Annotated in this window: 43 protein-coding genes (2 of these 43 running past the window's edge); 22 read left to right on the plus strand and 21 right to left on the minus strand. The window is 40.0% G+C overall.

What is annotated here, in order from left to right:
* Positions 1 to 872 carry the 5' portion of a ribulokinase gene (locus BV902_RS25890; protein ID WP_075994358.1) on the minus strand. It extends 817 nt beyond the left edge of the window, so the window shows 872 of its 1,689 coding nt (coding positions 1–872); its start codon is at positions 870 to 872; its stop codon lies beyond the left edge, outside the window.
* A gap of 330 nt (positions 873 to 1,202) precedes the next feature.
* On the opposite strand from BV902_RS25890, the gene BV902_RS25895 reads away from it, so the two are divergent.
* The 17 genes from BV902_RS25895 (at position 1,203) to BV902_RS25975 (ending at position 20,473) form a co-directional block, all read left to right on the plus strand.
* Entirely contained in the window at positions 1,203 to 1,910 is a 708-nt protein-coding gene (locus BV902_RS25895; RefSeq protein WP_237241856.1) for an NUDIX hydrolase, read from the plus strand.
* Between the two features lie 147 nt (positions 1,911 to 2,057).
* Positions 2,058 to 2,708 (plus strand): hypothetical protein, encoded by a 651-nt coding sequence (locus BV902_RS25900; RefSeq protein WP_075994360.1) that lies wholly within the window; start codon positions 2,058 to 2,060, stop codon positions 2,706 to 2,708.
* A gap of 366 nt (positions 2,709 to 3,074) precedes the next feature.
* A complete protein-coding gene (atpD, locus tag BV902_RS25905; RefSeq protein ID WP_075994361.1) occupies positions 3,075 to 4,577 on the plus strand; it encodes a F0F1 ATP synthase subunit beta in 1,503 nt (500 codons plus the stop codon).
* Positions 4,578 to 4,598: 21 nt separating this feature from the next.
* On the plus strand, positions 4,599 to 4,847 hold the full coding sequence (gene atpC / locus BV902_RS25910) for an ATP synthase F1 subunit epsilon (protein ID WP_075994362.1): 249 nt from the start codon (positions 4,599 to 4,601) through the stop codon (positions 4,845 to 4,847).
* A gap of 399 nt (positions 4,848 to 5,246) precedes the next feature.
* Positions 5,247 to 6,137: a branched-chain amino acid transaminase gene (locus BV902_RS25915; RefSeq protein WP_075994363.1), complete on the plus strand. Its 891-nt coding sequence runs from the start codon at positions 5,247 to 5,249 to the stop codon at positions 6,135 to 6,137.
* On the plus strand, positions 6,121 to 7,821 hold the full coding sequence (gene ilvD, locus BV902_RS25920) for a dihydroxy-acid dehydratase (protein ID WP_075994364.1): 1,701 nt from the start codon (positions 6,121 to 6,123) through the stop codon (positions 7,819 to 7,821). Before BV902_RS25915 ends, ilvD begins: the two co-directional genes overlap by 17 nt.
* Before the next feature lie 118 nt (positions 7,822 to 7,939).
* Entirely contained in the window at positions 7,940 to 9,682 is a 1,743-nt protein-coding gene (gene ilvB / locus BV902_RS25925) for a biosynthetic-type acetolactate synthase large subunit (RefSeq protein WP_075994365.1), read from the plus strand.
* An 8-nt stretch (positions 9,683 to 9,690) separates the two neighbouring features.
* Complete coding sequence (gene ilvN, locus BV902_RS25930) at positions 9,691 to 10,281, plus strand: acetolactate synthase small subunit (RefSeq protein ID WP_070570155.1); 591 nt, start codon at positions 9,691 to 9,693, stop codon at positions 10,279 to 10,281.
* Positions 10,282 to 10,295: 14 nt separating this feature from the next.
* Complete coding sequence (locus BV902_RS25935; protein WP_172840740.1) at positions 10,296 to 10,760, plus strand: DinB family protein; 465 nt, start codon at positions 10,296 to 10,298, stop codon at positions 10,758 to 10,760.
* A gap of 45 nt (positions 10,761 to 10,805) precedes the next feature.
* Positions 10,806 to 12,287: a ketol-acid reductoisomerase gene (ilvC, locus tag BV902_RS25940; RefSeq protein ID WP_075994367.1), complete on the plus strand. Its 1,482-nt coding sequence runs from the start codon at positions 10,806 to 10,808 to the stop codon at positions 12,285 to 12,287.
* 134 nt (positions 12,288 to 12,421) lie between these two features.
* Positions 12,422 to 13,819 (plus strand): 3-isopropylmalate dehydratase large subunit, encoded by a 1,398-nt coding sequence (gene leuC / locus BV902_RS25945; RefSeq protein ID WP_075994368.1) that lies wholly within the window; start codon positions 12,422 to 12,424, stop codon positions 13,817 to 13,819.
* 10 nt (positions 13,820 to 13,829) lie between these two features.
* The gene (leuD, locus tag BV902_RS25950; RefSeq protein ID WP_075994369.1) at positions 13,830 to 14,420 is read left to right on the plus strand and encodes a 3-isopropylmalate dehydratase small subunit; all 591 of its coding nucleotides are present in this window, start codon (positions 13,830 to 13,832) and stop codon (positions 14,418 to 14,420) included.
* Positions 14,414 to 15,892: an ATP-binding cassette domain-containing protein gene (locus BV902_RS25955; protein WP_075994370.1), complete on the plus strand. Its 1,479-nt coding sequence runs from the start codon at positions 14,414 to 14,416 to the stop codon at positions 15,890 to 15,892. Before leuD ends, BV902_RS25955 begins: the two co-directional genes overlap by 7 nt.
* Before the next feature lie 177 nt (positions 15,893 to 16,069).
* Positions 16,070 to 17,143, plus strand: coding sequence for a 3-isopropylmalate dehydrogenase (leuB, locus tag BV902_RS25960; RefSeq protein WP_075994371.1), 1,074 nt, complete (start codon positions 16,070 to 16,072; stop codon positions 17,141 to 17,143).
* Between the two features lie 41 nt (positions 17,144 to 17,184).
* Entirely contained in the window at positions 17,185 to 18,348 is a 1,164-nt protein-coding gene (locus BV902_RS25965; RefSeq protein WP_075994372.1) for a 2-isopropylmalate synthase, read from the plus strand.
* Between the two features lie 208 nt (positions 18,349 to 18,556).
* A complete protein-coding gene (gene ilvA / locus BV902_RS25970) occupies positions 18,557 to 19,804 on the plus strand; it encodes a threonine ammonia-lyase IlvA (protein WP_075994373.1) in 1,248 nt (415 codons plus the stop codon).
* 153 nt (positions 19,805 to 19,957) lie between these two features.
* Positions 19,958 to 20,473, plus strand: coding sequence for a DUF2911 domain-containing protein (locus tag BV902_RS25975; protein ID WP_075994374.1), 516 nt, complete (start codon positions 19,958 to 19,960; stop codon positions 20,471 to 20,473).
* A gap of 125 nt (positions 20,474 to 20,598) precedes the next feature.
* Here the strand turns inward: BV902_RS25975 and BV902_RS28305 are convergent, their stop codons facing one another.
* From BV902_RS28305 to BV902_RS26020, 10 genes are all read right to left on the minus strand, one after another.
* On the minus strand, positions 20,599 to 21,249 hold the full coding sequence (locus BV902_RS28305) for a hypothetical protein (protein ID WP_237241858.1): 651 nt from the start codon (positions 21,247 to 21,249) through the stop codon (positions 20,599 to 20,601).
* 13 nt (positions 21,250 to 21,262) lie between these two features.
* Positions 21,263 to 22,483 carry a sodium:solute symporter family transporter gene (locus tag BV902_RS28310; RefSeq protein ID WP_237241859.1) on the minus strand — a complete coding sequence of 407 codons (1,221 nt, stop codon included), beginning with the start codon at positions 22,481 to 22,483 and terminating at the stop codon, positions 21,263 to 21,265.
* Positions 22,484 to 22,525: 42 nt separating this feature from the next.
* A complete protein-coding gene (locus BV902_RS25985) occupies positions 22,526 to 23,425 on the minus strand; it encodes an endonuclease/exonuclease/phosphatase family protein (RefSeq protein WP_075994375.1) in 900 nt (299 codons plus the stop codon).
* 135 nt (positions 23,426 to 23,560) lie between these two features.
* Entirely contained in the window at positions 23,561 to 24,754 is a 1,194-nt protein-coding gene (locus BV902_RS25990; protein ID WP_075994376.1) for a glycoside hydrolase family 130 protein, read from the minus strand.
* Between the two features lie 31 nt (positions 24,755 to 24,785).
* Positions 24,786 to 26,606, minus strand: coding sequence for an aryl-sulfate sulfotransferase (locus BV902_RS25995; protein ID WP_172840741.1), 1,821 nt, complete (start codon positions 26,604 to 26,606; stop codon positions 24,786 to 24,788).
* A 122-nt stretch (positions 26,607 to 26,728) separates the two neighbouring features.
* Positions 26,729 to 27,208, minus strand: coding sequence for a hypothetical protein (locus BV902_RS26000; RefSeq protein WP_157626243.1), 480 nt, complete (start codon positions 27,206 to 27,208; stop codon positions 26,729 to 26,731).
* 61 nt (positions 27,209 to 27,269) lie between these two features.
* Entirely contained in the window at positions 27,270 to 28,892 is a 1,623-nt protein-coding gene (locus tag BV902_RS26005) for a RagB/SusD family nutrient uptake outer membrane protein (protein WP_075994378.1), read from the minus strand.
* A 41-nt stretch (positions 28,893 to 28,933) separates the two neighbouring features.
* Positions 28,934 to 31,951, minus strand: coding sequence for a SusC/RagA family TonB-linked outer membrane protein (locus BV902_RS26010; RefSeq protein ID WP_075994379.1), 3,018 nt, complete (start codon positions 31,949 to 31,951; stop codon positions 28,934 to 28,936).
* Positions 31,952 to 32,428: 477 nt separating this feature from the next.
* The gene (locus tag BV902_RS26015) at positions 32,429 to 33,298 is read right to left on the minus strand and encodes an AraC family transcriptional regulator (RefSeq protein WP_075994380.1); all 870 of its coding nucleotides are present in this window, start codon (positions 33,296 to 33,298) and stop codon (positions 32,429 to 32,431) included.
* A gap of 242 nt (positions 33,299 to 33,540) precedes the next feature.
* Complete coding sequence (locus BV902_RS26020; protein ID WP_075994381.1) at positions 33,541 to 35,943, minus strand: S9 family peptidase; 2,403 nt, start codon at positions 35,941 to 35,943, stop codon at positions 33,541 to 33,543.
* A gap of 461 nt (positions 35,944 to 36,404) precedes the next feature.
* On the opposite strand from BV902_RS26020, the gene BV902_RS26025 reads away from it, so the two are divergent.
* The 4 genes from BV902_RS26025 (at position 36,405) to nrdF (ending at position 40,264) form a co-directional block, all read left to right on the plus strand.
* On the plus strand, positions 36,405 to 36,638 hold the full coding sequence (locus BV902_RS26025) for a thioredoxin family protein (protein ID WP_046673718.1): 234 nt from the start codon (positions 36,405 to 36,407) through the stop codon (positions 36,636 to 36,638).
* A 34-nt stretch (positions 36,639 to 36,672) separates the two neighbouring features.
* On the plus strand, positions 36,673 to 37,080 hold the full coding sequence (gene nrdI / locus BV902_RS26030) for a class Ib ribonucleoside-diphosphate reductase assembly flavoprotein NrdI (protein WP_053003630.1): 408 nt from the start codon (positions 36,673 to 36,675) through the stop codon (positions 37,078 to 37,080).
* A complete protein-coding gene (nrdE, locus tag BV902_RS26035; RefSeq protein WP_046673717.1) occupies positions 37,040 to 39,145 on the plus strand; it encodes a class 1b ribonucleoside-diphosphate reductase subunit alpha in 2,106 nt (701 codons plus the stop codon). The genes nrdI and nrdE overlap by 41 nt, the downstream gene beginning before the upstream one ends.
* 132 nt (positions 39,146 to 39,277) lie before the next feature.
* The gene (gene nrdF / locus BV902_RS26040) at positions 39,278 to 40,264 is read left to right on the plus strand and encodes a class 1b ribonucleoside-diphosphate reductase subunit beta (protein WP_070570180.1); all 987 of its coding nucleotides are present in this window, start codon (positions 39,278 to 39,280) and stop codon (positions 40,262 to 40,264) included.
* A 69-nt stretch (positions 40,265 to 40,333) separates the two neighbouring features.
* On the opposite strand, the gene BV902_RS26045 is transcribed toward nrdF, so the two are convergent.
* The 10 genes from BV902_RS26045 to BV902_RS26090 all read right to left on the minus strand — a co-directional run bounded on the left by BV902_RS26045 (position 40,334) and on the right by BV902_RS26090 (position 56,829).
* On the minus strand, positions 40,334 to 41,227 hold the full coding sequence (locus tag BV902_RS26045; protein WP_075994382.1) for an alkaline phosphatase: 894 nt from the start codon (positions 41,225 to 41,227) through the stop codon (positions 40,334 to 40,336).
* Between the two features lie 386 nt (positions 41,228 to 41,613).
* Positions 41,614 to 42,780: a glycoside hydrolase family 76 protein gene (locus BV902_RS26050; RefSeq protein ID WP_075994383.1), complete on the minus strand. Its 1,167-nt coding sequence runs from the start codon at positions 42,778 to 42,780 to the stop codon at positions 41,614 to 41,616.
* A gap of 55 nt (positions 42,781 to 42,835) precedes the next feature.
* On the minus strand, positions 42,836 to 44,344 hold the full coding sequence (locus tag BV902_RS26055; RefSeq protein ID WP_237241861.1) for a RagB/SusD family nutrient uptake outer membrane protein: 1,509 nt from the start codon (positions 44,342 to 44,344) through the stop codon (positions 42,836 to 42,838).
* Between the two features lie 147 nt (positions 44,345 to 44,491).
* Entirely contained in the window at positions 44,492 to 47,548 is a 3,057-nt protein-coding gene (locus tag BV902_RS26060; RefSeq protein WP_237241863.1) for a SusC/RagA family TonB-linked outer membrane protein, read from the minus strand.
* Positions 47,549 to 48,033: 485 nt separating this feature from the next.
* On the minus strand, positions 48,034 to 49,596 hold the full coding sequence (locus tag BV902_RS26065; RefSeq protein ID WP_075994384.1) for a RagB/SusD family nutrient uptake outer membrane protein: 1,563 nt from the start codon (positions 49,594 to 49,596) through the stop codon (positions 48,034 to 48,036).
* 18 nt (positions 49,597 to 49,614) lie between these two features.
* The gene (locus BV902_RS26070; RefSeq protein ID WP_075994385.1) at positions 49,615 to 52,761 is read right to left on the minus strand and encodes a SusC/RagA family TonB-linked outer membrane protein; all 3,147 of its coding nucleotides are present in this window, start codon (positions 52,759 to 52,761) and stop codon (positions 49,615 to 49,617) included.
* Positions 52,762 to 53,198: 437 nt separating this feature from the next.
* Positions 53,199 to 54,914: a GMC oxidoreductase gene (locus BV902_RS26075; protein WP_075994386.1), complete on the minus strand. Its 1,716-nt coding sequence runs from the start codon at positions 54,912 to 54,914 to the stop codon at positions 53,199 to 53,201.
* A 7-nt stretch (positions 54,915 to 54,921) separates the two neighbouring features.
* Positions 54,922 to 55,410 (minus strand): gluconate 2-dehydrogenase subunit 3 family protein, encoded by a 489-nt coding sequence (locus BV902_RS26080; protein WP_070570191.1) that lies wholly within the window; start codon positions 55,408 to 55,410, stop codon positions 54,922 to 54,924.
* Between the two features lie 87 nt (positions 55,411 to 55,497).
* The gene (locus BV902_RS26085; RefSeq protein ID WP_075994387.1) at positions 55,498 to 56,157 is read right to left on the minus strand and encodes an HAD family hydrolase; all 660 of its coding nucleotides are present in this window, start codon (positions 56,155 to 56,157) and stop codon (positions 55,498 to 55,500) included.
* 36 nt (positions 56,158 to 56,193) lie between these two features.
* Positions 56,194 to 56,829 (minus strand): DUF6266 family protein, encoded by a 636-nt coding sequence (locus BV902_RS26090; RefSeq protein WP_075994388.1) that lies wholly within the window; start codon positions 56,827 to 56,829, stop codon positions 56,194 to 56,196.
* Between the two features lie 482 nt (positions 56,830 to 57,311).
* Between BV902_RS26090 and BV902_RS26095 the strand changes: the two genes are divergently transcribed.
* Positions 57,312 to 57,671, plus strand: the 5' portion of a protein-coding gene (locus tag BV902_RS26095; protein ID WP_075994389.1) for a fumarylacetoacetate hydrolase family protein. It continues 252 nt past the right edge of the window; 360 of the gene's 612 nt are visible here — the first part of the coding sequence; its start codon is at positions 57,312 to 57,314; the stop codon falls past the right edge of the window.

The raw sequence follows: 57,671 nt of genomic DNA on the forward strand, positions 1-57,671 counted from the left end.
CTCAGATAATACGGCTCAATTTGTCCTCCGACGGCCCCCATATGACAGTCAAATGCACCTACACCAACAACGACTGATTTTGTAAGACCTAATCGTTGCGCCCATTCTTCCGAAAGCTGACCAGCAGATTGATCAGCAGTGTATGTTTCGGAAAACAAACGATCAACCAAACCATCCAGCAATGGATCAAGTGTTGAAAAGAAAGAATTTGGAGGTAGGCCATCAAATTCTTCGGCCCAAAGCGATTTATGCCCCGCTGAACAAACCCCACGCTTCATAGCAGACACCTGTGTTCCCCCGGTCAATAGAAAAGGAATATAATCACAATGCTCAACCCAGCTATATGTGGCGGCACGGACCCTTTCATCAGCCCTAAAAACATGAAGTAATTTGGCCCAGAACCATTCCGAAGAGTATACTCCGCCCACATACTTCAAATAATCCACCGAACTATTTTGATTGTGCAGGTTAATTTCTTTGGCCTCTCCAACAGCTGTATGATCTTTCCATAAAACAAACATGGCATTGGGGTTGTCTTTAAACTCGTCCAACAACGCCAATGGAACCCCGGCTGCGTTTACGGCAACTGGAGTAGATCCCGTTGTATCCACGGAAATTGCTTTTACAGCTGCGCCAATATTGTCGATTTCCGATTTGAGCAAACAATCTTTTATTGTTGCTTCCAAGCCTTCGATATAATCCAACGGGTGTTGCCTAAACTGACTTAAAGCAGCATCACAATACTCCCCTCTTTTCCAACGCGGGTAGTAAAACACAGAAGAAGCTATCTCCTCGCCATTGTTAGCATCAACCAATACCGAACGGACCGAATCACTTCCATAGTCCACCCCAATGACATACGATTTATTCATTTTTGCTGAATTTGGTTTATAACTTATAATTGTCTCTAACGCCTTATTTTTCAATCCCCCCCTTTCTGAAGTTCGCCTTGAAAAAATAATTAGTGTCAAATAAACATTTATTTTTTTAAATATGAAAGAAAATTTTCATATTTAAAAAATAGAGCTAACTTCATAGCAGCAAATTATGGTTAACCCGAATTCCCGACATAGGCGTATAAAAGCCTTTTAAAGGGATGTATCAGACAATTATTATACTTATTTTTAGCTATTTACTTTTTTACATAGTTTTGCTCGTGGAATAAATGGGGTGGTGTCAGATAAAAAAAGATAAAACGATAGATGATGGAATATTATAAAAAAGATTCAGGGATCCTTTTGGCAGTAGACTGTATCATATTTGGATTTAACGGCGAATCCCTTGAAGTACTTTTAATTAAACGTGATTTCGAACCCGAACGAAATAAATGGAGTCTGATGGGTGGTTTCGTTCAATCTGACGAAAGTCCGGAAGAAGCGGCGAGCCGAGTGCTCAAACAGTTAACAGGACTTGAAAATGTATATATGGAACAATGTAGTGTATTCGGTGAACCTAAGCGTGAACCTAGCGACCGGGTTGTCAGTATCTGTTATTTTGCGCTGATTGATACGCAGCAATATAAACATATCCTCAGTGACGATTACGAAGCTCAATGGTTTCCATTACAGGAGCATCCAACACTGATCTTCGATCATGATCAGATGATCGCTTCGGCACAGCACCGCCTACGCATGAAGGCAGCTTTGTATCCGATATTATTTGAATTGCTGCCTGAGAAATTCACGATTCCCCAGATTGCAGCACTCTATGAGGGTGTTTACAATATCGAGTTGGATAAGCGCAATTTCAGCCGAAAACTGCTTTCCTCAGACCTTATAATCAAACTGGAGGAAAAGGATAAGGAAAACTCAAAAAAAGGAGCATACTATTTCAAACTAAATACGGCGATCTATAAGGAAAAGATCATGTCCTTTTTACGGTATTTGCCAAGTTGGTCTATCGAATCATGATAAAGTAACGGGAAATGACCGATGGGAATTGGAATATATTTCACTTAACATTTTCGTTTTTTCAATAATTCCTTATATTTATCACAGGTATATCCTAGTTTTACAATTAGGATAAGCTAGATTAACGCATTTTATAAAATAAACAACATGAGCAAATTGAGATTAGCATTTATATTCTTTACGATTTTATTTATTTCATCACATACACTATTGAAGGCTCAAGCTCCTGCTGCGGCTCCCGCCACTACAGCAGCACAACAGAATAATGCCTTCAAGTACAGTCCGGATGGATTAAAAAAAGGAAGTTTGGCGAATCAATTTGACCACCTGAATTATATTTCGAAAAACAACTATGATTTCAAGATGGTACGAAAAACCAACCTTGATATTGTGAAACGAAATGTAATTGATACCGTAGCAAAACTCCACAAGGAAATCAGCTCTTTAAAATCATCTTCAAGCAACTATACGTCCAATACCAAAACTTTACAAGATTCAATTCAGGTTTTAAAGGATCAGTTGGCACAGGAGAAGGAAAAAACAGAAAGTTTCTCTTTCTTGGGAATCAATACATCTAAAACTTTTTACAATACTGTTGTTTGGACGATCATTGCGGTATTGGCAGTAGCAGCATTTATCTTTTTATTTTCTTATCGGAAAGCGAAAGTGGACACGGTGGAATTCCAAAAAACGGCCGAGCAATCGCAAGAGGAATTTGCTACTTTCCGCAAAAAATCCATGGAAAAGGAACAATTGCTCAAGCGTCAGTTACAGGACGAACTAAACAAAAAAATCTAGTCCTGCTTTTCATAAAATAGCAGATTTATTTCGATCGACCTGTAACGAATCCTAGAGGCACTCCGTTACAGGTCGATTTTATTTAATCAGTTTCCATTCCTAAACGAATAAAAGATTCAGCGAAGTAAAGCTGTAAACTTCAAAAATACATAGCCGGATAAAAGAGAAAAACTATATTTGCAGGTATAGAAATCGAAACATACAGAATTACAATCGATAACATTTTGACCTACATTAATAAAATTGTAATTTAATTGCAAATTCTATTTGTTTTTAAAAACGAATAACCTTATTTTTGCTGACCAAAAAAGAGGCCTTTTATGTCTCTTATATAAAATTGATTAATAAATATTTAGTCCCTATAATATGCCCAAGATTGGTAAAATAGCGCAGATTATCGGCCCAGTTGTTGACGTCAACTTCGCCGACAGTGAAAATCTACCTAAAATTTACGATGCATTGTACATTCAAAAAGAAAATGGACAACGTGTTGTATTAGAAGTTCAACAACACTTAGGTCAGGATCGTGTACGTACAATTGCCATGGACGCAACTGAAGGTTTAGTTCGCGGAATGGAAGTTGTCGATACTGGTGCTCCTATCAAAATGCCTGTTGGTGAAGAAATCAAAGGTCGTGTATTCAATGTAGTTGGTGATGCCATAGACGGGATCCAAAATTTGAATAAAGAGAATGGTCGTCCTATCCACAACGTACCTCCTAAATTCGAAGACTTGTCAACTGAATCCGAAGTACTTTTTACTGGTATCAAAGTTATTGACCTTTTAGAGCCATATGCTAAAGGTGGTAAAATTGGTTTATTCGGTGGTGCCGGTGTAGGTAAAACTGTATTAATCCAAGAATTAATCAACAATATCGCAAAAGGTCACGGTGGTCTTTCTGTATTCGCCGGTGTAGGTGAACGTACACGTGAAGGTAATGACTTATTGCGCGAGATGTTGGAGTCTGGTATCATCAAATATGGTGAGCACTTTATGGAAGGCATGGAAAAAGGCGAATGGCCTTTGGATACTGTTGACCACGAATTGATGAAAGATTCTAAATGTACTTTCGTATTCGGTCAAATGAACGAGCCTCCTGGTGCACGTGCGCGTGTTGCTTTATCAGGTTTGACAGTTGCGGAATACTTCCGTGACGGTGATGGCGAAGGTCAAGGCCGTGACGTATTATTCTTCATCGATAATATCTTCCGTTTTACACAAGCGGGTTCTGAAGTATCTGCCCTTTTGGGTCGTATGCCTTCAGCCGTAGGTTACCAACCAACATTGGCAACTGAAATGGGTTTAATGCAAGAGCGTATCACTTCAACTAAAAACGGATCAATCACTTCGGTTCAAGCTGTATATGTACCTGCCGATGACTTAACTGACCCTGCTCCAGCGACAACTTTCGCTCACTTGGACGCAACTACAGTATTGTCTCGTAAAATCGCTGAGCTAGGTATCTACCCTGCTGTGGACCCTTTGGATTCTACATCACGTATCCTTTCTCCTGCCGTTTTAGGTAACGAACACTATAATACTGCACAACGTGTAAAAGAAATTCTTCAGCGTTATAAAGAATTGCAAGATATCATCGCCATCTTAGGTATGGACGAATTATCTGAGGAAGATAAACAAACTGTACACCGCGCACGTCGTGTACAACGTTTCTTATCTCAACCTTTCCACGTTGCAGAACAATTTACAGGTTTAAAAGGTGTATTGGTAGACATCAAAGATACCATCAAAGGTTTCAATATGATCATTGACGGTGAAGTAGATGAGTACCCTGAAGCTGCCTTCAACTTAGTAGGTAACATCGATGATGCTATCGAAAAAGGTAAAAAATTATTAGCAGAAGCAGTTTAATCTAGATTATATCTAAGAATAATGAAATTAACAATTATCACTCCAGACAAATTAGCATTCGAAGGCGAAGTAACATCCGTTACTGTACCGGGCACTGCGGGTTCTTTTCAAATTTTGAAAGACCACGCTGCCATCGTTTCTACTTTGGAAGATGGAAAAGTAATTATTCAACAAGGTAACGGTGGACAAGAAGTGTTCATTAAAGGTGGTGTTGTGGAAGCAAAAGACAACGTCATTACCGTGCTTGCTGAAGGAATTATCGGAGATTAAATCAAATCGATTTTATAAAATCTAAAAAGCTTCCGATAGAAATATCGGAAGCTTTTTTTTTTAAAGTTTTTTTGACATTTTCTTCATTTTAGGAAGAAAATTGGCCATTGTAACAAAAAATAATTTTTCACACCTGTAGACCAATTTTAAATATGGTATACGACTAACAAAATATAAAACCGAATAAAATGAATTATTAAAAAATAAAATTTTACAAAAACATATTTAATGAAATTTTATTCTAAATACAAAATTAGCACTTTACCTATTGCCAATTATTGTAATTCCTGCTACCTTGAGGAAATGAAAATCGAAAGTTTTTATAGAAGCTTGAGATAGCATGATTTACCACCAATATTACAAAAAAGGGAACTATTATACTTAGGTAAATTTTGGGTTATGAAATATTACGATAAAAACACGTTGATCTATTTAGATGGAGCTTTTGTAAAAGCTTCCGAAGCAGCATTGGATCCCTTTGCACAGTCACTGCATTATGGGTATGCGGTGTTCGATGGTCTACGTGCGTATAATACCCACAATGGACCACGTATCTTTAAAGCTGACATGCATTTCGATCGCTTAAAGAGATCGTGTGAAGCAGTTAATATTCCCTATCGTTGGAGCAACCGAGAGCTGATCGACATCTGTTATGAGCTCCTGGCCAACAACAACCTAAGAGAAGCTTATATACGTCCATTGGTATTGACCGGTTCAAATATGCACCTAACCTCATCAACCGAAGCAACCATCATGATGGCAGCATGGGAATGGGGACCATATCTTGGTCAAAACCTATTAAAGGTATGTATCTCTGATATCAAAAGACCTAATCCAAAGTCGTTTAAAATTGACTCGAAGATCTCTGGGCAATATGTAAACTCCATCCTTGCGACAACTGAAGCCATCAGGAAGGGTTACGACGAAGCGTTAATGCTCGACCACGAAGGCTACGTTGCCCAAGCATCCAGTGAAAATATTTTCATCGAAAAGGATTTCAAAATCTATACGCCGCCAGTGAAGAATATCTTCCCGGGCATTACACGTCAGACCGTAAAAAACATTTGTAAAAAATTAAACTTCGAAGTCATTGAAAAGCAATTGACGATAGAAGACATTTATACTGCTGACAGCGCTTTCTTATGCGGGACTGCGGCAGAAATTATCGGAATCAAACAAGTCGATGATGTCATCTACAAAGAAGCCTGGGAACACAGCATAGGTGCATCAATCCAAAGAAGATATAAAAATTTAGTATTAGAGAACGAAAATTATGAAGTCATCATCTAACGGCGAAAACGGAATGAACAAATACAGCCGTACATTTACACAAGACGAAACGCAACCTGCTGCAAAAGCAATGCTTTATGGTATCGGTCTTACGGATGCCGACATGGACAAAGCACAGGTCGGTATTGCCAGCATGGGATATGATGGTAATACGTGTAATATGCACTTAAATGATTTGGCACAAATCGTCAAGAAGGGCGTTTGGAACAATGATTTAGTGGGTTTGACCTTTGGAACCATTGGCGTCAGTGACGGTATGAGCAACGGTACCGATGGGATGCGTTATTCGTTGGTAAGTCGTGATGTGATCGCTGATAGTATCGAAACGATCTGTGGTGGACAGTATTATGATGGCTTGATCTCTATTCCTGGCTGTGACAAAAACATGCCCGGTGCTATTATGGCAATGGCCCGTTTGGACCGTCCTTCTTTAATGGTGTATGGCGGTACTATCGCTCCAGGCCACTATAAAGGTGAAGAATTAAACATTGTGTCTGCATTTGAAGCATTGGGACAACGCATCTGCGGCAATCTTTCCGATGAAGACTATGAAGGCATTATCAAACATACCTGCCCTGGTGCTGGTGCTTGTGGCGGAATGTATACAGCAAATACTATGGCTTCGGCAATTGAAGCCTTGGGAATGAGCTTACCATACTCATCTTCCAATCCAGCGATCTCGGAAGAAAAGAAAAATGAATGTTTAGAGGCAGGTCAACATATCCGCACGCTGCTTGAGAAAGATATCAAGCCCTCTGATATCATGACACGTAAAGCATTTGAGAATGCGCTACGTACCATTGTTATCTTGGGCGGTAGTACCAATGCTGTACTTCACTTTATCGCAATAGGCAAAGCCGTGGGCGTAGATATCACGCAAGACGACTTTCAACGCATGAGTGACGAAACCCCTGTATTAGCTGACTTCAAACCATCCGGTAAATACTTGATGCAAGATCTTCAGCAATTTGGTGGAACTCCTGCTGTCATGAAATATCTTTTAAATGAAGGTTTACTTCATGGTGACTGTATTACGGTAACAGGAAAAACGGTCGCTGAGAACTTGGCTGATGTTAAATCAATCATGGAATATGACCAACCGATTATCAAACCATTGAGCGATCCAATCAAGGCTACTGGACACTTACAGATTCTTTATGGGAACTTAGCAGAGAAAGGTTCTGTTGCCAAGATTTCCGGTAAAGAAGGTGAAAAATTCACTGGTCCTGCACGCGTATTCGATGGAGAGCATGATTTAGTGGCCGGTATTGCATCTGGTAGAATCAAACCAGGAGATGTTGTCGTAATCAAAAATGAAGGTCCTGTTGGAGCACCAGGCATGCCTGAAATGCTTAAACCAACCTCCTTGATTATTGGTGCCGGTCTTGGTAAATCTGTTGCTTTAATTACCGATGGCCGTTTCTCAGGTGGAACACATGGTTTTGTCGTAGGGCATATCACACCAGAATCTTACAAAGGCGGATTAATCGGTCTTGTACATGATGATGACGTTATCGAGATCGATGCAGTGAATAACAGCATCAATGTGCTACTTTCCGATGAAGAGATCGCGCAACGTCGCGCCGCTTGGGTACAACCAGCGTTAAAAGTTAACAAAGGAGTTTTATACAAATACGCTAAAACTGTTGCCGATGCCTCAGAAGGCTGTGTAACGGATCAGTAGAAAATAAAAACAGAGACATTAAGCAAATAGAGACCTAAACAATCGATGCTTAATGTCTCAGATCAAATATCTAAATACTAAAAAGACTGAATAATCAACAATAAAAAAAATCAACGTAATGAGTACACTGGAAATAACAGAAAATAAGGCCGCTACAGCGCAGCAAACTCCGACACAAATTTCGGGATCGAAAGCTGTATTGGAGGCCTTATTGAGCGAAGGAGTTGATACCGTATTTGGTTATCCTGGAGGCGCAATTATGCCGATCTATGATGCCCTTTATGATTATACGGATCGTCTGAAGCATATTTTAGTGCGCCATGAACAAGGTGGAATCCACGCGGCGCAAGGTTATGCAAGAACTTCAGGTCGTACAGGCGTCGTCTTTGCGACAAGTGGTCCTGGAGCAACAAACCTAGTTACTGGACTGGCTGATGCCATGATCGATAGTAACCCTATCGTCTGTGTCACAGGTCAGGTCTTTGCTTCACTCTTGGGAACAGATGCTTTTCAGGAAACAGATGTCATCAATATCACGGCACCGGTCACCAAATGGAACTACCAAGTCACCGACGCAACTGAAATTCCAGCTGCACTCGCAAAAGCATTTTATATTGCCAGCACAGGTCGTCCAGGACCGGTATTGATCGATATCACTAAAAATGCACAAATGCAATTGTTCGATTACTTTGGTTATGAAAAATGCAACCACGTACGTAGCTATAGACCTGCACCACAAGTTCGTAAAGAATATGTTGAGCAGGCAGCCGAGTTAATCAACAATGCAAAAAAACCATTTGTTCTTTTTGGACAAGGTATCATTCTTGGAAAAGCAGAGGAAGAATTCAAAGCTTTTATCGAAAAAACTGGCATTCCTTCGGCATCGACCGTAATGGGCTTAAGTGCACTTCCAACGGATCATCAACTTCACGTAGGGATGTTGGGTATGCATGGTAACTATGCGCCAAATGTCATGACCAATGAATGTGATGTTTTAATAGCCATCGGCATGCGTTTCGATGACCGTGTAACAGGTCGTTTGGACAAATATGCCAAACAGGCAAAAGTAATCCATTTGGATATAGACCCGGCAGAGATTGACAAAAACGTACAGACAACCGTACCTGTATGGGGCGACTGTAAAGAAACTCTTCCGATGCTTACAGAATTGGTAACGGCTGTGGATCACTCCGCCTGGCTTGCACAATTCCGTGAACTTGAAAAAGAAGAAATCAAAGAAGTCATCCAAAATGAACTTCACCCACAAACAGATATTATGACCATGGGTGAGGTCATCAATGTGTTGAATGAATTGACAGGTGGTGATGCGATCATTACAACGGACGTCGGTCAACACCAAATGGTAACTTGTCGCTATGCTAAATTCAACAACAGCAAATCGAATGTAACCTCAGGGGGCTTAGGAACGATGGGCTTTGGTCTTCCGGCAGCAATCGGTGCCTGGTATGGCGCGCCAGAGAAAACTGTCGTAGCGATCATCGGTGATGGTGGTATACAAATGACGATCCAGGAGCTCGGAACGATTATGCAATTTGGCGCAAAAGTCAAAATCATGATCCTCAATAATGAATTCTTGGGCATGGTACGCCAGTGGCAGCAATTATTCCACGACAGACGTTATTCATTCGTGAATATCACGAGTCCTGACTTTGTTGCTGTAGCGAAAGGCTATTACATCGACGGTCAGAAGATTTCGGAACGTAAAGACCTACGTAATGCCCTGAAAACCATGATTGATCACGACGGTGCATATCTATTGGAAGTGATGGTAGGTAAGGAAAACAATGTATTTCCAATGGTTGCACAAGGAACATCGGTATCGGAGATACGCTTAAAGTAGAATTTAACATGGAAAAACAAGAATATACCATCACCCTATATACAGAGAATTCAATCGGTCTTATCGGTCGGATCTCAACAATTTTTTCAAGAAGAAAAATCAATATTGAAAGCTTGAATACTTCTCCTTCTGAAGTAGAAGGAATACATCGTTTTACCATCGTAATTACGGAGGCTGAAGATGTTCTGCGTAAGCTTTGTCGTCAACTGGAAAAACAGATTGATATCCTCAAGGCCTATTACAACACCAATGATGAAGTGATCTGGCAAGAACAGGCGCTGTATAAAGTACCTGCGGATGTGGTCAATGAAAAAGTATATGTAGAACGTTTACTACGTCAATATGGTGCCAATGTTGTTGTGATCCGCAACGACTATATCGTCTTTGAAACTGCAGGTCACCGCGAAGAGATCGACAAGTTGACAGAAGAATTGACCAAATATGGTTTGATCGAATTTGTCCGTGGCGCACGTATCGCCATCATTAAAGATAGTGCAGGTTTCCATTCCAAATTGGTTCAGTTTGAAGCCAAGGAACCATCGATAGAAATTGTAGAAAACGAGTATCTCGACAAAAGAGATGACGTATTTACGATGTAAGTTTTAATAGTATTATGCAAGAGACATTTAAATTTATCTTAAAGTCACGTCAAAAATTCATTGAATTACTTGACGGTCTTTCCATTGAACAGCTTAACAAAATTCCCGCGGGATTTAACAACAATATCATCTGGAATTTTGCCCACATTGTCGTCAGTACACAGACCTTGGTTTATGTCCGTACAGGAATCAAGGCCGATACGAACTGGGTAAAATATAACGAAGATTATAAAAAAGACACCAAACCAACCCGCTTTGTTGAACAAGCAGAGGTTGATGAATTGAAAGAAATCGCAATCCGCAGTATTGAGCAAATTGCTGCTGACTATGAAAACGGTGTTTTCGGAGAAATCACCTCTTTTTCAACAGCAACCTATGGCTATCCAATGGATACCATTGAAGAAGTTATAGCCCTGACATCAGGACACGATAACGTTCATTTCGGTTACGCAATGGCTCAACGCAGATTAGTACAATAATTAAAATAAATAATCAACAACCCATAACAGAAAGAAAGTAAAACAATGGCAAATTATTTCAACACCTTACCGCTTAGAGAGCAGTTAGAACAATTAAGTCACGCTGAATTCATGGACAACACCGAATTCACGGATGGTGTAAACGCTTTAAAAGGTAAAAAAATCGTAATCGTAGGATGTGGTGCGCAAGGCTTGAACCAAGGTTTAAACTTAAGAGATAGCGGACTGGACGTTTCTTATGCTTTGCGTAAAGAAGCTATTGAACAAAAAAGAGATTCTTGGAAAAACGCTACGGACAACAACTTTAACGTAGGCACTTACGAAGAATTGATCCCATCTGCGGATTTAGTTATCAACTTGACTCCAGATAAACAACATACTTCAGTAATCAACGCTGTAATGCCCTTGATGAAAGAAGGCGCTACGTTATCGTATTCACACGGTTTCAACATCGTTGAAGAAGGTATGCAAATCCGTAAAGATATTACTGTCATCATGGTTGCTCCAAAATGTCCAGGTTCTGAGGTTCGTGCAGAGTACCTTCGTGGTTTTGGTGTTCCTACTTTAATCGCTGTTCACCCGGAAAATGATCCACAAGGAAAAGGCTGGGCTGAAGCAAAAGCGTACTGTGTAGGAACAGGCGGGCACAAGGCTGGTGTATTGAAATCTTCATTCGTAGCTGAGGTAAAATCAGATTTGATGGGTGAGCAAACAATTCTTTGTGGATTGTTGCAAACAGGATCGATCTTGTCTTTCGACAAAATGATCGAGAAAGGTATCGAAGCTGGTTACGCATCGAAATTGGTACAATACGGTGTAGAAGTGATTACGGAAGCCTTAAAACATGGTGGTGTAAGCGGAATGATGGACCGTTTGAGCAACCCTGCAAAAGTAAAAGCATTTGAGATCTCAGAAGAATTGAAAGACATCATGCGTCCTTTATTCCAAAAACACCAAGATGATATCATGTCAGGTCACTTTAGCAAGACCATGATGGAAGATTGGGCAAATGGTGATGCAAATTTATTGAAATGGAGAGCCGAAACAGGTGAAACTGCATTCGAAAAAACACCTGCTGGTGATGTTAAAATCAACGAACAAGAATACTTCGACAACTATACACTGATGGTTGCTTTCATCCGCGCAGGTGTTGAATTGGCATTCGAAACAATGGTTGAAGCGGGTATTAAACCTGAGTCAGCGTATTATGAATCATTGCACGAAACACCATTGATCGCTAACACAATCGCTCGCAAGAAGTTGTTCGAGATGAACCGTGTTATTTCTGACACAGCTGAATATGGTTGTTACTTATTCGATCAGGCTTGTAAACCGTTATTAGCAGACTTCATGAAAACTGTTGACACGGACTTAGTAGGTAAAAACTTCAACGAAGGCAGAGACGCTGCAGTTGACAATGCACAATTGGTTGTTATCAATGAAATTTTGCGTGATCACCCAGTAGAAATCGTTGGTCGCAAATTGCGTAAAGCGATGACTGCAATGAAAGCGATCAAAACTGTTTAAAAGTTCATACGAAATTATACATGCTCCAAAAATCATGAATATTTCGTAATTTAGTATATTGAAATCAAGGTGATATTGAGACATTTACAATATCACCTTGGTTCATATAAAAATAACATAAGAGAGAATAAAAAATGTCAAAAACATTAGTAGAAAAGATTTGGGATGCGCACGTCGTCAAGCGTGAAGAAGGGTTTCCGGATATTATATATATCGACACCCACTTGATTCATGAAGTTACTTCACCTCAAGCTTTCGATGGCTTGCGTAAAAGAGGAATCCCAGTTTTTCGTCCAAAGCAAACGGTAGCTACTGCCGACCACAACGTACCGACACTCAATCAACATTTACCGATCAAAGAAGAGCTATCCCGTTATCAAGTTGATATGCTCACCAAAAATTGTGCTGAATTTGGTATTGAATTATATGGTTTGGGGCATCCATACCAAGGGATTGTACACGTTATTGGTCCGGAGCTGGGTATCACCCTACCAGGTAAAACGATGGTCTGTGGCGATAGTCATACCTCAACACATGGTGCTTTTGGAGCTATTGCTTTTGGTATTGGAACCTCTCAAGTTGAACAGGTCTTCGCAACACAATGTTTATTGCAGTCGAAGCCAAAAACAATGAAAATTGAAGTCAACGGTACCCTTCAAAAAGGTGTTGGGGCAAAAGATATCATCCTATATATCATCTCCAAAATCTCTGCTGCCGGCGGTACAGGTTACTTTATTGAATATGCTGGTTCAGCAATCCGTTCATTAAGCATGGAAGCACGTATGACCATTTGTAACATGAGTATCGAAATGGGTGCACGTGGAGGCTTAATTGCTCCGGATCAGATCACTTTCGACTATGTAGAAGGTCGTGAATTCGCACCGAAAGGTGAAGAATGGGATAAAGCCCTAGCGTACTGGAAAACATTGTATTCTGACGAAGATGCCATCTTTGATAAAGTGTTGACTTTTGATGCTGCAGACATTGCGCCAATGATTACTTATGGTACCAATCCAGGCATGGGTATGGGTATTGCGGAGCATATTCCAGCAACTAGCGCACAAGCGGAATCAGAAAGACCATCGTACCAAAAAGCATTGGATTACATGGGCTTCAAAGATGACTCAACAGTCTTAGGCAACCGTGTTGATTATGTGTTCATCGGAAGTTGTACCAATTCCCGTATTGAAGATTTACGTGAAGTAGCTTCATTCGTTAAAGGCAAGCAAAAAGCACAAGACGTTGAAGTATGGATTGTACCGGGCTCAAAACAAGTAGAAAAACAAGCTAAAGAAGAAGGCTTGGATAAAATATTTGAAGCGGCAGGATTCCAGTTACGTGAACCAGGATGCTCGGCATGTTTAGGTATGAACGAAGATAAAATCCCTGCTGGTAAATATTGTGTTTCGACTTCAAATAGAAATTTCGAAGGGCGTCAGGGACCGAATGCCCGCACCATGCTGGTATCTCCTTTGACAGCAGCAGCTGCGGCAGTAACAGGTAAAGTAACAGATGTAAGAGAGTTGATCTAAGCAGAAAAAAATGAAAAAATTTGAAACTTTAACGTCACAGGTAGTCCCTCTACCTATCGAAAATATTGATACCGATCAAATTATTCCCGCACGCTTTCTAAAAGCAACCACGCGTGAAGGTTTTGGTGATAATTTATTCCGCGACTGGCGTTTTGATACAGACAATCAGCCTAAAACTGACTTTGTATTGAACAACCCGACCTATACAGGGAAAATATTGGTTGCCGGTAAGAATTTTGGTTGTGGTTCAAGCCGCGAACATGCCGCATGGGCTATTCAAGACTATGGTTTTGATGTGGTCATCAGCTCATTCTTTGCCGATATATTCAAAGGAAATGCCCTTAACAATGGTGTATTACCGATTCAGGTACCCGAAGAGTTTTTGGCAAAAATTTTCGAATTGGTGCACCAAAATCCGACAACAGCGATTATCGTTGATCTTGAAAAACAAACAGTCATGTTGACAGAGACAGGTGATCAATTTGAGTTTGAAATCAATCCATACAAAAAATCATGTTTGATCAATGGATATGATGACATTGATTTTATCCTTAACCAGAAAGATTCAATCGAAGCATTTGAAGCAAACAGACAATGGTAGATCCTGTCGTCCATATTGCCAATTTAACCATTCAGTACGGTAAAGATACCGTACTGCAAGACTTAAATTGGCAAATTTTTCCTGGCGAACAATGGATCTTAGGCGGTCCTAGCGGTACAGGAAAAACCACACTTGCAAAAGCGATTGCCGGGCAATTGAAGTATGAAGGCGAGATCACATTCCACCTTAATCCAACAAGCCCACTGCCAGCGAAAATTCACTACGTTTCCAATTGGTTTCAGTTTACCAATCTTGAAGGCGATCGCAATTTCTATTACCAACAGCGCTACAACAAATTTGCAAAAAACGATACATTAACGGTTTTTGCTGAGTTGAAACATTTTGCGCAAGAAGAACAGCTTTCTTTTGAAAACGTACGTTCTTACCTGAACATTTTTGGATTCGAAAATTTCAAAGATCAGCAGTTGATTGAACTTTCGAGTGGCGAACACAAAAGACTGCAATTGATCAAGGCCTTGTGGCTTCAACCTCAGGTGCTCATTATCGACCAGCCTTATACAGGACTAGATGCACAGTCTCGGGAAGATCTCAATCAGATTTTCGATCAGCTTGCGGATAAAGGAGTTACCTTGTTGTTGATAAGTAATGATGACGAACAACCGGAATGTATCAATCGTTTTGCGGAGATCCAGCATGGTAAGATTGTTATTCGCCAAAATAGCAATGCGTTATCCAGAGGATTGCCCCGCACAAGAAAGGCACTCCCCTATTTTCTGCAACGAGCCCCTGAAGTAACTTCTCCAATCATGGTAAAAATGAACAAGATCAATATCTCCTATGGCGAAAAACAAGTCTTAAAGAATATTGACTGGGAAGTAAAAGCCGGCGAAAAATGGTTGCTACAAGGGCATAATGGTTCAGGAAAATCCACGTTGCTCAGTTTAATCAATGGCGATCATCCACAGGCCTATGCCAACGACATCCATCTTTTTGGCAAAAAAAGAGGATCTGGAGAAAGCATTTGGGATATCAAAGAACATTTGGGTATTATATCGCCAGAATTGCATTGGTACTATGATATGAATGCCAACGTTGGGCAGACTATTGCTTCTGGATTTTTTGATTCCATGAGCCTATACCAGCGATTAGGATTTGAACAACAGCAAAAGCTCGAGCAAATTCTCCATTTTTTTGACCTCAAAGAGGTTAAACACAAAACCTTGGGGTCGTTACCATTAGGCCAACAACGTTTGGTCCTATTGGCTCGCACGATCGTGAAGCATCCAGAATTGCTGATTTTGGACGAACCTTGTCAGGGCTTAGATAAAGAGCAGACCCAGTATTTCAACGATGTCATTGATGACCTCAGTAAAAGTGGCCAGACGCTCATTTATGTAGGGCACTTCCAGACACAACTACCAACCTGCATTGACAATAAAATCGTGTTGGAAAAAGGAGAAGTAAAGGCTGTATCCGAAGTTATCCACAAAAAAGAAGCTTTATCCACATGAAAAATGTGGATAACTTCAATTAATTCGAAAACAAGAACAAAAAAATAAAAAGAGAATCAAGCTATCGGCTAAACACTGGAAATCAAAAGTCAAAAATAAAGACAATACAATAGGGCTTAGGCCTATCTTCCAAAGTTTCAATATACATATCGCTGATAGCTCAATACTAAAAATACAATGAAGAAAAATATTTTAATCATACCTGGAGATGGCATCGGCCAAGAAGTAACAACTTGGGGTAAAAAAGTTTTAGAAAAAATCGGTGAAAATTATGGTCATGAATTCAGCTTTGATGAAGCTATCATGGGTCATACTGCAATTGAAGCTACGGGCAACCCTCTTCCTGATGAAACATTAGCGAAAGCAAAAGCTTCTGATGCGATCCTTTTCGGCGCCATTGGCCATATCAAGTATGATAATGATCCTTCTGCTAAAGTAAGACCTGAACAAGGCTTGTTGAAAATCCGTAAAGAACTAGGTCTTTATGCAAATCTTCGTCCAATCCTTTTATTCGACGAGTTATTGGATGCTTCGAGTTTAAAACCTGAAATTCTTAAAGGTACAGATATCCTTTTCTTCCGTGAATTGACAGGTGATGTGTATTTTGGTGAAAAAAACCGTAATGAGGACAACACCTTTGCGTCAGATCTGATGAACTACCACCGTTACGAGGTTGAACGTATCGCACGTAAAGCTTATGATGCAGCACGCACACGTAACAAAAGATTATGCTCTGTTGATAAAGCCAATGTATTGGAAACATCCCGCCTATGGAGAGAAGTGGTACAGGAAATCGCAAAAGAATATCCGGATGTTGAAACTGAGCACATGTTTATCGATAATGCAGCCATGCAATTGGTTAAAAATCCGAAGAAATTCGATGTGGTATTGACGGCAAATCTTTTTGGTGATATCTTGACAGACGAAGCGTCACAGATCGCGGGCTCGATGGGTATGTTGGCTTCTGCTTCCGTAGGTGATGGCACAGGCTTCTTCGAACCTATCCACGGCTCAGCACACGATATCGCTGGTCAAAATAAAGCAAATCCACTTGCTTCAATTTTATCCGCAGCCTTGATGCTTGATATTAGCTTTGGTCTACAGGACGAAGCTAAAGCTGTTACCAATGCTGTTGCTGAAACATTAAAAGCTGGTTGGAGAACCGGTGATATTGCCAACAACAGCACTGAATCTTCAAAAATCTTAGGTACTCAGGAAATGGGTGAAAAAGTATTGGAGTTTATTAAATAGTATACCCTTTTTAATTTGTAAATCTTTTGAATTAAGAAATTATGTTACACGATCCTAATCATCTTTACATTTTCGACACCACCTTACGTGATGGCGAACAGGTACCAGGCTGCCAATTAACTACTCCAGAGAAAATTGAGATTGCTAAAGACTTGGAAAAACTAGGGGTAGATATTATCGAAGCCGGTTTCCCAGTGTCTAGCCCTGGTGATTTTCAATCGGTGATAGAATTATCTAAAGCGGTGAACGATGTTATTATATGTGCATTGACCCGTGCCAATCAAAACGATATTGACGTAGCTGCCGAGGCATTAAAATATGCCAAACGCCCACGTATCCATACCGGTATTGGTTCTTCGGACATGCATATCAAATATAAATTCAACAGCACAAGAGAAGAAATTTTAGAACGTGCTGTTGCGGCTGTAAAACATGCCAAATCCTATGTGGAAGATGTCGAGTTTTATGCAGAAGATGCTGGTCGCGCAGACTTGGAATTTCTAGCTAAAATGGTTGAGTCGGTGATTGCGGCTGGTGCTACGGTGGTCAACATACCTGATACAAACGGTTATTGTTTACCAGACCAATATGGTTCAAAAATCAACTACCTAAAGGAGAATGTACGCAATATCGATCAGGCAATTATTTCCGCACATTGTCACAATGACCTAGGACTTGCAACAGCAAATTCTATCGCTGCCATTCAAAATGGAGCCCGCCAGGTAGAATGTACGATCAACGGTATCGGTGAACGTGCCGGAAACACGTCTCTTGAAGAAGTAGCCATGATCCTTAAAGTGCACAACCAGTCGTTTGGAAGCTTAACATCAAACATCGATAGCCGCATGTTTACGTACTTATCGCGCAAGGTAAGTGAAATGATGAACATGCCTGTCCAACCGAATAAAGCGATCGTTGGCCGTAATGCCTTCGCGCATAGCTCAGGTATTCACCAAGATGGTTTCCTAAAACACCGCGAAAACTATGAGATCATCAGACCAGAAGATGTTGGTTTGATTGAAGCTGATATTATCTTAACTGCACGCTCAGGAAGACATGCCCTTAAACACCATTTGGAGCGTTTAGGCTTCCATCTTGAAAAAGATGATTTAGCAGATTGCTACCAACGTTTCCTGGTTTTAGCCGACGAAAAGAAAAATATTTGTGATGATGACCTAAAAAGCCTCATCCAGGAAAAAATATAAAAAAAGGCTGCAGATGCAGCCTTTTTTTATCATAAGTACATTTTTTAAAAGGATACACATGACGCATAGCTGATTATTATTTTAGCATGTGTTCAGACGGTCCTCCATTCAAAATCAACTCAATTTAAACACTGTATAGGTAGAATCTCTCATATAACAGCGAATATCTGCGTTTTATTTGCTACCTTAACTAGGCAATCATCTAACAATGAATCTATCAACCTTAAACATCAATTCAGAAGCTACACTTGACCGCATCAAGTCTGTGGTCAACAGAACACCGCTTCAATATAATCGGCATCTGTCCGAAAAATACGGTGCCGAAGTCTATCTCAAACGGGAAGATTTACAAGTCGTACGTTCCTATAAATTACGCGGTGCCTACAATAAAATTATCTCCTTAACAGCGGAAGAGCGACAACGCGGCGTTGTATGTGCGAGTGCAGGTAACCACGCCCAAGGCGTTGCTTTCTCCTGCAATAAACTCGACATCAAAGGCGTGATATTTATGCCGGGTCCGACACCACGCCAAAAGATCTCACAAACGGAAATGTGGGGTAACGGTAATGTAGAGATTATCTTGACCGGAGACACTTTTGATGACTGTCAAAAAGCGGCGCTGGCTTATACAGAAGAACATGGTATGACTTTCATCCCGCCATTTGATGATCTCAAAGTTGTGGAAGGACAGGGTACTGTGGCCGTTGAAGCTCTACAAGATCTTCCCGATATGGATGCCATATTTATCCCAATTGGTGGCGGTGGACTTGCCGCGGGAGCAAGCTATTACCTGAAGAGTAAAAACAAAGCGATCAAATGTTATGGTGTTGAACCCGAAGGAGCTCCTTCTATGCAAGCGGCTTTGACACATGGCGCACCGATCGAGCTCGAGCATATCAACAAATTTGTTGATGGGGCCGCCGTTAAAAAGATCGGTGCAACGACATTTGAAATTGCCAAACAATTGTTGGATGATACACGCTCTATTCCTGAAGGAAAGATCTGTACCTGTATCCTAGAGCTGTATAATAAGGATGCAATTGTCGTTGAGCCCGCGGGTGCTTTATCGGTAGCTGCTCTTGAATTTCACAAGGATGAAATTAAAGGCAAGAAAGTCGTCTGTATCATATCCGGTGGAAACAACGATATCGACCGCATGAGTGAAATCAAAGAATTGTCTCTGCTTTACGAAGGATACAAACATTATTTTATCGTTCGTTTTCCACAACGACCAGGTGCATTAAAACTCTTCGTTTCTGAAGTATTGGGACCTAAGGATGATATTACCCGTTTTGAGTTTATCAAAAAAACAGAACGCGAAAGAGGTCCAGCCCTAGTCGGCATAGAGCTCAACAAGCCTGAAGATTACGAAACATTGATTGAACGCATGAAAGAATATAAGTTTGATGTCATTGAAATCAACAAAGACCAGACACTATTTGAATATCTTGTTTAAATAATAGGTATAAACGGAAAAAGCCAGTGATTCATATCCTGGCTTTTCTCGTTTATATAACCAAAATACCTCACCCAAAGTCTTCAAAAAAAACTAACAATTCCATAATTTAAAAATCTTATATTTAATTGTTTAATCAATAATATACGCAAAATGAGAGTACTAATTTTAACAATCCTGACCTTAATAGGTCAACTTACCTTTGCTCAGACCGACAAAAGTAAACGCCCGAGTCCTCCAGACAACACCAAAGTAACCACCACCGACGGTGTCACGATCGACATTAACTATAGCCGCCCTTCTTTGAAAGGCCGTCAGCTTGGTGTTGATATCGCCCCTATCGGCATTGTATGGCGTACTGGAGCGAATGAAGCGACCACCATCGAATTTAATAAAGATGTATTGGTTGAAGGCAAGAAATTAGCCGCTGGAAAATATGGTCTTTACAGTATCCCTGGGGAACACGAAACAACAATTATGTTTAATAAAGTGTGGAATCAGTGGGGAACAAAATATGATGCCAACGAAGATGCCCTACGTGTTTCTGTTAGCAATGCCACAGCAAGCAATTCACAGGAACAGTTTAAGATCAATGCGACTCCACAAGGAACTATTTCTTTGGAGTGGGGACAGTATGTCGTTCCATTTACGGTTAAAGCGAGCAACTAAATTAAAAACGCATTATCAATGTAATCGGTACGGTACGAGTGAACGATTTTTTAATCAAACAACAGGCCGTCCGATTACATGATTCTTCGCTTCTTTCAGCCTTATTTTAGGAACTTAATTACTTATCAATCCGCTTTATTCATACCGTATTTTGTCATAAAAGCATCGTATTCGGCCTCATCGCGGCACATCTTATCATACCAGTTCTTTTTAAGAATCAGTGTGGTAATACCTAATATCAATACACTGGTCAATAAGCCCTGTCCCTGTTGAATAACAATATACATCGGGATCAATGTCAAACAACATTGCCATACAATCCCCACCCCAACATTAAATAAATCACGCTTAAAGTGATCGTTTCTTTTAAGATCAGGGTATTTCTGCAATGCTTTTTGGTGAATTGGCTCCCAAAATCCCCATGGGCGAACACGAACATAAAAATCAACCAACACAGATTCCTCAGTTGGCTTAGATAACCAAGTTCCAAGTAAGCAACCTAATAACGATAGGACAAACAAAAAGGGGAAATAATAAAGCGGCAAAGTATGTGGGAAAAACTGAGGCAGAATAATTGCGCCGAATATACCGGTCAACATTCCCCAAAAAAATCCGGTTCCATTAAATCGCCACCAATGCCACTTAAGCACATTCGCGGCAATATATCCACCATAGAGTGCCGAAACGATCCACTGCAGCACCGAATTGATGTTTTGGACATATAATCCGATAATCGTGCTACAGACAACCACAGAAACAGAAACAATATAACTCAAACGAATCTGTTTTTTAGGCGAAGCCGAACGATAAAAAAAATTTCAGCAAGACATCATTGACCAAATACGCTTGTGCCGCATTTATCGTTGAAGCAAAAGAAGACATAAAAGCAGCCAGCAGTCCAGCCAATAATAAACCTGTCAATCCAACCTTCCCAAAACGACTAATTGCTTTGGGTAAGATGATCTCGAAATCCATATGGCTTCCCATCGCTGTAAACTCATCCCGAAAGAACACAAGCGCTAATACCGTAAAACCCATGATCATCAGATAACGCGGGATCAGCAATATAACAGATACTGAACCACTCATTAATGCGGCCTCTTTTGGTGACCTGCAAGCAAGAATCTTTTGCATATCATAGTTGGCCGCCGGACCAGCCATACTCATGAAAATACCTTTGAAAAGCATCATCATCACAAATATGGTAAACAGGTTGTATTGATCATCGGCTATTCTGTCCATAATAGAAGGGAGTACGTTACTCCAGTCCATATCCAAATGCCAGCCAAAGAAGGGAGAGTCCCATCCCTCGGGTGTATTGGCGGCCAACAATTCAGGACTTACCTGCTGCATTGCAATCACTGCGATTGCAATGCCTGATACAATCATGATTCCAAACTTCACCATATCTGCCCAAACGATACTATGCATGCCGCCAAGCATGACATAAAATGTGGTAATAGCTGTAAAGAATATGCCATATACCTGGGGAACATACATCGGGTCAATAGTCAACGGGATGAACCGAGAAAGCTGTTCCCAGGGAAAGAATACCTCCATAAATTTACCGATTCCGATAAATCCATAACATAGAAAACCCAATACCGCTACAATGGCGTATAAAATAACGATGGTGTAAGCTCCATCCGCCCCTTTACCATGCCCAAAACGGGTTCGGATCCATTCAGCTCCCGTCAAGACATTTGAACGCCGTAGCCATACCGAAAGGTAAACCATCAGGAAAATCTGATTAAAGACAGGCCATAACCAAGGAATCCACATACTCTTTAGGCCATAGACAAAGGCAAGATAAACCATCCACATTGTGCCCGAAATATCGAACATCCCCGATGCATCAGAAATACCAAGCATATAGTAAGGAAGTGATTTCCCTCCCAAGAAATAAGAGTCGAGATCCTTAGAAGCTCGCTTTTTAAGAATCAGGCCAATGACAATCATCGTCAGCAAATAACAGACAATGATCACTATATCTATTACGGAAAGTTCCATGAATATTCTTCTCGTGGTCAACCGCAATCTACAATTATATTTCTACTTCTCCAATTGGCCAATTACGACCGAAACTGGGTAATGATCTGATATTCCTTCGAGATCAGGACCATTGTGCACTTCGGCCTGCTGAACCAAAGGCGACAATCGCTCCGACAATAAGATATAATCAAGCCTTTCCGACACTTCAGCTAATCGGCTGTCACCCCAATTCCAGCCATATAGTGTTGCTGTCGGAAAACTGACACGCTTATTTTCCGGAAATACAGTACGTCCGATACAATCATCAAAACCTGCAGCAATAAAAGTCGACAGCACACTATAGTCAAAATGCTGGCCACGCATATTGCCATATTCTGGATGTGCTTGATCCCAATTCGATAAATTCTTTCTCAGTAGTGCTTTGTGTTCCAGCCAAACTGCATCCAATGGGGAATAAGCATTGAGATCCCCCATGATCATACAGTTATTCAAGGAATTACTTTTGATATAATCCACAATCTGCTGTGCTTCTTTTAATCGATACTTCCAGGAAAAAGGGCTGAGATGCGTGACTATAATGTCAATATCTTTAATTTTAACATGCAGCATGCCATGCCAAAACTCATCCTCCTGGGCTTTGATCAGGGTAATCGGATAGCGAGATGTAATCCCTACCGGATATCCCTTCTCTTTGAGTAAAATGCTATAATGATGTCCATAGGATTTGGCAAGCTGTTGAAGATCGGCCTGTTTAAAATCGACCAGCTCTTCTAACGCAACAATATCCGGTTGCTGTCGTTCCATCCAATGGACAAATTTATCCGATCTTGCTTTCGTATGCTCAAATCCATTCCAGATATTGTAAGAAATTATCTTTAGCGGTTGATCGGCCTGAGATTTCACTGTCAAACACAGCAAGAGTAAAGCAATCACCCCATAAAATTTGATCAGATTTTTCATTTGTACACTCCTAAATATCGATTTTATAATTAACAATAAGCCTTTATAACTAACAACAAGGTGGGCTATCCGATCTAGAATAGGAGACCGGCTTTCAATTTTCAAATCCTATTATCAGGCCCGTTTCACATCATTTCAGGAACAAATTCCAGATTCCATGGTATATAGCGCATTGCGACCAATAAGCTGGAGGACATTGTCAACCGAGGTTGCCGAGCGAAGGCCGTCGGGTGCTGTATTTAGGCAATAATCCAAAAGCTGGTCAACCGAAGATACCGCAACATGCATTCGTGTATCACTCGATGCGTAGTAGATATAAACCATACCATTGGCATCCATGATCCAACCGTTAGAAAACAACACATTGGAAACATCACCGATCCGTTCCTCTCCCTCCGGCGCCATCAGATAACCCGCAGGCTCGGCGATCAATTGGCTTGGATCATCCAGACTGGTGAGATAAAGGTAGAGCACATAACGTAACCCTGCTGCTGTCCCCCTTACACCATGGGCAAGGTGTAGCCAGCCTTTCGCCGTTTTTAAAGGCGCAGGTCCCTCACCATTTTTCAGCTCTTTAATCGTATGATAAAACCGTTTGTTGATAATTTGTTCTTCAACAACAACGGCATTTTTAATATCATCAATCAATGACCATCCAATTCCGCCACCACGTTTTGCTAGGATAAAGTCATCCTGCGGCCGTGTATAGAGGGCATATTTCCCCTGTACAAATTCGGGGTGCAATACGACATTTCGCTGTTGACTGCTCGCTTTCAGATTGGGTAAACGCTCCCAGTGCTTCAAATTTTTTGATCGAATAATCCCTGCAGAAGCAACGGCACTGGAGAGATCCCCCGGAGCGGCTGCTGCATCGCGTTTTTCACTGCAAAAAATACCATACACCCAACCGTCTTCATGAGCAGTCAGCCGGATATCATATACATTTGTTTCCTCTTGATCCAAATCCGGAAGTACCAATGGCTGATCCCAAAAACGAAAATTATCCACCCCATTTTCGCTTTCTGCTATCGCAAAAAATGATTTCCGGTCAGCCCCTTCAACCCGAACAAACAACAGATACTTTCCTTGCCAATAGAGTGCCCCCGCATTCATTGTTGAATTGAAGGTGATTCGCTCTAGAAAAAGCGGGTTTGTCAAGGGATTAAAATCATAACGCCAGGTCAAGGGGATATGTTCTTTGGTAACAACAGGATATAAATAACGCTTAACAATTTTTCCTGGATTAGACAGTTCAACATTAGTTCTCTCCAATAATAAGCGTTGTGATTCGATAATATAAGCTTGCTGACGTTCAAATGATTCGGCCATAAATTTAGTTCAGTTCAAAAAAATAGTTACTTTACAAGTTTTCGGGATAAAGCGGCATACGGGTCACACGATGGAATGCCGTACCGCTACCAGTAGCGACCTCAAGATCAAATATCACTTCTTTTGTTTTCGGATCAATCTCTACAACACGTCCGCCTGAACCAATAGAAGTTGCTACCCCCATACCCGGACAAAATAAAACATGTCCAGTTTGCCCCAAATATTGCACGCCCGAAATGGCCTGTGAAAAGCCTTGCGTGCCGCGATCTTTTCCATAAGACCATACTTGCTGTACCGTTCTATTGGTCAGGTCAACCTTATATTCCACGACCCGGCTAAAGCTTTTCACCCCGGGAGCAAAATTTGATTTCCATTGCCGGTTATACCCATTGTCGAAAACTAAAATACGATCCTTGCTCAACGCGACAGGTGTATGTGGCCCCCAAGGCCAGTCAAAACCTGCAACTGCAGCATTCCCATTGATCACTGCTGGATCTGTAATTACTGTACCATCTTCGGCAATTGGCTTTAGCAACAAGGTCTGGTATTTGGCTCCCCAATTTTTATGGGGCGATATAATCCATTGCGTCACTCCCGAATGGTTAAAACTGAAAATCCCCTGATAACGCGCCGTGGCTAATAAATCTTCGCCAATTTCTGTGATTGAATTATTATGCGCCCAGTTATTGGGGCTTTGCGAAAATGCTGGCGGTGTTATGCCATCGGGCTTGACATAACGCGTCGTATCCAGCTGCTTGGCAAGATCCCATTCATTGACTAAGACACCTGTTTGGGGGTTCAATTCGATGATAAAGTCGTTAATACGGGGGCCGCCATTAGTTAAACGTGCCGCAACTTTGGTTACATTGATCAAGAAATTACCATTGGCTGCTTCACTAACCTCATGGTGAAATCCATACCCCAGTTTCCCCAGATCCCACTGATTGATCAGATTTCCAAAAAGATCAATTTCAACGACACGTTGTTGAGACTGGTCACCCGAAATAAAGGTCCCTTTTTTGGTCCGCTTAAGACCTATCGATCCGGAAAACTTCTGTAAATCAGGCGATTTTTTCAACAGCAACAACCAACGTAATTCCCCCTCGTTATCAATCATATAAGGTAAAGAAGTATCTAGTTCACTCTGCCCCGGATAACTCACCAAATTGATCCCAGGCTCCATTTTCTCGGTTTGCCCTTTGACAATCTTCCATTGGGGAAAGTCTTGTACTGTTAGAGCTTGTGTGATAATATGTATCGTTGTGCTACCGCGCTCGTTGCCTTCCCGGTCAGTAAAAGCAAGATCAACCACATTATCATAATCGGCATATAAGCCTAATATCGGTACGTTTTGACGTGGTGTATCATCGTTACATAAATGCGTAATAGTACCCAGTTTGCCATGCTTACCGCGTACGGTCACCCGCACACGACCATAGGTCGGTAACCATACATTTACCGTGGCCGACAGTGGATTATAACCCGAAGGATCCAGTTTAATATTTTCAACAATAAAATCGAGCGAAGTACCTTTGGTAGGTACCTCCATCTCCGATCCGTCGCTAAAGGAGAGTTTTGTACGCCAATGTGCCAGATCGGAAGTTATCTTGAGGATATCCTTTACGGGGACATTTACGGCTCCCTTCTCAAAGTTGAAAACATACTCTAGTGTATGCTGATTGACATCAAGCAACAATTCTCCTGCATCGATTTTGGATGTCAATGCCAACTTGGAAGATAATTCATTCGTTGTTTCCCGATCTTTCTTACAGGAAAAAAACAACAGAACAAAGCATATAAATGGCAAAATCAAAGTAGTGAAAAATCTACCCATCCGTTGTACTGCAATCATACATATTATTGTTTAAAAGAAATTTTAAAAAGTATTCCGGCAGAGGCATCTACTCCCCTACCGGAAAAAACTAACACTCAACTGTGGAATCGAGAATAAATTTTTATGTGTATGCCAAGCTCTTAGTGATTTGCACAGAAAGGATACCCATTAGCTTGACTAGCAAGTATACATATGATGGAAAATTGGTCATAATCATTAAGTTGATAATTCCCGAAGTTCGACTCCGGCCCCCCACATTTAGATCCCTTCATTGGCAATCCATAAAGATATTGGCCAGAATTCGATCCTAAAAAGAACCCTTCAACTTCGTAAGTTCCTGCTGGAATGTTCGTATAAAAGTTAACACCAGGCGCAATAGGATAATACAAAGTCATCACTATATTTCCATTTTGTTTGAGATAAACACCACAATTAGGTAATGCCGTACCGGTTGAATTATTAAGGTTTATAGAAACTGTATTAGCAAACACAAGCTTCTTTGTTTTTACATAATCCTTGCTATTTGTATTATTTTCATTTTCAATAAGTTTAGGAACAGAATAGCTACTTGCAACAAAAGCCATACAACACAATAAACATAATGTCAGATAATTTTTCATAATACTTTACAATTTTAATGATCGGTAAATTTATACGGATTAAGATTTTGACTATACTTCTTTATCGCCACAACGGATGCTGCTGAATCTTGGTGTTGGTATTAATTTCACCCTCTGGCAAAGGCAGATAATAATGCTTTGGTTGAAACTCGGCGGCACCTTGCTTTTTATTATCTACAAAAATCTGCTTCATTTGAGCATAAGGATACCAGCGTTTTAAATCGAAGAAACGATGACCTTCAAAGAAAAACTCAAGTTCGTTCTGGTGAATAATCTCTTTCATCAAATCATCCGCGTTGGTCCAAGTTTTATTGGCTAATCCTGCACGATCGCGAACGCGTTTTAAACTAGAAGCTGCCCCGGCAGTGTTACCATTCTTAGCACATGCCTCTGCATGTAAAAGTAGTACTTCTGCAAAACGTAGCAGACGGAAGTTATTGTTTGTATTTGCGGCGTCGTACATACTGTTAGCTCCGGATACATTTCTAAAGAAGTTGGTGTATTTCTTGATCAAGAATCGTCCAGGCTTATTGTCTATCGTCGGATACACAAGACCTGGATTTGCTGAAATTTTAGCCATAGACTCTGACCACAACTTATCAAAAGAAAGATTGCCGAACCAAGCGCCGTCTGTAAGACCAGTTTCATAGTCCGAATATTTCCAGTAGAAGCTGGTATACATCCGTTTGTCAAAACGGCTATCTGATCCACTTGGGCGCTCCTCTGCGATAAAATCGCGAACAACGGAAATTCCGGGCACCAACTTAAACCAAGCCCCTGTACCTGCCGGTCCCGCAAAATTGGGAATGATAAATCCTTGACGACTATTGGGATTCTCTGCCCCCCAAATACCATCTGAACCATATTTACCATCATATACCAATTCCCAAACGGATTCTTTATTTAACTTTGTATTGTCTTTAAAATTATCTTCGAAATTTTCGACAAGATCATAGTTATAAGGGGCAGTTAACAGCGTCTTCAATTCTGTTTCGGCTTCCCCGTATTGTTTAGTATACACCAATGACTTTCCTAAAAAGGCAATCGCTGCTCCTTTAGTCACTCGGCCCGCTTCTGCTGCTGGACGTGTAACAGGTAAATTTTCTTTTGCAGCCTTGAAGTCCGCGATCACTTGTTTCCAGATATCAGCTTCAGCTGTCGATGGTTTGTTTTCGGGATCAACATCTGCGGGAACCAACAATAACGGTACATCGCCATAATTTGACGCCAACAAAAAGTAATATACACCCCGTAAAAAAGTAGCCTCGGAAATCAGCTCCTTTCTCTTTGCTTCGTCCATGGAAACTTTCCCAATATTATAGAGAAGCACATTGGCTCGATTAATGCCATTATATAAACTTCCAAAATCACTTCCTCCAGTTCCCGGAGTATTTAGAAAGGTTGCATATTCCCATGTAAATCTTTCTTCACCTGCAAGGAACCAAACATCATCAGCACGATTCATCGTCTGCCATCCCGTATAGGCGCCATAATACCCTTCCATTTGCCCACGGATAGGTGAATAAACGGTTGCCATTGCCGCCTGTACTTCAGCTTCATTCGACCAGAAAATCTCCGACACCGGTTTGTTTGGGTTCGTACGATTGAGAAAATCTTTGCTGCAGCTTCCCATCAAAAGAAGAACGGCTGCTGCTGCTGTATATTTTTTAATTGAAATCTTCATCCTTTTCATTTTAAATTTAATTGTAAACTTCCTGTAATCCACTAGAAATTAGCCTGTATACCAAACATAATAGTTCGCGCCAGCGGATACCGACCATGATCTGTACCAGCCGTCATTACTCCTGTCTGGCCGACCCCATTATCGTTATTGCTTGGACCTAAATCAGGGCTATAACCTTTATATTTTGTTACGGTAAACAGGTTGTCAGCAGCCAAATAAATACGCGCATTTTTCAAGGTTACTTTATTCAACCAAGTATTAGGTAGCGTATACCCCAATTCTATTGTTTTTAAACGGAAGAACGCACCGCTTTCCAACCAGCGGTCACTGACGCGACGTACGTTACCATTGGGATCCTCACGCGTATAACGCGGGATATCGGTATTGGTATTACTTGCTGTCCACGAATTCAAAAGACTGGTAGAATAATTATGCACCTCACTTGTGCTCTCTATTCTAGCACGCGTATAATTGTATATTTTGTTACCGTACATACCATCAAAGAAGAACGCAAAATCAACGCCTTTATAATCCAGTCCACCACGGATACCGTAGGCTAATGAAGGATAAGGACTGCCCATGTATTGACGATCGTTGTTATCGATCTTTCCATCGCCATTGTAGTCCACGAACTTAATGTCCCCCGCTTTGGCAGTAGGTTGGATTACAGTACCATTCCCCGATTTGTAGGCTTGTACTTCAGCATCTGACTGGAACAATCCATCCGTTTGGATCAGCCAAAAACCGCCAATGGGATAACCAACTTTAGCCCAACTGATTACACCTTCACCCTGTGGATTATACCCCTCAAACTCCTGCTTATTTCCTACGGTAATCGCTTTCATTCTATTTTTAACGGCCGAAGCGTTGACACCGATATTGTAATTTACCTCACCAATTGCATCGCGATAGCTCGCTAAAAACTCGAAACCCTTGTTACTGATAGTACCCGCATTCATTACTGGTGAACCCGATTTTCCTGCAGAAGGTGGTTGGTTGATTGACAACAAGATATCTTTCGTATTTCGAACATAATAATCTGCACTGATTCTTAGCTTACTTTGTAAAAAAGCCAGGTCAACACCGAGGTTACTCGTCTCGGTCTCTTCCCAAGTTAGATTAGATGGCGAAACCCAGCTCGTTCCAGGGATTGCTCCTTGCCACCACGCTCCACCTTGGATATAGTTAATACCGTATCTCGTAACATTTTGTGTCGTATAATTGGCAATCTCCTGATTACCCAAGCGACCATAAGTTGCCCGGATTTTGAATTCATTGACTGAATTTTTCGCCTTTGCAAAAAAGCTTTCGTTCATGATATTCCAGCCTAGCGCCACCGATGGGAAAACCCCATAGCGATGTCCATTATCAAACTTCGAAGATCCGTCTCGACGAACCGTTGCAGTAAATAGATAACGGTTATCATACGTATACATCACACGACCAAATTGCGATATCATGGATGCTTCCTGCAGACTTCCTGAAGTTGATTGCTCTGCTGGTGATGCTGCATCAATTGCATCCGTGCCTGCTGGAATATCAAGTCTCTTGGCACCAAATCCTCTATTTGAGTTTTCCTGAGAGGAGTAACCCGCCAATAAGGAAATTGTATGCTTATCAAAAGTATTGTCGTAATGTAAGGTATTTTCAATCAGCCACTGATTATTGAAGAAAGCGCTTTCATTCAGCGAAGATTGCAAAACGGCAGTACCATCGGGACGTCGATCCGATTTGTTATAATTTCTTCCTGTGGTTCTATTAATCCCTACATTCAATCTATATTTTAATCCTTTTACAAAAAGATCTGCCTCCGCATATCCATTGAGCATGATATCTGTCTGATAGACATGGTTGGTATTGAGATTCAAATTACCAACGGGATTATCCAAATTTTTCATCCATGGTGCATAGGTTGAATATCCACCGACAACATTGGCATCATAAACCGGTAATAACGGATTTTGACGCAGGATATCTGTGATTACCAAATTGGCATATTGGCGATCCCCCGATTTAATCAATAAAGTATTTCCAACACGGAGATGATCATTGAAAAAGTTAAAGGTATTTTTGCTGCGTACATTGAAAGATTCATAACCCGTTGTTTTCAAAATACCTTTTTGATTCAGATACCCTCCGGAAACACTATAGGTCGATCGATCGCCACCACCAGCAACATCCAGATTGATCTTATTCACGGGTGCTGTTTGAAACACTTCATCTTGCCAGTCGGTATTCGCATTGAAGTCTTTGGCTTGTACTGGTAGATATCCCTTTTCGTCCACAAATTTTTTCCATTGCGGTCCATCCATCAAGCTCATTTTTTTTGGTAGACTTTGCACCCCAGTATAAGCATTTAAACTCAACGTGGCTGGACTTGCCCTTTTCCCGCCCTTCGTTGTAATAATCACCACTCCATTAGCCGCACGAGAACCATAAATAGCTGCTGCTGATGCATCTTTTAATACTTCCAATGAAGCGATATCGTTTGGATCTACCGTATTGATATCGCCAAATACACCATCAATCACATATAAAGGATTAGTACTGCCCATCGAACCTATACCACGAATATTGATATTCATTCCTGCTCCTGGCGATCCGCCAGCATTTGACACACTCACCCCAGCAACGCGCCCTTGTAAAGCGCCGGCAGCACTTTTAGCTAAATTCGATTGCAGATCCTTTCCCGTCACGGATGACACTGCACCGGTCAAATCACTTTTTTTCACCGTACCATAGCCGATCACCACAACTTCATCTAATTCCGTACCCGACTGAAGTACAATACTATAGGTTGATGCATCATTGACAAGCACCTCTTGCTCCTTCATCCCCACGTAGGTAATTTTTAAGGTTTTGCCTTTCGCAACATCAAGTGTAAAAGAACCATCGGCATCTGTTTTCGTTCCGCTGGCGCTCCCCTTGATATTGACCGTAGCTCCTGCCACTGGCTTATTATCCGCATCGAGGACTTTGCCCCTCACCTTTTGGGATTGCTGTGCAAAGGCTAAGCTCCCATAAGTGGAAAGTAAGAGTAGTAAAGCTGTTTTTCTCATATTGTGTGTATTTAAGGTTTACAATAAATAGATGGTTTGTATAATATGTCTATACTTAATTGGTATTCTTCTATTGGTTTGTTTGACGAAATTAGAGAAAAGGAGATGCCGTAAATAGCAAGATCAACTCATTTGTATTGTACTTTTCATTCATATTTCTCCTGGAAAAAACACAAAAATGTCAACACAAACGATTGCGCAAAATAGAAATAACAATAAAATAGGAAAAAAAATGAGGCAACAGAACAACATCGTAAAAACCTAAAAAACAACACATTAAAAACAAATAAAGACCATTTTATTGAACTTTAAACTCACTTGTATTGAATTATCTAGCAAGAGGAATAGGGGTAATCAATAACTAAATAGCGTTTAAACCCCACCATATTCACGGAATGGTTGACTTTTTTTAGATAGACATATATAGATCTTTCGTCTATCTAAAAAAGCGAAATGAGAAAGGAAAAAAGAAAAAAATTAGATAATCATCTGTTGCTTGCGGAGGCTATTTCTATACTCGACCGGAGTAAGGTCTTTTTTCTTTTTAAATACACGGTAGAAATACGAAACGCTGTTAAAGCCACATTGTTCGACAATATCGGCAATCAAGGTCTCTTCTTTCAGTAATCGCACGGCCATATTGATCCTAAAATCCAGCAGATAATCTGTAAAATTCATTCCTGTAGTCGATTTCAGAAAACGGGAAAATGTTGATTTGCTCATATTCATTACTGCCGCAACCATCGGAAGGCTCAATTCTCTATTTACATGGGTAACGATATATTCTTGTAGTCGTCCCATCATCAATTCGCTATTACTCAATACCGTATTGGTCGCCGTAGATAGTACACGGATATCTTCACCCTTAGACAATTCATACAGCAACACCAAAAGTTTCATAACCGAATAGAATCCGTCTCTTTCCAAAGTCAATATGCGTAACAACGGTAATACCCGATCTACTGTGTCTTTCCCAAAAACTACACCACGCGAGGCTTTGGATAATAACTGCTGTATACTTGCAAACTGCTTTTTATCCAGATACTGTTCAATTAATGAAGGATGAAACTGAATCGTGATCTCATGAATATCATTCGATTGGCAATCGCCATCTTTCCAGGCGTGTTCAAGCTCGGGGCTTGCAATGAGTACCAGATCCCGCTCGCCAATAGACTCTATCGAGTTGCCAATGATACGTTGTGCCCCCACTGCCCCCTCAACATAATTGAGCTCATATTCTGGGTGAATATGTACAGGAAACGTAAAGGAAGATTTTCTCCGATCGAAGACCACAAAGCAGTCATCGGAAGATAATGGCGATTTCTCTCTAAATATATCAGGTCTCATAATTGGATTTTCCCTCCAGTAAATTACCCAAACTTAAAAAAATATTATGTATAATCCATTGGTACTTCAGCACATTTGCCGGCTGTGCAACAGGAGCCTGCCAAAGTTGAGTCCTAACTTCGGGGTATCCAAATCAGATTAACGTACATCAAGTGGAGTACATCGATCCATTTAAGCGAAACTTGAGCAACAAAAAAGTTGCCGTACAAGGCAACCTTTTTATATTCTTTTCGATCTTCACCTTATTTTTTAAGGTATTTTTCCAAAAATTGATCCTGCTCCCAAAGTAAATGGAAGATATTTTCTTTGGCGACATATCCATGTGCTTCACGTGGTAAAATGACCATACGCACGGGAGCTCCCAAGTTTTTCAGGGCCTGGAAATAGCGTTCTGTCTGCAGGGTGAATGTTCCGGGATTATTATCGGCTCCGCCATGAACCAACAAAAGTGGGGTTTTCATCCGATCAGCACTCACAAATGGAGACATGGTCATATACAAGGCTGGATCATCCCAAAAGTTACGTTGTTCACTCTGAAAACCAAATGGTGTTAAGGTCCGATTGTATGCTCCAGAACGGGCAATTCCTGCGGCAAACAATTTTGAATTGGACAACAGATGTGCTGTCATAAAAGCACCATAGGAATGCCCACCCACAGCAACTTTTTTCCGATCGATATAACCCAAATGATCTACCGCATCAATTGCAGCTTCGGCATTTGCCACAAGTTGTTCAATAAAGGTATCATTCGGTTCTTTTGTTCCCTCTCCAACAATAGGGAAGGCCGCATTATCCAATACAGCATACCCCTTCGATACCCAGTAGATAAAAGAACCATAACTTGGGAAGGTAAACTCTTTCGGATTGGCCGTACTTTGTCCGGCTGTATTCTTGTCCTTATATTCCCTTGGATAAGCCCACATTAGCAGAGGCAACTTCTCTTTCTTCGTAAAATCATAACCGGCAGGTAAATATAATGTTCCGGAAAGTTCGACCCCATCCTTGCGTTTGTACTTTAAAATCTCTTTATGAACTTTTTCCAAAGATTTAAACGGGTTTTCCAACGTGGTGAGCGTCACCTGTTTCCCCGATTTCATATTTTTCATGAAATAATTCGGATAAATCGATGCTGACTGAAGCGAAATCAACAAATCCCCAGTTTTAGGGTTCACGAGTTGGGTGATACGTTCCTGCAGTTCAGATGCTGGAGCAGTGTAGATGCGTTTTTTCTTCAATGAATGCAGATCAAGCTCATCCACAAAAGGAAACTCACCATTTTTAGTAAACCCCTTACCTACAAACAGCACTTTATCTTTATCTATATACATCGAATAAGTGCCTAAACTATTTTTTTCCATATACACATCTCCCGGATCATTATAGACGTCCTGACTGTTCCGGTCATGCAATAGTTTAGGTTCTCCCGAGGAAGGATTTACCACAAAAGTTTTTGCGTTTCTCGTATCATACCATTGCGAATTGATCAATGCATATTTATCATTCCCCCATGTTACACCAGCGTAACGGTCTTTGATTTTAAAAATAAGCTTTCCCGCACCATTGTAAGGGTAAGATAAAGTATATAAGGCATCACGAAACTCCGCAGGTTTATTCGCATCCCCGCCATCCAAGGCTTCTACATAAGCCAACGTAGCTGGCTGATCACTCCGCCAATGCCAGGCACGTTTTCCCGATCGTGTCGACGAAAAACCTTTCGGCATTACCTCTGTCAAGGCTGCCTCATTCACCAACGCTATTTCCTTGCCCGATCGATCATAAATACGAACCTGCTGTGGAAAAGACGAGACCGGAACTACGTAGGAATAAGGTTTTGTAATCGTCGTGATCATCACATACTCACCATCCGGAGAGAAACTGATCCCCGTATAAATGGCTTTATCTTTAAAGGAAGAAATCTTGCCGTCCAGATCTACAAGTTCAAGGTTGGATTGCACCAATGTTTCAAAATTCACTTCATCCTGCGGATTTTTAAGCAGATCTTGGTATGTCCTCAATTGAGACACCTTCCCATCACTTGTTGAGACAATAGGTCCTGTCGGCAAATCTTTTGAAGGATCCAACAGTGCGGCCCTATCCTTTGGCAGGCTTGTTATTATTAAACCGGAAGAATTTCTCAGCCACTGAAATGGTGCTGTCAATGTTCCGTTCAAATTGTACGCTGTCAACTGTTTGACATTTCGCGTTGCAAGATCAATGACAAATAAAGCTGTTCCGCTTTCATTTGTATTGCTAAATGCCAAACGCTTATTGTCTGGAGAGAACACAAAATTGGCCATCGCCGCTTTTTCGGGCATCCCCGTGAAGTCGGAAAATTCCATATTTTGTCCTATTTTTTTCAAGGCAATCTTATCGAAAAAGATTGTCGAACTTTCCATGTTCGTCTTCGGATTAATCCGCAATCCAGCCAGTTTCATTTCTTCCTGGCCTAAGTCTGCCAGGCTTTTATACGTAGGCCGGAATGTAAATAACATCCAATTTCTATCGCTTGAAATCTTTATCTGAGGGGGGCGCACATAATCGGCTAAGGCCAAAATTTCAGTAGAAGGTTTTTGAAAGGTAATGTTTTCCTGCGCTTGCGTCTGTAGCGACGCTAGAAGCAAGAGACCATAGAATAGTTTCTTCATAAATTTATTTTTCAAATTAGGGCAAAATAAGGTAATAAAATTTTCATAAAAAAGCAAGCTTTGTAGCTTTTTTATGACAGTAAAATTAAACTTAAATCATTTGTAAAATAGTGGTAAAATTTACTAATTTAAAGTTATCCACATTTACAAAATCAAGATAATCAACAACTTACAAACACTAATCTGCAGCAAACGCATTCTCTGACAAACTTTTACCCAAAATGTGGAAAAGTCAAACTACCGCATCGAAAGAAAATATAAGATATTTGTTAAGCTAATGAAAGAATTGGCAACTCAACGAAGTTTTTAAGTATCGAAACACAGACTTTTCTTTTTGATGAATTGTCTATTTTAAATGGCCAGATGCACCTTAAATCTGGTCTCCCCGATTAAAATTGATACCATTAACTCCGTACCGAGTTTTTCTATAAAGATTGGAATAAAAAAATAAACAAGTAAACATGGCAAGAATTATCAAATTTGAGAAAAACGATTGTGCTCCTTGTGCACAAGTATCGGCTTATTTGGATCAAAAAGGTATCCAATATGAAACGGTTAATCCTTTTGATGAACCAGACTTGGCCGCAAGATTCAAAATCCGCACAGTTCCTACGGTAATTGTGTTGGAAAATGAAGAGATTCAACACCGTATCATTGGCTTTAAACCAGAGGAATTGGCTGCCATTGCACTTTAATAAATTCAGCGTATCATTAAAATGAAACAGTGACATGATACACATTTATTATGATTCCAGAACGGGGAACGTACAACGTTTTATGGATAAAGTAGCTCAGATAACGGGTTGGCAAATTCATAAGATCACCGCCGATTTAACGGTAAAAGACCCTGGGCATTTGGTCACTTTCACCACAAATTTTGGACAGGTGCCCGAAAACACAAAAGAATTCATGAAACGCGAAGCTAAAAATATCTATTCTGTTACTTCCAGTGGCAACCGCAACTGGGGACCGAATTTTGGTCTAGCAGCTGATCGCATTTCACAGGATTTCGACATTCCACTGGCGTTCAAATTTGAACTGTCCGGAACAATGGAAGATATTAATCAATTTATTGACATCTTAAAGAACTTTTGCGATGGTAGCAAACGAAGTAGCAAAAAACTGGATATTGCTTAATAATGAAATCATGATTAAGCATGATGACGAATTCAGCTTACATAAAGATAAGGAAGCGGTTCGTGCATATTTCTTGGAATATGTAAATAAGAACACAGTGTTCTTTTATACATTAAAGGAAAAAATAGACTATTTGGTAGAAAACAACTATTATATTGACTTTTACCAATGGTTTACATTTGAAGAAATGGAAACGGTATTCAACTATGTGTATGCGAAGAAATTCCGTTTCGAATCTTTTATGGCGGCATTTAAATTCTTCCAGAGCTACGCTTTACGTGACGATTCTGGCGAGAAGTTTTTAGAGCGTTATGAAGACCGTGTAGTTGCTGTTTCCTTGTTCTTAGCAAGAGAAGAGGGTGTTCAAAAAGCAATTGAGTACGCAGAAATCATGATCAATCAAGAATATCAGCCAGCGACCCCTACATTCTTAAATGCAGGAAAGAAACGCTCGGGTGAATTGGTGTCTTGTTTCTTGGATGAAATCGGTGACAACTTAAATGGTATCGGTTACGCTGTTGATTCCGCAATGAAGTTGTCTTCTATCGGTGGTGGTGTATCGTTCAATATCTCTAAAATCCGTGCTCGCGGAGAAGCTATCAAAGGTGTTGAAGGCCGTGCCGGCGGTGTACTTCCAATCATGAAGATTATGGAAGATACATTTTCATATGCGAACCAGTTGGGACAACGTCCGGGTGCTGGTGCAGTATACCTCAATATTTTCCACTCCGACATCGAAGAATTTTTAGATTGTAAAAAAATCAACGTTGACGAGAAAGTACGTATCAAATCATTGTCTATCGGTATCATCGTTCCTGATAAATTCATGGAATTGGCAGAAAAAGATGAACCATGCTATTTGATCTACCCACATACGGTGATGCAAGAGTATGGACAATTCTTGGATGAGATGGACATGGACAAAATGTACGACGAATTGATCACGAATCCAAACGTGAAAAAGAAAAAAATCAATGCTCGTCACCTTTTAGTTAAAATTGCACAGACACAAAAAGAATCAGGATATCCTTATATTTTCTTCAAAGAGAACACCAACCGTGTCCATGCATTGAATGAAATCGGTCAAGTGAAATTCTCGAACTTGTGTACTGAAATCATGCAAGTATCTCAAGTATCCGATATTGAGATCTATGGTAAACAGGACACGATCCGTTATGGTATCTCCTGTAACTTAGGCTCCTTAAATATTGCGACTGTAATGGACAACAAACGTATCAAAGAGACCGTAAAAACGGCTATGCGTGCTTTGACTGTCGTTACAGACGTGACCAATATCGATATGGTTCCATCTATTGCAAAAGCAAACCGTGAATTGCATTCTGTAGGGCTAGGTGCAATGAACCTCCATGGTTACCTTGCAAAAAGCTTCATCATGTATGAATCTAACGAGGCACTGGATTTTGCCAATACCTTCTTTATGATGATGAACTATTATTCATTGGAAGCATCGATGGAAATTGCCAAAGAACGTGGTAAAACATTTGTTGGATTTGAAAAATCAGCCTATGCCGATGGTACATATTTCAACAATTACGTAAACCGCGATTATATGCCTAAAACAGCTAAGGTAGCGGAGTTATTTGAAGGAATACATATTCCAACTGTAGAAGATTGGTTGGAATTAAAAGCGAAAATCAAAGAACATGGTATTTATCATGCTTACCGCTTGGCTATTGCTCCAAATCAATCGACTTCGTATATCATGAATGCAACCGCATCAGTTATGCCAATCGTAGATATCATTGAGGTACGTGAGTATGGAGATAGTACAACTTACTATCCAATGCCATACTTGACAAACGATAATTATTTCTATTTCAAATCGGCTTATGATATGGATCAATTCAAGGTCTTAAAATTGATCTCGGTTATCCAACGCCATATTGATCAGGGTGTATCTACAATTTTGCATACAAACTCAAAGGATTCGACGAGAGATTTGTCTAGATATTATATCTATGCACATAAATTGGGATTGAAATCCCTTTATTATACACGGACAAGAAAATCGACCATCGACGAATGTGTCTCTTGTTCAGCTTAATTTTGAGATTTTAGTATTTGGATATATAATGGGAGAAAGTCAAAAGTTGCCTACGCCATTGGCGGCTTTTGGCTTATCTAAAATCAACAATCCAAATACGTGATAATAAATGCCTAATACTTTAAACTAAAAATGAGTAAAACATATAAAGCTGTCAACTGGAATACCCCTGAGAACGATTATGTATTGATGTTCTGGGAACAAAATATCCGTCAATTCTGGATCGATACGGAATACATTCCTTCAAAAGATATCGATAGCTGGAAACGTATCAGCCCAGAAATGAAAGATGCGTATAAAAAAGCTTTAGGAGGATTAACTTTGTTGGATACTCTTCAAAGCCACACAGGTATGCCTAAAATCATCGATCATATCGATACTTTACAGAATAAAGCTGTATTGTCGTATATGTGTATGATGGAAGCTATCCACGCAAAATCGTATTCCACTATTTTCACGACAGTTTCTACAACCGCAGAAATAAACGACATTTTCGAATGGGTTCAACAAAATAAATATCTTCAATACAAAGCAGAAACGATTGATGGTTACTACCGCGCGATCGATAAAGAAGATGCTTCGGACGAAGAGATTTATATGGCGATGGCTGCATCTGTATTATTGGAGTCATTCTTATTTTATTCTGGATTCTTCTTGCCATTATGGTTATGTGGACAAGGTGAAATGGTTGCTTCTGCCGATATCATTAAGAAAATTATTGCAGACGAATCTATTCATGGTGTATTCGTTGGATTAATAGCCCAAGATCAATTCAAAAAATTAAAAAATCAAGATCAGGTAAAAGCTCGTTTCTTGGCCTTGCTTTACAATTTGTATGAAAATGAGCTGAAATATACAGAAGAGATCTATACTGAAGTTGGCTTAACCGCAGAGGTAAAAGAATATGTTCGTTACAATGCCAACAAAGCATTGATGAATTTGGGCTTTGATCCGATCTTCGAAGTAAAACAAGTCAACCCAATCGTATTGAATGGTTTGAATACTGAAACGACACAACATGACTTCTTCTCCAAGAAATCAACTAACTACGAAAAAGCAACGGAAATTGTCCATCTAAAAGATGACGACTTCAAAATGGATGTGGTCGTAGATATATAATATTGACGATTCGTCAAACAAAAAGCCCCAAAGAAAATTCTTTGGGGCTTTTTGTTTGACGGGCAACAACTATTGTTGGAATGCTTTGATTGCCTGTCCACGCCAAGCGGCATCAAGCGGTGCACCAAGCAACCAAGTTAACGTAGGTGCGATATCATAAATCATCAAAGTTTCCTTGATTTCTTTTCCTTTTGGCACACCTGGTCCGGTCATTACCCAAGGAATCTCCACCTCGGCCAGCGATTTACCACCGTGTCCTTTTCCGGTACCACCATGATCCGCAGCAATAACAAAAATTGTTTCGTCTGCAATTCCCGCATCTTTTACAGCTTGCTGCAATGTACCAATACGTCTGTCGACCTGTTTTAGTTCGGCATAGTATTCCGGTGTATTATGCCCGATATTATGGCCTACACCATCAGGTTGGTCGAAATGCACAAAAGTAATCGTCGGTTTCTCCTTTTTTATGATATCCACGGTGGTATTCAATGTCGCTTCATCATCATCCTTGGTGTTAATGATTTTTTGCACGACTTTATTGTCGATCAAATAACCTATACCCGGCCAGCTATGCACCACAGCAAACTGTGCCTTGGGATTTTTGCTGGCAACAGCATTAAATAAGGAAGGAAACATTCCGTTTGCTGTTTTGGTTGTAGAAGGGATCTCGGGTGTCTTGCTATCCCATTCTGTATATCCATGCGCGGTAGGACCAGCGCCCATAATCATGGAAGCCCAGTTTACAGCACTAGAGGAAGGTAATACGGTACGTACATGTGTACTATATGTCCCCTCCTGCATCATCTTTTTAAGATTTGGCATTTCCGCTTTTGGTAAAGCATACGCTCCAAAACCGTCAAAACCAACTAAAACAACGTGTTTGATCTTTTTGCTCTGTGCCGACACAGCACTTGTGGATAGCCCCAGTACGATCAATGGTAATAATAGATTTTTAATTTTCATCTGTATAAATTTGTTTTTTCAATTGCGATGAAGCTATCAGATTTATTCATTCCCTAATGTGATTGAATAAATCATGATGGTTTCATAATAAAATAACTTGGTATTCAATGAGTACGCAACCTACTCAAGCTTTCTTGTATCCAAAATAGATAACCTGATGCCCCGCCTATCCAATGAATCGTTCACATGCTAGATCAAGGTTTATCGATCATATTTTACAAGTCACGCTGGTAATAAGTTGACCTATTTCAAAAATAGAAATTTTACAGTGTATATTATGTTAAGTAAACATTATTTAATCTCTCTAACCAATATGTTACAGAACAAAAAAAAGACGCTGAAAAATTATTTTCAGCGTCTTAACCTTATACCGTTTTACATCGATTTTAATACCCAGCTTTTGCCAACCGTGCGTACATTTCGACAAAAGCACATTGATCGAGCAGCCATTTCGATTTATGCTGATCTTTCAGGGTCCAGTCTGCACTAAATAATCCTTCTTTATCGCGCATATGCTGCCAGGCAAATTCAAGATTCTTTGCAAACACTGTGAGGTACTTTTTGTCGCCATTCACTACAGCGAGCTCTATGTAACCACGCATCATAACAGCATGAAACCACAAATTGCTATTTTTCAATTTTGGAAAATCCAATTTCTCCTTCGTTTCGAAAAAATAGCCGAAACATGCCTCAGCCAGCTGTTGTGCATCCGCGAGGTACCGGTTATTTTTCGTCAACTTATAAAGCAATGCAGCTGCCTGCAACATTTGTCCGGCGTTGTACGAAAACTTAGCTTTTCCAATCTTTCCATTGAGCTGCATGTTGTCCCAATATAACTTATCTTCGGGATCCTGAAGATTTCTTTTTGTCCATTCATAAAGACGCTCCCCTTCTTCCAGATAGTACCTATCATTGGTTGCCATAAATAACTTCAGTGCAAATACACTTGCTGGTGCATTCGAACACGTATTTTTAGATTCCTTTTTCTGTTCACACCAATAAATGCCACCACCTAATTTATCATCCTCCCCACTCTTTACAAAATTCCAGATCTCTTTGGCCGAAGTCAGGTAGTTTATTTTTTTTGTATGGATATAGCTATCTGTAAAATCGATACCCAACCAGATATTATCGTCATAAAAACGATCCGAGGGAGGAGCTGTATTTAAATAAGACGCATAGCCAATAGGTGACCTACTTTCATCCCTATATTCCTGTAAGCCAATCAGGACTTTTTTGTCAAGTATGAACTGAAATGCCTTTTTTGTTTTTGGTAAGTCCATCAAGGCATTTACAGCCGAGAAACTACCCGAGAAAGGCCATAGATAAGCATATTTCTTTTGTTGCGCTGCCTGTTGATTATTATCCAGATAATCAGCTTTAAAGTTTTCATCAAAGGGATATTTTTCAGCCAAGAGCTGATTCTTGGTATTTCCAAACTTGCTATAGATGCTATCTAAAGTTTGGATAGCATAGTTCTGAAAATTATTTTTTTGTGCAAATAAGGTTACACCAATAAAGTTCAAAAGAAACAACGTAAAATATCTTTTCATGTGTTTTAGGTAAAAGAATAGTAGATGCCTATGCGGCATCTACTATTCCTGAACATTAATAACCGGGGTTTTGTTTTAAATTGGGATTCATCGATATCTGTTGCTGAGGTATTGGATACACTGTTTTGCTGTCAGAAGAAGGTTTATGATCCCACCACGTCGCTGTATGAAATTTGCCGAAGCGGATTAAATCCTCCCTTCTAAATCCTTCAAAAATAAATTCGCGTCCTCGCTCTGCCAAGAGCTCGTCAAGTGTCAGTGTGCTTGTGGTATACTTTGCTTCATTCCAGTCTGCATCAGAAAAGGCTCTCTTTTTACAACTATTAATCAAATCGACAGCTTCTTGCGAAGGGCGTCCTCCATTTTTTCGCATCAATGCCTCGGCTTTCGCAAAATAGATCCAACTTAGACGATAGACGTTCCAATCTGTATTGTTATAATTTGCATTCGCAGGTATTTTAACACCGTTGACAGTACCCTCAACAGAGTTACCAAGCTTATATTTATTAAATCGGATACCACTATTCTCTTCTCCATCGCTCATGGTAGAAGACGTACCTCCAGTCTTAGCCCTTCGAATATAATCAACAAAAACAAGCTGTTCTCCCTTGTATTCCTCCGAACCTTGCACAATTTTACCATCCACAAACTTAACCATAGGTCCGCTTAAAAACCATTCTTTTTTTCGCAAATCTTTTTCGTTATATTGATCGAAAACACCCGGAATTAACACAATACCGTTATTGCCAGTTCTTCCCCCACCATAGATCTCGCTTTGTACAAAATGATAAAATTCCCCTGGAAATCCAGGTTCAAAGTCTGCTGTTTGATAATCGTAGGCAATTGAAAAAATAGTTTCCTTAGACATGTCATTGGTCGGCACATAGGAATCTGTTAAATTTGGATCCAATGCCATAGCACCATTCAAACCTCCTCCAGCACCCGATATCAATTTATCCGCCGCTGCAATACAATCATCCCACCGCGGTTGACCAGACCATTTTTCAGCATTTAAATACAACTCCACCAGCATAGCATAACCTGCCGCCTGCGAAACCCGACCTAACATGGCTCTCGATAATTTGGGCGCTAGATCAATATTAGCTAAAATTTCCTTTTCAATAAATTCAAAAACCTCTTTTGTAGAAGAGGGCTGAGGTAAAGGCTCCTCTGCTGAACTTGGCGCTTTGGTAGTTATTGGAATATTGCCGAATAAATCCATTAGCTTTAGATAATGTAATGCCCGTAAAAGCTTTAGTTCAGCAATAAACTCATTCTTTTCAGCATCTGTTATCCCCATGCGAGCCACGTCAGATTTTTCGAGAATATCGATGGGGCTATTACACAAACCTACTCCCCAATACATCAATACCCATGCATTGTTTAACCCACCTTCATCTACTGTCCAAGTATGATAATGCAGCCTTTTCCATTTGCCTCCATCCTCTCCATGCCGCCCTTTGGTCGGCCAGGCCAATTGATCTGCGGATAATTCTGCTGGCCGCCACCATCCATCCTGCCCTGATGGTGATATCCACGCATTTGCATGCGTGTATGGACGCAATACAGCTGATATAACCTCATTCTTATTTTATAAAATCGTCCGCTACAATGATATCATAAGCGTTTTCATCTAAATTTGTACAACTTGATGCATTAATTACGCAAGCTAAAAATAAAATCTTAACAATATTTTTCATAATACTATCCATTAAAAACCAAAATTTACGCCAAACAAAAACGATCTCGTATTGGGATAAGGTCCTCTACTATCAATACCTAAACGTTGTCCATTTACTTCATTACCCAGCCCCGTATCCAATACAAAATCAGGATCATTCCCTGAATACCCTGTTATTGTTGCCAGATTTTGAGCCGTCAAATATATGCGCACATTATTCACCCAAGTGTTACTTTTCAATTTAAATCGATATCCCAATGTAACTTCATCAATTTTTAAGTGACTACCACTTTCCAAATAGTAATCAGAATACATATAGGTATCATTAATATCTTTATATTTGGTGAAAGCATCTCTCAAAAGATTCTCTGACCAGACCTTATTGCCATAAGAAAGTGCCGTTGTATTTAAGATATCATAATCGAATTTACCCCGCATAAAAATTCTCAGATCAAAATTCTTATAGGAAAAATTATTCGTCCAGGAAATATAATATTTGGGGACTGCATTTCCTATTACCGCTAAATCAGAAGAATTCAAATCATCTCTTGAATTATTAATTGCATCATTGTGCACAGCTTCGCCATTTCGGTTATAAAAAAGCCATTTTCCTTCATCATCAAATCCGGCAAATCGTTTACCAAAAAATTCACCGATCTTGTGCCCTTCGTACGTTGTGAATGCATCGCCCAATGCTCCTGCTCCGCCGATTTCACCAAATGTTTTATATTTTACTTTAAATATATCATTCGAATAACTATCTAAAACATTTTTTAGCGTACTAGCTGTAAAATCCATGTTCCACTTAAAATTCTCACGGTCTATAGCACGATAGCTAAGCGCTAGCTCAATACCCTTAGAAGAAAGCGTACCTACATTGGAATATATATTATTTCTTATATAAGGAGGCTGTGGGGTAGTATATGTATCCAAAAGATCAACAGTTTTTCGTTGAAAAACATCAATTGAACCTGAAAGCTTATTGCTCAACATTGTGAAATCAACACCGATATTTGTTTCCTTCTTCGTCTCCCACCGCAAGTTTGGGTTCGGATTACGGTCGGGTCCGTAGGTTTCTCGGTAGGACTCATCAGGGAACAGATATTTTCCTCCGCCCCCCAAAGTTAATCGAGAGGCATTATTAGCAAAGCCCGTATTTCCCGTTTCGCCATAACCAGCACGTAATTTTAAATTATTTATAAAACCGATATCTTTCATAAAATCTTCATTGCTGATGTTCCACCCCACTGATACTGCCGGAAAACTCCCCCATTTGTTATTTGCTCCAAATTTAGACGAACCTTCACGCCTTAGAATAAACTGAGCCATGTACTTATCCGCGTAGGTATAATTTACCCGGCCAAAAAAAGCGATCAAAGTATTGTCATTCTTATAGCTGTCCATATTAGCCCGTCCATCCCGAAGCGCTTGTCCTTCCGACAAATTATCTTCATGGAAATTATTATTTATAAATCCCCTATTGTCTGCACTTTGTCCCTCATCTTTCTCATAACGATAACTATATCCTGCTAATGCTGTGATTGCATGTTTTTCGGCAACGGTAGTGTTATATTGAAGTGTCGGTTCAAATGCATATTTTTCATTCAATAGATTGGATTTGGAAGCATATCCCCCACCCGGATAATCTTGATCTTCTAAAGACGCTTCACTATTGAGCGCTCTATAAGCACCATCTGTATAGGAATTACGTTGTACCGACCCAAAAACACTGGCCTTTAATCCCTCAATTATATTTAAATCTGCTTTTCCGTCTAAAGAAGATGTCTGTTGTTTCCGATAACTTGTTTCAGTAAACAATCGAGCAAATTCATTTGTACTCGTTCGGTCATAACGAAAAGATCCATCATCGTTATAATTTGAGAGCGTCGGATTTTTCGTAGCTTCACTTTCCCAGCCACCACCGCCTAACAAGTTCGCATTGTTCGTATTGGTAGCGATATTGAGGAGAAAATTCAAACGATCGTTAAAGCCCTTCTGGTTTATACTCGTTCTTACTGTATATTCCTTTCTTGAATTTTCCTTTGCAATACCTTCCAAATTTCGGAAATTGACACTTCCACGATAGGTAGTTGATTCATTACCTCCAGACAGTGAAAGGTTATGGTTTTGTGAAAAATTATCTTTATTAATCAATTCATCAAAAAAATCGGTAGAATGGCCAAAATCAGTTTGTTTTAGCTCACCAGAAGCAATCTTATCCCTAAACTCTTGTGGAGTTAAAAAATCAGGTCTATTATAGACAAAATCTTTGCGAAAATAACTGGAATAGTTGAATACCGATTTACCAGGTTTTCCCCTTTTTGTCGTAATCAGAATGACACCGGCATTGGCGCTTGTTCCATAAATCGCAGCACCGGATCCATCTTTCAGCACATCTATAGACTCAATATCATCTTGTTGCAGTAGATCCGGATTACCTCCAGGTATCCCATCAATAACAAACAATGGACTTGCACTCCCAGTAACGGAAATCGCGCCCCGCAATTGAGTCGCTACACCTGAATTAGGATTTGACCCACTTCTAGACACCTGCAGTCCCGCTACCTTTCCTTGAATGAGATCCAACGGGTTTCTCGCGCCGCTTTGACGAAATTGGTCTGCACTTACATGGGCTACTGCAGAAGTAACTTCCCTTATTTTTTGCGTACCATAACCGACAACAACAACCTCTTCCAACTGACTTTGGTCTTCTTCCAATTGAACAGAAATGGTTTCACCAGAAACTGTAACTTCTTTCGCTTTATAACCAATAGAAGTGACAACCAACACGTCTCCCTGTTTAGCATCCAAAGAAAAATTACCTGACACATCTGACTGTGTCCCCTTCGATGTTCCTTTAACAGTGATGTTTACACTTGAAATTGGCTTTCCATCAGCATTCAAGACTTTTCCCTTAATTTGTTGTTGGGGCTTTTTCGATTCCGTTAGAAAAGAGTTGTTTAACATCCTTTGAGAAGAGGCAGTAGCCTGCGCATGCTGCATTGCTCCTGCGATAAAAATCAAAGATAAGAATAGCTTAGATTCTCCTTTTAATCGCACAACTGTTTTTAAATCAATTTTGCTCATATTTTTATTATGGTGATTAGTATATAAAACGATTTAGCTTATTGGCAAAGGCATTTTTATTTATTATTATTTATAATAGTTGCCGAAAACAGTGATTATTGTGTTATTCAATACACATCATTATATCGGAAACATTTAGTATTAAATATTAATTGAGTATCGGCACGTGATTCAAAATCGCTATCCTATATCAGCAAAATCGGTTTTGCTAAGAAAGTAAAAAAAATGGAAGCTATTTTAGAAATATACGTTGTTGATTTCCTTCTTTGGTTTATTATTTAGTTCAAGTGTATGATTCGATCGTTAAGATAGGTATTTTTAATTTTAAATCAAAAATAATTTAAAATTATTGTTTTTATGGGAATTCAGTTAAAAAGCAACTTATATCCCATAAAAAAGAACTCATGAATATTCACAAGCCCTATTTTTATACATTGATAAGATAAAGGGTAGATTGAATACCCTTTATCTTATATTAGTTATATCTATTGATATCCTGGATTCTGAGTCAGTTTATTATTACGCTGTATCTCATCAGGAGAAATAGGCCATAATAAGTCAGATTCTTTAAATGTTGCTCCAGAGCCATTCTTTGCACCAATCAATGGAACAAAATCTACTTTTCCAGCTTCTGTTGTAGAAATAACAGGGAACATTTTAGTTCTAACAATATCGTCCCACATTTTAAATTCCAATGGGAACTCGCGGAGACGCTCTTTCCAGCATTCTTTCACAAAATTTTCTGCTGATAATGTTTGCAATTCGGCCGTATAAGCAGCAACTGATTTTCCTTCGGTATTAGCACGAGCTTTGACCTTCGCTAAATAACCCGCTGCTTCCGCACTTACACCCGTTGATTTAGCAATACTTTCAGCGGCAGTCAATAATGCCTCGGGATAGCGGTAAAAATTCCAGTCTTTTGTACCCCTCCCTGTTGTCAGCAATGCCTGTTCATCCACATAATACCATATTCCTGCATCTGTTGATGTCCATGTTTTCCCGTTAATCGGATTTGTATATGACCAATGGTAGAACTGATTTGGTTTAATCCTCAAATCTTTTTTATCATAAACATTCAAAAACTGCTTAGTGGGACCAAAAACACGCTCAAATATCGAATAAGTAGTAAATACAGAAACTGCCGAAGAACTAAAAGCAGTCGCTGTTCGCGCACCACTATTATTAATAGTTTCATCAAACTCCTGTGCATATATAACCTCATCTAAGTCATCAGTCTTACGCAGTAAGTTATATGCACTACTCTGCTCAAGATCAATATTTTCAGTCATCTTATGCGGTGAATTCACCACAATTTTAGCTGCTGTTGCCGCATCTGCGTATTTTCCCTCTTGCAAATAAACATCAGCTAAGAGCATTGCTGCTGCATATTTAGTAATGCGATGCCCATTCTCTGCAAATTTTTTTGCAGGCAATACGTCAACCGCACTCTTTAAATCTTGCTCGATCAACTCATATATTTTCGCAGCATCTGTACGCTCTATGTAAAGTGGATCAGTCAAGTTTTCGTTAGGAAGCGTATACAACGGGAGTGCCCCGAATGTTTTGACAAGGTAAAAGTAGTTATAAGCTCTAAAGAATTTTGCCTCTGCCAACAACGTATTTTTCTTTGCCTCATTTGGCATACTTATTTCTGGAATGTACTTTATACCTGCATTGGCAATATTAATCGCTTTAAAACCTTCATCCCAGATTGTATTCATCGTTGGCGAAATGATATTTGTATTTTGTTGTCGCGTCAATTCACGGGCGAATAAACTAACACGTTCTTGTCCTTCGTAGCTATTTGTAAAATATCCAGTCAAAATAGTATTGATCGAGGCTGTAGATCCAAGGTAAGAACCGGTAGAAGAATAGCGTATTGGCGCCCCGCGACGATAAAGTGAATTTACAGTTGCTTCGGCCTGTCCTTCATTCTGATAATAACTTATTAACGATAAGTTTGAACCCGGATTTTCTTCCAAAAATTTATTACAGGATGTTGTCAATGCCATTCCGGCTAATAACAACATGATTAATTTAGTCTTCATCTTTTTAAATTCTATGAATTAAAATGTAACATTAACACCTAAAGAGAAAGTCTTCGCTCTAGGATAAGAGAAAAAGGTCATATTTTGTCCAAATTTACTCTCCCCTTGTGAGGTACTTTCTGGATCATAACCTTTAAAATCTTTTGATGTGAACAAAAATGGATTATTTGCATTTGCATAAACACGTAACCTGGATAATCCTATTCGTTTCAATGCATCAGCTTTGAATGTATATCCCAATTGCATCAAGTTTACACGAAGATAAGATCCGTCCGCAACCCAAGCATCATCCACATTGGTATCCTGTCCCGCATGCCCACCATTGGTCAGATAGATGGCCTGCTGCATGGTATTCGGATTGGAACCATTGTATGCATCTGTCAAAATTTCCTTCAGACCATTGGTAATTCCAAAACGATCATAAGTAGAATGGAAAAATTGTTGCATGACATCCACTCCTTTGACAAATTGCAGATCTAGGGTGAAATCGAAGTTCTTGTAACGGAGGTTGTTAATAAAACTACCTGTCCAATCAGGTAGTCCTTTTCCTATGATTTCCTTTTCTTTTGAACGTTTTGCACGTCCTATATCTTTTATTTCTGCATTTCCTGCGTCAACATCCGCCTGTGTATATACGCCTAATCTTCTATAGCCATAGAAACTATTTAGGTTTTCACCGACACGAATAATGCTATTGGCCCCGCCGACCCAATCATTTTGTAAGATATCAGCGTTGTTCTCGCCTAATTTCAAGACTTTATTTTTGTTATAGTTTCCGTTCAACGATGCTTTCCACTCAAAATTCTCATTGGTCACAATTGTACCTGTAATCATCATGTCTAAACCTTGATTCTGAACAGATCCTATATTCTTATAAACCGAATTAAAGCCGGTTGCTCTTGGTAGAGGCGCCTCCAACAAAAGATCTGTCGTTTTCCGACGATAATAAGAAATATCAAAGTTTAATCGATTTTTTAGTAATCCCAGTTCCACCCCAAAATCAAACTGGGCCGTTTTTTCCCATTTTAAATCCGGGTTCGAAATCGTATTCACAAATGAATATGGAGCCCTAGCATTATTCAGCAAGATTGTTCCCGCGTCGACGATTGACAACGACTTATAGGGGTCGATTTCGGAGTTACCTGTCAAACCGTAACTTGTATGTAATTTCAAATTACTGATTGTTTCGTTGCCTTGTAAAAATTCCTCATTGGACACATTCCATGCCAAACCTAGTGAAGGGAAAAATGCATATTTATTGTTCTTACCAAATTTGGATGAACCATCATAACGGCTGGTTACCGTTGCTGAATAGCGATTATCATATGAGTAAGCAGCTCTTAAGAAATATGAATTCATCGCCCATTCATTGACATTAGACTCGAGTCCAGAAGGAGTGATGCCCAATCCCATGTTATTATACTCGTAAAAATCATCCGGAAATCCCTCTGATCTCATTTTATCGTAATCATACGTTTTCTTTTGCCAAGAGAGACCTGCCATTGCATTGATCCGATGTTTATCGAATTGCTTATTATAGGTTAGATAAGTTTCTTCCTGCCAATACAATGTATTTGTATGGGTACGTTCTGCCCAGCCATTCGGCCTAGAAATATTATTTAACAGCTTTGAAGAATATCCCTTATAATCTTTTCTATGATGGTCAATCCCTAGTTGGGTTTTCAAATCCAAACCATCAGCTAGATGAAATGTTAATGCCGCATTTCCAAAAATTTGTGTATTGTAGCGCATTCGTTTTTGCAAATCTAGAATGGCGACGGGATTGGACATACCTTCAAAACCCAATTGTTCTGCTACAGTCGATGACGACGAGTTCGTATAGAGACCGTCCTTATCATAAACTGGATACCAAGGAATCATCTCAATCATGGTACGACGAGCTTCCTGTCCACCGCCGTCTTCTGGAGTATAACGTCCCCAAGTGTGATTAACGGTTAAATTAATTGCTGTAGATAACCAGGATGTAGGTTTTGCATCATAAGCCATTTTTGCATTTATCCGCTTGTTCCAGGTATTATTCATGATCCCTTGTTGGTCGGTATAATTCAAAAATGCACCAACAGAAGATTTTTCATCACCTTGTTGTACATTTAGTTGATGATTATGTGAAATAGCTGTACGTGTTGCCTCTTTCTGCCAATCCGTATCATACAGTGGATTACCATTTCCATCAAAATAGTTTTCATCATTAAACCAGGTCTTTTTATCCAAAGACCAAGATTTTCCCTGGTATTTGTTTTCATTCTCCAATCCGATCATAAAGGCATCCACCCATTCCTGTGCATTCAGCACATCCATGTAGCGTTGAGCAGAGCTCACTCCAGCTGATCCTTGATAACTAATTGTTCTAGATCCGTCTTTATTTCCACGTTTTGTTGTTACCAAGATAACGCCATTTGCACCACGTGCACCATAAATAGCTGCAGAAGAAGCATCTTTTAAGACCTCAATATTTTCGATATCATTCGGATTCAACAAATTAAAATCTTCCATCACGACTCCGTCGACAACGTAAAGAGGATTGGAAGACGAGTTGATCGTAGCCACACCACGGATAACGACTCTATTTCCGTATGCTCCAGGTTGACTGGAATTAGAAAAGATATTCACCCCCGAAGCTTTTCCCCTCAAAGCATCTAAAGGGCTAAAACTCTGATCTTTGATCATGTCCGCCCCTTTGACCATGGCGATAGAACCTGTCACATCAGATTTACGCATTGTACCGTAACCCACAACGACAACTTCGTCCAATTGGCTCTGATCATCGTCCAATTGTACAGAAACAGTTGCCCCGGAAACAGTAACTTCTTTGGCTTTGTAACCAATGGAAGAGACGACCAATACATCCCCCGCTTTAGCATCCAATGTAAAATTACCCAAGGCATCAGATTGTGTGCCCTTTGAAGTACCTTTAACGGCGATGTTAACTCCTGAAATTGGTTTTCCAGTAGCATCCAATACTTTTCCTTTAACTTGCTGCTGCACATGGTTTACTTCTTTTACGAAGGATTTGCCATCGTAATTGGCAGAAGTTCCGACTGCGGCATTGACTTGTTGGAAAGTACCAGCAATGACAGCCAATGAGAAAAATAACTTTGATTTTTTCCCAAGCTGCGCAAGTGATTTTACGTCAACTTTGCTCATATTAATAGTGATTTGGTTTATAAAAACGTTTTAGCAAAAAGATACTTAGAACGTCTAGTTTAATTTAGTTTCCCTTAATTGATAGTTTTAAAATCGATCTACTTTCTTAAAATTGCCTGCTATATTCCATTGCTTTCACTTAACAGAAAACGTCTGGGTTCAAATGTCTATGGTATTATTGCCGCATAGAATCTGCAATAAAGTCTGCTAAATCGCTTTTGCTTTTGTTGTAAAATTTTTTGGTTGCCCTATTTTGGTTTTTTAATTGCTTTTTTTGATTACTTATTGGTTCATTAATTGTTTATTCGTTATTGTTTATTCGTTATTGTTTTCCTTTTTGGTTATTCTTTCTTGGTTTTAACGTGCTATTCGGGTGGAAAGATAGCACTTTAATTTTACAGGGGAAAGATTTATTTTCAAAACCTTTCCCCGGTAAACTAAATATTTCCTTTCTTCATCTCGCTAATCGCATAATCGACAGATCGTGCCGAAAATGCCATATAGGTCAATGAAGGATTTTGTGTTGATGTCGAGGTCATACTTGCACCATCTGTGACAAAAACGTTTTTCACAGCATGCATCTGATTCCATTTATTCAATACCGAAGTTTTCGGGTCGTGCCCCATACGTGCACCGCCCATTTCATGGATGTCCAAACCTGGAGCCTGCCAGTGTGAATCCGGGCGAATGTTTGTGAAGCCAGCATCCGTAAACATCTCCGTCATGACAGCAATGTAATCCTTTTTCATTTTTTCATCATTCTCATCATAATCGACAGCAATTTTTAACAACGGGATACCCCAGTCATCTTTCTTACTGCTATCCAATGAAACCATGCCCGATTCTTTTGGTATCGTTTCCCCCATCATGTGAGATCCAACCTGCCAAACACCTAATTTAGGATTCAACAAATTGTTTTTCAGATCTAGCCCTACGCCCGAACGATCGGACTCTTTACTACGCGAAGCTCCGAAACCGGCGGCATAGCCCCTTAAAAAGTCCGTTTCCTGTTTGTGCAAGTTTCTGAAACGTGGAATATACCCTCCACCGGCGGGATTCCGCCCTTCGGCCGTAAAATCCAACATCCCTTCATACTCTGCATAAATGCGTGCACTATAGTTGTGAAAGGCAACATATTTTCCGAGCACACCACTATCATTACCCAAACCATTTGGAAAACGGTTCGATTTAGAATTCAATAAGATCAAATTCGTATTGATTGCAGCCGCATTGACAAAAATCAGTTTGGCATAAAAATCAATTTCCTCTTTTGTATTGGTATCTATAACACGTACACCGACTGCTTTTCCTTTTTGTTCATCATAGAGAATCGAATGAACAACCGAAAATGGGCGTAGCGTCATATTTCCGGTTTTGGCCGCCCAAGGAATTGTCGTTGCATTGGAACTGAAATATCCACCAAAAGGACATCCTCGCTGACAAAGTACGCGATTCTGACACTGTACACGTCCTTGTTCGATGTGAATCTGATTTGGTTTAGATAAGTGTGCACAACGTGCTGAAATCACTTTGCGCTCCGGAAATTTCTTTTGGACGCTTTCTTTAAAATACTTCTCGACAATATTTAAGGGGTACCCTGGCAGAAACTCGCCGTCTGGCAATTCAGGAAGTCCATCGTGATTACCGGCAATTCCAGCAAATTTTTCGACATAAGCATACCAAGGCGCCAAATCAGCATAACGTATCGGCCAATCTACTGCAAAACCATCTCTCGCTGGCCCTTCGAAATCAAAGTCAGACCAACGTTGCGTCTGTCTCGCCCATAATAACGACTTGCCGCCAACTTGATAGCCTCTGATCCAGTCAAAAGGTTTCTCTTGAATATAAGGATGTTCCTTGTCTTTTACAAAAAAATGGGCCGCATCTTCATGGAATGCATAACATTTGCTGACAATCGGATTTTCTTCTTTTACTTTGAAAGGCATTTCATTCCGATGTTCAAACTCCCAAGGCATCATATTGGTGGTTGGGTAATCCTTGATATGTTGTACATCACGTCCACGTTCCAAAACCAATGTTTTCAAGCCCTTCTCGCACAACTCTTTTGCGGACCAACCGCCACTAATTCCCGAACCGATCACGATCGCATCGTAGGTTCTGTTTTTTTCACTGTCAATATTTAGATTTGCCATCTGCTATTTATGCCTTAACTTTTACCGCACCATTGTACGGACCCGGAATAAGTTTATAGATCACCTTATTCTTCATCACGTATTCTGAGTTCATATACCCCTGAATTGCACGCGATTTGAAGGTCTCAAAAAAAGCCTTCTCGTCGGTTTGGTCTTTTAACCCCGCCAAAGTGGTCTCAGTCTCTTTGTTATTTTTTAAATTCAACTGTTTTCGCAACTTGTTGAAACCAGCGACAAATTTAGCCTGATTTTCTGGCGACTCACAGTCATCTACCATTTTGATGACGAAAAGATGCAGGTTCAGATCCTTTCCTCCCGGTGTATCCGATTTCGGAATCAGGATGTTAGCCAGATCGCCCAAAAATTGCTCATCTTCCGCCGAAATCTTCAGCTTATTTAATACAATTGATGCACCTCCATCATTCAGACAGGACGACAAAATTGTCAGTCCGCCAGCTATAATGAAAAATTGCTTTATTGCGGTTCTACGGTTCATAATCAGAGTTCCCTTTACAATTCGGTAATATTACATATATCCGAATAAAAATACAAATGCTAAAACGATTAAATTATTTTACAACCCTCAAATCCATTGCGCCAACAGGGCTTTCGCCTCAGATAAGTTTTCCACAATGTTATCAACAGCTGTTAGTCTAGCACGTTCTACCTCTTGCTTCGTAACTGCAATCAACTGCGTCCCTGCTCCCAATGCCGATGTACTTCCTGTTGACGTATCCTCAATAGCCACACAGCGGTCGGCTGGTAGACCCAGATGTGTCAATGCCAAACGATAAGGTTCCGGATTGGGTTTTGGCAGCTCCACACACTCACGCGTGACAAAAAACTCAAAATAATCCAAAAGCTCGTGCTTGCCCAAAACAGTATCGACTGTGCTTCTATAACTCGAGGTCACAAGCCCAATACGGATATCTTCTGCTTTCAAAAAAGCTAAAATTTCTCGTGCTCCAGGCATCAATTCAATATCGCTCATGTTAGAATCGGCATAAGCCGCACGTGTACGCTTCCACATATGTTCTTCCGTCACGTCGTAGCCATAGTCCTCGGTAAGACGCTTGACATTATGTGCTAAAGTATGTCCAGCAAAATCGCGAATCCAATCTTCATAGTTGATCTGAAGGTTAAATTCCTGTTTTAATATAGGTGCCCAGTTTTTGAAATAGAAATATTCCGAATCAATTAACGTACCGTCCAGATCGAACAATACCGCCAGTATTTTATTCATAGTGTTAAAGATACACAAGTAGGTGGAAAAATCCTATTAAATGACGCCACAATAGGTAGAATTTGAGAATGCACCATGATAGGTATCCCAAAAACCGATGTAGACATGATAATCAAATTTATCCTTTCTAAATGCCGCGATGTCAACCGTACATTCCCCCTGCGCCGCATCCGCGATGGCCATTTTGAGGTCGCCCTCCCGATCTAAACTGACTAAGGCCAAATTTAATTTAAACATGCTATCCCCGTATTTCGGATTCGGTATCCACGATAATTTCAACAGATCATCTTCCCAACGGGCCTGAACACCTTCGGGTGAGACGAGCTCCCCGACAAATACCTGCACTTTTTCCATATTAATAACTGGTTTATTTTCGACATCCACAGCAGTTGCATTTTTGAAAATATGCTGCTGCGCAAGTTGAAATTTCCCTCGTCCGGAGTTTTTAGTTTCTTCAAATTGATACCCAAAGTTGACAATAGGCTTTATCCAGCCACAAAACTTACTTACCAATTTTATTTTCTGACGATGTGCCAATTGCGCGGCAGTTGGTGGTTTCGTACTTTTCTTCCTCGCCCCCCGTATAACACATTTTCCATTGAGATTGTAGCCATATACTGAACCTACTTTACCTCGAAAACCACCATTTGGACCATCTTCTAATATTGCCATTTTCTAACCTTTTTATTGTAATTGCGGGATCTATTTTACACCCTAACAAATAATAGTTATCAATGTTTGATTTAGTTTAGCAATAAATTAGAATTTAGCTAGGTTTAAGTTAGGGTTTAATTAGGTTATACCTAAACAAACCCTAACTAAACCCTAAGCTAACCCTAACTAAACCCTATGTAAATAGTTAATTTGATAGTAAGTATAAAAGCAGTTGTTTTCCTTCATTTTTGGATAAGCTTTGGACATTTATTAAGTTTGTTGTGGTAAACGAAAACTAATGTATACCGAGTATGAATGCACGACAAGCTTTTAGAAGATAGCCATTACGTTCGTTAGCATAGCGCATTCCGGCCAAGTGTAGGTAGTTCACAAATAGCATATAGTACTTTCTAATACCGCCTCAAACGTACACGCGATGAAAACCGAGCTCATGAGTTCGCAAGAAATCTGAAAGCTTCATTGCCTTAAAAATTTATATCATGAAAATAATTGCAATCGGTCGCAATTACATCGACCACGCGAAAGAGCTCAATAATCCAGTCCCCGAGAATCCCATTATATTTTTAAAACCTGATACTGCGGTATTAAAGGATAACAAAGATTTCTATTACCCGGAATTCTCCAAAAATATTCAGTTCGAAACCGAAGTTGTCCTCCGGGTCTGTAAAGAAGGAAAACATGTGACACCAAAATTTGCATCAACATACTTCGATGCAATCGGCCTGGGAATTGACTTCACCGCAAGGGATGTGCAGCAAGAACTAAAAGCAAAAAGCCTTCCCTGGGAATTGGCAAAAGCATTTGACCATTCTGCAGTAATCAGCAACTTGATTCCTAAA

The sequence above is a fragment of the Sphingobacterium sp. B29 genome (assembly GCF_001952815.1).
In the GTDB taxonomy this organism is placed as follows: Bacteria; Bacteroidota; Bacteroidia; order Sphingobacteriales; family Sphingobacteriaceae; genus Sphingobacterium; species Sphingobacterium siyangense.

Bases quoted from the DNA above. Each gene is read 5' to 3' on its own strand.
- BV902_RS26065 (WP_075994384.1), bottom strand. From the start codon at position 49,596: ATGAAGACTAAATTAATCATGTTGTTATTAGCCGGAATGGCATTGACA.
- ilvC (WP_075994367.1), top strand. From the start codon at position 10,806: ATGGCAAATTATTTCAACACCTTACCGCTTAGAGAGCAGTTAGAACAA.
- BV902_RS25895 (WP_237241856.1), top strand. From the start codon at position 1,203: ATGATGGAATATTATAAAAAAGATTCAGGGATCCTTTTGGCAGTAGAC.
- BV902_RS26020 (WP_075994381.1), bottom strand. From the start codon at position 35,943: ATGAAGAAACTATTCTATGGTCTCTTGCTTCTAGCGTCGCTACAGACG.
- BV902_RS26005 (WP_075994378.1), bottom strand. From the start codon at position 28,892: ATGAAGATTTCAATTAAAAAATATACAGCAGCAGCAGCCGTTCTTCTT.
- BV902_RS28310 (WP_237241859.1), bottom strand. From the start codon at position 22,483: ATGGAACTTTCCGTAATAGATATAGTGATCATTGTCTGTTATTTGCTG.
- BV902_RS25955 (WP_075994370.1), top strand. From the start codon at position 14,414: ATGGTAGATCCTGTCGTCCATATTGCCAATTTAACCATTCAGTACGGT.
- BV902_RS25915 (WP_075994363.1), top strand. From the start codon at position 5,247: ATGAAATATTACGATAAAAACACGTTGATCTATTTAGATGGAGCTTTT.
- BV902_RS26080 (WP_070570191.1), bottom strand. From the start codon at position 55,410: ATGAACCGTAGAACCGCAATAAAGCAATTTTTCATTATAGCTGGCGGA.
- BV902_RS26060 (WP_237241863.1), bottom strand. From the start codon at position 47,548: ATGAGCAAAATTGATTTAAAAACAGTTGTGCGATTAAAAGGAGAATCT.
- BV902_RS26090 (WP_075994388.1), bottom strand. From the start codon at position 56,829: ATGGCAATATTAGAAGATGGTCCAAATGGTGGTTTTCGAGGTAAAGTA.
- ilvA (WP_075994373.1), top strand. From the start codon at position 18,557: ATGAATCTATCAACCTTAAACATCAATTCAGAAGCTACACTTGACCGC.
- atpD (WP_075994361.1), top strand. From the start codon at position 3,075: ATGCCCAAGATTGGTAAAATAGCGCAGATTATCGGCCCAGTTGTTGAC.
- ilvN (WP_070570155.1), top strand. From the start codon at position 9,691: ATGGAAAAACAAGAATATACCATCACCCTATATACAGAGAATTCAATC.
- BV902_RS26025 (WP_046673718.1), top strand. From the start codon at position 36,405: ATGGCAAGAATTATCAAATTTGAGAAAAACGATTGTGCTCCTTGTGCA.
- BV902_RS26045 (WP_075994382.1), bottom strand. From the start codon at position 41,227: ATGAAAATTAAAAATCTATTATTACCATTGATCGTACTGGGGCTATCC.
- BV902_RS25990 (WP_075994376.1), bottom strand. From the start codon at position 24,754: ATGGCCGAATCATTTGAACGTCAGCAAGCTTATATTATCGAATCACAA.
- BV902_RS26000 (WP_157626243.1), bottom strand. From the start codon at position 27,208: ATGAAAAATTATCTGACATTATGTTTATTGTGTTGTATGGCTTTTGTT.
- ilvB (WP_075994365.1), top strand. From the start codon at position 7,940: ATGAGTACACTGGAAATAACAGAAAATAAGGCCGCTACAGCGCAGCAA.
- BV902_RS26085 (WP_075994387.1), bottom strand. From the start codon at position 56,157: ATGAATAAAATACTGGCGGTATTGTTCGATCTGGACGGTACGTTAATT.
- BV902_RS26075 (WP_075994386.1), bottom strand. From the start codon at position 54,914: ATGGCAAATCTAAATATTGACAGTGAAAAAAACAGAACCTACGATGCG.
- BV902_RS25975 (WP_075994374.1), top strand. From the start codon at position 19,958: ATGAGAGTACTAATTTTAACAATCCTGACCTTAATAGGTCAACTTACC.
- nrdF (WP_070570180.1), top strand. From the start codon at position 39,278: ATGAGTAAAACATATAAAGCTGTCAACTGGAATACCCCTGAGAACGAT.
- BV902_RS26070 (WP_075994385.1), bottom strand. From the start codon at position 52,761: ATGAGCAAAGTTGACGTAAAATCACTTGCGCAGCTTGGGAAAAAATCA.
- BV902_RS25965 (WP_075994372.1), top strand. From the start codon at position 17,185: ATGTTACACGATCCTAATCATCTTTACATTTTCGACACCACCTTACGT.
- BV902_RS26015 (WP_075994380.1), bottom strand. From the start codon at position 33,298: ATGAGACCTGATATATTTAGAGAGAAATCGCCATTATCTTCCGATGAC.
- leuB (WP_075994371.1), top strand. From the start codon at position 16,070: ATGAAGAAAAATATTTTAATCATACCTGGAGATGGCATCGGCCAAGAA.
- BV902_RS26050 (WP_075994383.1), bottom strand. From the start codon at position 42,780: ATGAAAAGATATTTTACGTTGTTTCTTTTGAACTTTATTGGTGTAACC.
- BV902_RS25985 (WP_075994375.1), bottom strand. From the start codon at position 23,425: ATGAAAAATCTGATCAAATTTTATGGGGTGATTGCTTTACTCTTGCTG.
- BV902_RS25935 (WP_172840740.1), top strand. From the start codon at position 10,296: ATGCAAGAGACATTTAAATTTATCTTAAAGTCACGTCAAAAATTCATT.
- leuD (WP_075994369.1), top strand. From the start codon at position 13,830: ATGAAAAAATTTGAAACTTTAACGTCACAGGTAGTCCCTCTACCTATC.
- BV902_RS25995 (WP_172840741.1), bottom strand. From the start codon at position 26,606: ATGATTGCAGTACAACGGATGGGTAGATTTTTCACTACTTTGATTTTG.
- nrdI (WP_053003630.1), top strand. From the start codon at position 36,673: ATGATACACATTTATTATGATTCCAGAACGGGGAACGTACAACGTTTT.
- atpC (WP_075994362.1), top strand. From the start codon at position 4,599: ATGAAATTAACAATTATCACTCCAGACAAATTAGCATTCGAAGGCGAA.
- nrdE (WP_046673717.1), top strand. From the start codon at position 37,040: ATGGTAGCAAACGAAGTAGCAAAAAACTGGATATTGCTTAATAATGAA.
- leuC (WP_075994368.1), top strand. From the start codon at position 12,422: ATGTCAAAAACATTAGTAGAAAAGATTTGGGATGCGCACGTCGTCAAG.
- BV902_RS25900 (WP_075994360.1), top strand. From the start codon at position 2,058: ATGAGCAAATTGAGATTAGCATTTATATTCTTTACGATTTTATTTATT.
- BV902_RS26010 (WP_075994379.1), bottom strand. From the start codon at position 31,951: ATGAGAAAAACAGCTTTACTACTCTTACTTTCCACTTATGGGAGCTTA.
- ilvD (WP_075994364.1), top strand. From the start codon at position 6,121: ATGAAGTCATCATCTAACGGCGAAAACGGAATGAACAAATACAGCCGT.